General features: G+C 53.5%; 64 protein-coding genes and 1 pseudogene (1 of these 65 running past the window's edge). 18 read left to right on the top strand and 47 right to left on the bottom strand.

Features of this window, described 5'->3' with window-relative positions; translation table 11 throughout:
- The 34 genes and pseudogenes from pal to def all read right to left on the bottom strand — a co-directional run.
- Positions 1–208, bottom strand: partial view of a peptidoglycan-associated lipoprotein Pal gene (gene pal, locus OES20_05140; GenBank protein MDH3634072.1) — the beginning only. Its footprint begins 386 nt before the window's first position; only the first 208 of its 594 coding nucleotides appear in the window; it begins with the start codon at positions 206–208; its stop codon lies off the left edge, out of view.
- 29 nt (positions 209–237) lie between these two features.
- Positions 238–1,491, bottom strand: a complete 1,254-nt coding sequence (tolB, locus tag OES20_05145; GenBank protein ID MDH3634073.1) for a Tol-Pal system beta propeller repeat protein TolB — start codon at positions 1,489–1,491, stop codon at positions 238–240.
- A 58-nt stretch (positions 1,492–1,549) separates the two neighbouring features.
- A complete protein-coding gene (gene tolA / locus OES20_05150) occupies positions 1,550–2,524 on the bottom strand; it encodes a cell envelope integrity protein TolA (protein MDH3634074.1) in 975 nt (324 codons plus the stop codon).
- Entirely contained in the window at positions 2,524–2,940 is a 417-nt protein-coding gene (gene tolR, locus OES20_05155) for a protein TolR (protein ID MDH3634075.1), read from the bottom strand. The genes tolA and tolR overlap by 1 nt, the downstream gene beginning before the upstream one ends.
- A gap of 11 nt (positions 2,941–2,951) precedes the next feature.
- Complete coding sequence (gene tolQ / locus OES20_05160) at positions 2,952–3,623, bottom strand: protein TolQ (protein ID MDH3634076.1); 672 nt, start codon at positions 3,621–3,623, stop codon at positions 2,952–2,954.
- 44 nt (positions 3,624–3,667) lie between these two features.
- The gene (gene ruvB / locus OES20_05165; protein MDH3634077.1) at positions 3,668–4,687 is read right to left on the bottom strand and encodes a Holliday junction branch migration DNA helicase RuvB; all 1,020 of its coding nucleotides are present in this window, start codon (positions 4,685–4,687) and stop codon (positions 3,668–3,670) included.
- The gene (gene ruvA, locus OES20_05170; protein ID MDH3634078.1) at positions 4,684–5,286 is read right to left on the bottom strand and encodes a Holliday junction branch migration protein RuvA; all 603 of its coding nucleotides are present in this window, start codon (positions 5,284–5,286) and stop codon (positions 4,684–4,686) included. Before ruvA ends, ruvB begins: the two co-directional genes overlap by 4 nt.
- Positions 5,283–5,807, bottom strand: a complete 525-nt coding sequence (ruvC, locus tag OES20_05175; protein MDH3634079.1) for a crossover junction endodeoxyribonuclease RuvC — start codon at positions 5,805–5,807, stop codon at positions 5,283–5,285. Before ruvC ends, ruvA begins: the two co-directional genes overlap by 4 nt.
- A complete protein-coding gene (locus OES20_05180; GenBank protein MDH3634080.1) occupies positions 5,807–6,553 on the bottom strand; it encodes a YebC/PmpR family DNA-binding transcriptional regulator in 747 nt (248 codons plus the stop codon). The genes ruvC and OES20_05180 overlap by 1 nt, the downstream gene beginning before the upstream one ends.
- A gap of 52 nt (positions 6,554–6,605) precedes the next feature.
- On the bottom strand, positions 6,606–7,265 hold the full coding sequence (locus OES20_05185; protein ID MDH3634081.1) for a Crp/Fnr family transcriptional regulator: 660 nt from the start codon (positions 7,263–7,265) through the stop codon (positions 6,606–6,608).
- A 70-nt stretch (positions 7,266–7,335) separates the two neighbouring features.
- Positions 7,336–8,877, bottom strand: coding sequence for a 2,3-bisphosphoglycerate-independent phosphoglycerate mutase (gene gpmI / locus OES20_05190; protein MDH3634082.1), 1,542 nt, complete (start codon positions 8,875–8,877; stop codon positions 7,336–7,338).
- A gap of 98 nt (positions 8,878–8,975) precedes the next feature.
- The gene (locus OES20_05195) at positions 8,976–9,242 is read right to left on the bottom strand and encodes a hypothetical protein (GenBank protein MDH3634083.1); all 267 of its coding nucleotides are present in this window, start codon (positions 9,240–9,242) and stop codon (positions 8,976–8,978) included.
- 109 nt (positions 9,243–9,351) lie between these two features.
- A complete protein-coding gene (locus OES20_05200; GenBank protein MDH3634084.1) occupies positions 9,352–9,891 on the bottom strand; it encodes a hypothetical protein in 540 nt (179 codons plus the stop codon).
- Between the two features lie 122 nt (positions 9,892–10,013).
- Positions 10,014–10,898, bottom strand: coding sequence for a twin-arginine translocase subunit TatC (gene tatC / locus OES20_05205; protein ID MDH3634085.1), 885 nt, complete (start codon positions 10,896–10,898; stop codon positions 10,014–10,016).
- On the bottom strand, positions 10,895–11,314 hold the full coding sequence (gene tatB, locus OES20_05210; GenBank protein ID MDH3634086.1) for a Sec-independent protein translocase protein TatB: 420 nt from the start codon (positions 11,312–11,314) through the stop codon (positions 10,895–10,897). Before tatB ends, tatC begins: the two co-directional genes overlap by 4 nt.
- Before the next feature lie 52 nt (positions 11,315–11,366).
- Entirely contained in the window at positions 11,367–11,585 is a 219-nt protein-coding gene (gene tatA / locus OES20_05215; GenBank protein ID MDH3634087.1) for a twin-arginine translocase TatA/TatE family subunit, read from the bottom strand.
- Between the two features lie 8 nt (positions 11,586–11,593).
- Positions 11,594–11,920 (bottom strand): phosphoribosyl-ATP diphosphatase, encoded by a 327-nt coding sequence (locus tag OES20_05220; GenBank protein MDH3634088.1) that lies wholly within the window; start codon positions 11,918–11,920, stop codon positions 11,594–11,596.
- Positions 11,917–12,300 carry a phosphoribosyl-AMP cyclohydrolase gene (gene hisI / locus OES20_05225; protein ID MDH3634089.1) on the bottom strand — a complete coding sequence of 128 codons (384 nt, stop codon included), beginning with the start codon at positions 12,298–12,300 and terminating at the stop codon, positions 11,917–11,919. Before hisI ends, OES20_05220 begins: the two co-directional genes overlap by 4 nt.
- Positions 12,293–13,069, bottom strand: a complete 777-nt coding sequence (gene hisF / locus OES20_05230; GenBank protein MDH3634090.1) for an imidazole glycerol phosphate synthase subunit HisF — start codon at positions 13,067–13,069, stop codon at positions 12,293–12,295. The genes hisI and hisF overlap by 8 nt, the downstream gene beginning before the upstream one ends.
- A gap of 15 nt (positions 13,070–13,084) precedes the next feature.
- Positions 13,085–13,816: a 1-(5-phosphoribosyl)-5-[(5-phosphoribosylamino)methylideneamino]imidazole-4-carboxamide isomerase gene (gene hisA / locus OES20_05235; GenBank protein MDH3634091.1), complete on the bottom strand. Its 732-nt coding sequence runs from the start codon at positions 13,814–13,816 to the stop codon at positions 13,085–13,087.
- Positions 13,813–14,460 carry an imidazole glycerol phosphate synthase subunit HisH gene (gene hisH / locus OES20_05240; GenBank protein MDH3634092.1) on the bottom strand — a complete coding sequence of 216 codons (648 nt, stop codon included), beginning with the start codon at positions 14,458–14,460 and terminating at the stop codon, positions 13,813–13,815. The genes hisA and hisH overlap by 4 nt, the downstream gene beginning before the upstream one ends.
- 3 nt (positions 14,461–14,463) lie before the next feature.
- The gene (hisB, locus tag OES20_05245; GenBank protein ID MDH3634093.1) at positions 14,464–15,057 is read right to left on the bottom strand and encodes an imidazoleglycerol-phosphate dehydratase HisB; all 594 of its coding nucleotides are present in this window, start codon (positions 15,055–15,057) and stop codon (positions 14,464–14,466) included.
- 92 nt (positions 15,058–15,149) lie between these two features.
- A complete protein-coding gene (dtd, locus tag OES20_05250; protein ID MDH3634094.1) occupies positions 15,150–15,584 on the bottom strand; it encodes a D-aminoacyl-tRNA deacylase in 435 nt (144 codons plus the stop codon).
- On the bottom strand, positions 15,581–16,525 hold the full coding sequence (gene pip / locus OES20_05255; GenBank protein MDH3634095.1) for a prolyl aminopeptidase: 945 nt from the start codon (positions 16,523–16,525) through the stop codon (positions 15,581–15,583). The genes dtd and pip overlap by 4 nt, the downstream gene beginning before the upstream one ends.
- 329 nt (positions 16,526–16,854) lie before the next feature.
- Positions 16,855–17,676 carry a tRNA 2-thiocytidine(32) synthetase TtcA gene (gene ttcA, locus OES20_05260; GenBank protein MDH3634096.1) on the bottom strand — a complete coding sequence of 274 codons (822 nt, stop codon included), beginning with the start codon at positions 17,674–17,676 and terminating at the stop codon, positions 16,855–16,857.
- 3 nt (positions 17,677–17,679) lie between these two features.
- The gene (locus OES20_05265) at positions 17,680–19,131 is read right to left on the bottom strand and encodes a TrkH family potassium uptake protein (GenBank protein ID MDH3634097.1); all 1,452 of its coding nucleotides are present in this window, start codon (positions 19,129–19,131) and stop codon (positions 17,680–17,682) included.
- Between the two features lie 19 nt (positions 19,132–19,150).
- Positions 19,151–20,527, bottom strand: a complete 1,377-nt coding sequence (gene trkA, locus OES20_05270) for a Trk system potassium transporter TrkA (GenBank protein MDH3634098.1) — start codon at positions 20,525–20,527, stop codon at positions 19,151–19,153.
- A 6-nt stretch (positions 20,528–20,533) separates the two neighbouring features.
- On the bottom strand, positions 20,534–21,460 hold the full coding sequence (locus OES20_05275; protein ID MDH3634099.1) for a hypothetical protein: 927 nt from the start codon (positions 21,458–21,460) through the stop codon (positions 20,534–20,536).
- Positions 21,434–21,793 (bottom strand): annotated as a pseudogene (locus OES20_05280) (sigma-54-dependent Fis family transcriptional regulator). Before OES20_05280 ends, OES20_05275 begins: the two are co-directional and overlap by 27 nt.
- On the bottom strand, positions 21,790–23,994 hold the full coding sequence (locus tag OES20_05285) for an ATP-binding protein (GenBank protein ID MDH3634100.1): 2,205 nt from the start codon (positions 23,992–23,994) through the stop codon (positions 21,790–21,792). Before OES20_05285 ends, OES20_05280 begins: the two are co-directional and overlap by 4 nt.
- Positions 23,991–24,584 carry a DUF4390 domain-containing protein gene (locus tag OES20_05290; GenBank protein ID MDH3634101.1) on the bottom strand — a complete coding sequence of 198 codons (594 nt, stop codon included), beginning with the start codon at positions 24,582–24,584 and terminating at the stop codon, positions 23,991–23,993. Before OES20_05290 ends, OES20_05285 begins: the two co-directional genes overlap by 4 nt.
- A complete protein-coding gene (gene rsmB, locus OES20_05295; protein MDH3634102.1) occupies positions 24,581–25,882 on the bottom strand; it encodes a 16S rRNA (cytosine(967)-C(5))-methyltransferase RsmB in 1,302 nt (433 codons plus the stop codon). The genes OES20_05290 and rsmB overlap by 4 nt, the downstream gene beginning before the upstream one ends.
- A gap of 5 nt (positions 25,883–25,887) precedes the next feature.
- Positions 25,888–26,823: a methionyl-tRNA formyltransferase gene (fmt, locus tag OES20_05300; protein MDH3634103.1), complete on the bottom strand. Its 936-nt coding sequence runs from the start codon at positions 26,821–26,823 to the stop codon at positions 25,888–25,890.
- Between the two features lie 13 nt (positions 26,824–26,836).
- Positions 26,837–27,343 (bottom strand): peptide deformylase, encoded by a 507-nt coding sequence (def, locus tag OES20_05305; protein ID MDH3634104.1) that lies wholly within the window; start codon positions 27,341–27,343, stop codon positions 26,837–26,839.
- A 174-nt stretch (positions 27,344–27,517) separates the two neighbouring features.
- Here def and OES20_05310 point away from each other — a divergent pair, with 174 nt between their 5' ends.
- The 12 genes from OES20_05310 (at position 27,518) to OES20_05365 (ending at position 38,483) form a co-directional block, all read left to right on the top strand.
- Entirely contained in the window at positions 27,518–28,681 is a 1,164-nt protein-coding gene (locus OES20_05310) for a LysM peptidoglycan-binding domain-containing protein (protein MDH3634105.1), read from the top strand.
- Between the two features lie 70 nt (positions 28,682–28,751).
- Positions 28,752–29,870 (top strand): DNA-processing protein DprA, encoded by a 1,119-nt coding sequence (dprA, locus tag OES20_05315; protein MDH3634106.1) that lies wholly within the window; start codon positions 28,752–28,754, stop codon positions 29,868–29,870.
- A 12-nt stretch (positions 29,871–29,882) separates the two neighbouring features.
- The gene (locus OES20_05320; protein MDH3634107.1) at positions 29,883–30,365 is read left to right on the top strand and encodes a DUF494 domain-containing protein; all 483 of its coding nucleotides are present in this window, start codon (positions 29,883–29,885) and stop codon (positions 30,363–30,365) included.
- A 42-nt stretch (positions 30,366–30,407) separates the two neighbouring features.
- Positions 30,408–32,816 (top strand): DNA topoisomerase I, encoded by a 2,409-nt coding sequence (locus OES20_05325; GenBank protein MDH3634108.1) that lies wholly within the window; start codon positions 30,408–30,410, stop codon positions 32,814–32,816.
- Between the two features lie 12 nt (positions 32,817–32,828).
- Entirely contained in the window at positions 32,829–33,386 is a 558-nt protein-coding gene (locus tag OES20_05330; GenBank protein MDH3634109.1) for an L-threonylcarbamoyladenylate synthase, read from the top strand.
- Positions 33,386–34,300 carry an oxygen-dependent coproporphyrinogen oxidase gene (hemF, locus tag OES20_05335; protein MDH3634110.1) on the top strand — a complete coding sequence of 305 codons (915 nt, stop codon included), beginning with the start codon at positions 33,386–33,388 and terminating at the stop codon, positions 34,298–34,300. The genes OES20_05330 and hemF overlap by 1 nt, the downstream gene beginning before the upstream one ends.
- A 2-nt stretch (positions 34,301–34,302) precedes the next feature.
- The gene (locus OES20_05340; GenBank protein ID MDH3634111.1) at positions 34,303–34,725 is read left to right on the top strand and encodes a YkgJ family cysteine cluster protein; all 423 of its coding nucleotides are present in this window, start codon (positions 34,303–34,305) and stop codon (positions 34,723–34,725) included.
- Between the two features lie 55 nt (positions 34,726–34,780).
- Positions 34,781–35,503, top strand: coding sequence for a ceramidase (locus OES20_05345; GenBank protein ID MDH3634112.1), 723 nt, complete (start codon positions 34,781–34,783; stop codon positions 35,501–35,503).
- On the top strand, positions 35,500–35,991 hold the full coding sequence (locus tag OES20_05350) for a DUF523 domain-containing protein (protein MDH3634113.1): 492 nt from the start codon (positions 35,500–35,502) through the stop codon (positions 35,989–35,991). The genes OES20_05345 and OES20_05350 overlap by 4 nt, the downstream gene beginning before the upstream one ends.
- Before the next feature lie 98 nt (positions 35,992–36,089).
- Positions 36,090–36,659 carry an HD domain-containing protein gene (locus OES20_05355; protein MDH3634114.1) on the top strand — a complete coding sequence of 190 codons (570 nt, stop codon included), beginning with the start codon at positions 36,090–36,092 and terminating at the stop codon, positions 36,657–36,659.
- Position 36,660: 1 nt separating this feature from the next.
- Positions 36,661–37,788: a gamma-butyrobetaine dioxygenase gene (locus tag OES20_05360; GenBank protein ID MDH3634115.1), complete on the top strand. Its 1,128-nt coding sequence runs from the start codon at positions 36,661–36,663 to the stop codon at positions 37,786–37,788.
- Complete coding sequence (locus OES20_05365) at positions 37,785–38,483, top strand: HAD family hydrolase (protein ID MDH3634116.1); 699 nt, start codon at positions 37,785–37,787, stop codon at positions 38,481–38,483. The genes OES20_05360 and OES20_05365 overlap by 4 nt, the downstream gene beginning before the upstream one ends.
- On the opposite strand, the gene sseA is transcribed toward OES20_05365, so the two are convergent.
- Positions 38,480–39,334, bottom strand: a complete 855-nt coding sequence (gene sseA / locus OES20_05370) for a 3-mercaptopyruvate sulfurtransferase (protein ID MDH3634117.1) — start codon at positions 39,332–39,334, stop codon at positions 38,480–38,482. The two genes, OES20_05365 and sseA, sit on opposite strands and share 4 nt — an antisense overlap.
- Positions 39,335–39,426: 92 nt before the next feature.
- Here sseA and OES20_05375 point away from each other — a divergent pair, with 92 nt between their 5' ends.
- The 3 genes from OES20_05375 to OES20_05385 all read left to right on the top strand — a co-directional run bounded on the left by OES20_05375 (position 39,427) and on the right by OES20_05385 (position 41,950).
- Positions 39,427–40,299, top strand: coding sequence for a DMT family transporter (locus OES20_05375; GenBank protein ID MDH3634118.1), 873 nt, complete (start codon positions 39,427–39,429; stop codon positions 40,297–40,299).
- A 52-nt stretch (positions 40,300–40,351) separates the two neighbouring features.
- On the top strand, positions 40,352–41,326 hold the full coding sequence (locus OES20_05380; GenBank protein MDH3634119.1) for a quinone oxidoreductase: 975 nt from the start codon (positions 40,352–40,354) through the stop codon (positions 41,324–41,326).
- A 381-nt stretch (positions 41,327–41,707) separates the two neighbouring features.
- Positions 41,708–41,950, top strand: coding sequence for a DUF1127 domain-containing protein (locus tag OES20_05385; GenBank protein MDH3634120.1), 243 nt, complete (start codon positions 41,708–41,710; stop codon positions 41,948–41,950).
- 94 nt (positions 41,951–42,044) lie between these two features.
- Here the strand turns inward: OES20_05385 and OES20_05390 are convergent, their stop codons facing one another.
- Positions 42,045–42,806, bottom strand: a complete 762-nt coding sequence (locus OES20_05390) for an ABC transporter permease (protein ID MDH3634121.1) — start codon at positions 42,804–42,806, stop codon at positions 42,045–42,047.
- Positions 42,806–43,732, bottom strand: a complete 927-nt coding sequence (locus OES20_05395) for an ABC transporter ATP-binding protein (GenBank protein MDH3634122.1) — start codon at positions 43,730–43,732, stop codon at positions 42,806–42,808. The genes OES20_05390 and OES20_05395 overlap by 1 nt, the downstream gene beginning before the upstream one ends.
- Before the next feature lie 120 nt (positions 43,733–43,852).
- Here OES20_05395 and OES20_05400 point away from each other — a divergent pair, with 120 nt between their 5' ends.
- Positions 43,853–44,308, top strand: a complete 456-nt coding sequence (locus OES20_05400) for a thioesterase family protein (protein MDH3634123.1) — start codon at positions 43,853–43,855, stop codon at positions 44,306–44,308.
- Here the strand turns inward: OES20_05400 and OES20_05405 are convergent.
- From OES20_05405 to OES20_05415, 3 genes are all read right to left on the bottom strand, one after another.
- Complete coding sequence (locus OES20_05405) at positions 44,298–44,963, bottom strand: ureidoglycolate lyase (protein ID MDH3634124.1); 666 nt, start codon at positions 44,961–44,963, stop codon at positions 44,298–44,300. The two genes, OES20_05400 and OES20_05405, sit on opposite strands and share 11 nt — an antisense overlap.
- Before the next feature lie 40 nt (positions 44,964–45,003).
- Positions 45,004–45,708, bottom strand: coding sequence for an SDR family NAD(P)-dependent oxidoreductase (locus OES20_05410; GenBank protein ID MDH3634125.1), 705 nt, complete (start codon positions 45,706–45,708; stop codon positions 45,004–45,006).
- 99 nt (positions 45,709–45,807) lie between these two features.
- A complete protein-coding gene (locus OES20_05415) occupies positions 45,808–46,317 on the bottom strand; it encodes an NUDIX domain-containing protein (GenBank protein ID MDH3634126.1) in 510 nt (169 codons plus the stop codon).
- Positions 46,318–46,512: 195 nt separating this feature from the next.
- Between OES20_05415 and OES20_05420 the strand changes: the two genes are divergently transcribed.
- Positions 46,513–47,091, top strand: coding sequence for a LysE family translocator (locus OES20_05420; protein MDH3634127.1), 579 nt, complete (start codon positions 46,513–46,515; stop codon positions 47,089–47,091).
- A gap of 9 nt (positions 47,092–47,100) precedes the next feature.
- On the opposite strand, the gene OES20_05425 is transcribed toward OES20_05420, so the two are convergent.
- The 5 genes from OES20_05425 to OES20_05445 all read right to left on the bottom strand — a co-directional run bounded on the left by OES20_05425 (position 47,101) and on the right by OES20_05445 (position 51,245).
- Positions 47,101–47,601: a peroxiredoxin family protein gene (locus tag OES20_05425; GenBank protein MDH3634128.1), complete on the bottom strand. Its 501-nt coding sequence runs from the start codon at positions 47,599–47,601 to the stop codon at positions 47,101–47,103.
- Positions 47,602–47,721: 120 nt separating this feature from the next.
- Positions 47,722–48,207: a DsrE family protein gene (locus tag OES20_05430; protein ID MDH3634129.1), complete on the bottom strand. Its 486-nt coding sequence runs from the start codon at positions 48,205–48,207 to the stop codon at positions 47,722–47,724.
- Positions 48,208–48,295: 88 nt separating this feature from the next.
- Entirely contained in the window at positions 48,296–48,919 is a 624-nt protein-coding gene (locus OES20_05435) for a response regulator (GenBank protein ID MDH3634130.1), read from the bottom strand.
- Positions 48,916–50,784 (bottom strand): PhnD/SsuA/transferrin family substrate-binding protein, encoded by a 1,869-nt coding sequence (locus tag OES20_05440; GenBank protein MDH3634131.1) that lies wholly within the window; start codon positions 50,782–50,784, stop codon positions 48,916–48,918. The genes OES20_05435 and OES20_05440 overlap by 4 nt, the downstream gene beginning before the upstream one ends.
- Positions 50,785–51,041: 257 nt before the next feature.
- Positions 51,042–51,245, bottom strand: a complete 204-nt coding sequence (locus OES20_05445; protein MDH3634132.1) for a hypothetical protein — start codon at positions 51,243–51,245, stop codon at positions 51,042–51,044.
- A 188-nt stretch (positions 51,246–51,433) separates the two neighbouring features.
- Here OES20_05445 and OES20_05450 point away from each other — a divergent pair, with 188 nt between their 5' ends.
- Positions 51,434–54,631, top strand: coding sequence for a tetratricopeptide repeat protein (locus OES20_05450; GenBank protein ID MDH3634133.1), 3,198 nt, complete (start codon positions 51,434–51,436; stop codon positions 54,629–54,631).
- On the opposite strand, the gene OES20_05455 is transcribed toward OES20_05450, so the two are convergent.
- Positions 54,628–56,142 (bottom strand): M81 family metallopeptidase, encoded by a 1,515-nt coding sequence (locus tag OES20_05455; protein MDH3634134.1) that lies wholly within the window; start codon positions 56,140–56,142, stop codon positions 54,628–54,630. The two genes, OES20_05450 and OES20_05455, sit on opposite strands and share 4 nt — an antisense overlap.
- A 57-nt stretch (positions 56,143–56,199) precedes the next feature.
- Positions 56,200–56,943 (bottom strand): glutathione peroxidase, encoded by a 744-nt coding sequence (locus OES20_05460; GenBank protein ID MDH3634135.1) that lies wholly within the window; start codon positions 56,941–56,943, stop codon positions 56,200–56,202.
- Positions 56,944–56,986: the final 43 nt, after the last annotated feature.

The following is a 56,986-nucleotide window of genomic DNA, read 5'->3' on the forward strand; positions in this document are numbered from 1 at the left end:
CCGCGATCGAAGTTCCATCACCGGCCATATCGTCACTAATACCGGTTGCATCCGCACCACCGCTGATGCTGCCGTCATCGGCCATCCCGGTCTGATCGTCTATCGGTGCGCCATCAATCATCTCTTCCTGCGTGGTGGCACAGGCGCTGACAAAGATCGCTACCAGTCCGGCGATCATCCATGGTTTCATTCGGTTACGTAATTTCATTTCTTTCCTGCTCCATTCGTGTTCAGTGGTTACTTACTTTCAAAAGGCCCCCAAACCGGTTCGCGTATATCGCCGGCCTGGTCGGATAACCTGTGTTTTGCGCGCCCGTCAATCGAAACCGCGTACAGGTAGCCCCTGTTTCCGCGTGTCGATGCATAGAGCACCATTTTGCCATTCGGGGAAAATGAGGGTGATTCATCGAGCGTACTGTCGGTGAGTACCGTCAAATTACCGGTTCCGCGTTCATACTGCGCTATTTTATATTGCCCCTGCTCGCCATGCACCATCGCAATATACTTGCCGTCAGGCGATAAACTGGCGGCGGTATTGTAACGGCCTTCGAAAGTCACGCGCTTCGGCTTGCCGCCATCCACGTTAACACGGTATAGCTGCGGTGATCCTGCACGGTCCGAGGTAAAAATTATCGTCTTGCCATCACTTGCCCAGACTGGTTCGGTATCGATGGCACGATGGGTAGTCAGGCGCTTGAGGCGCTTGGTAGCCGTATTCAGGGTATAAATGTCCGGGCTGCCATCCTTGGACAGGACCAGCGCCAGGAACTTGCCATTCGGTGACCAGCTCGGTGCGCTATTCAAACCCTTGAAGCCTGCAACCTTGGAACGCCGCGCGGTGGCGAGGTGCTGGATGTATATCTCCGGGCGTTCATTTTCGAACGAAACGTAGGCCAGGGACTTACCATCAGGAGACCAGCTCGGGGACATGATCGGCTCATCTGATTCGAGCACATTCTGGGCATTGAACCCGTCGGTATCGGCAACCTGCAGCACGTACTTGCGCGCGGCATCCTTTTGCGCACGTACGAAAGCGATGCGGGTATTGAAGGCACCGCGAGTACCGGTGATTTGCTCGTAAATATAATCGCTGATCTGGTGTGCGCGTGAACGCAGGTTACGTTTCCTGGCAGGCATACTGCGACCCAGAAGTTGCTTTTGCTTAAGCACGTCGAGCAGCTGGAATTCTATGCTGTAAAGCCCCGGAGATTTTTCCAGCACGCGTCCAACCACGAGATAATCCTGTCCGACTTTACGCCAGCGGGCATACTGCACCTGGTTGCTATAATGCGGGTTAGCCGGCAGTTTGGAGCGGCTCATGGATTTCAATACGCCGCTGCGATTCAGATCACTGGCGACAATCTCGGCCAGGTCGACCGGCAGTTTACTGCTGAGGCGCGAAGTGTCAAACGGGACAACCGCGATCGGCAACGCACCTTCTACACCGCCGGTAATTTCGATGGTCAGAGCAGCTTTAACAGTCAATGGCATAAGCCAGAGGATTCCGGCCAACAGGTATGTTATTGGATGCTTCATTTATGTGTAATTTTTACTCGGGCCTAAAATTAAAGTTCAACTCTCGCTCGAACAAGGACGGGTCCCCTGGCTTCGGCAGGGGCTCTGCCTTGTACACTGCATTTTCGATCGAAGCGCGATATGTTGCGGTACTGCCTTTACAGGTACCGAAGGTGACATCGAGAATTATGCCGCCCGGCCCTTGCAATACCCTGACCCAACATTCGGGTATTTTCTCACTTCCGGCCGGTCTAATCCAATTCCGCTTAACCTTTTGAAAAATAGCCAGTTTATAAGCTTCCCGCAATGAATTGAGCCGGCGCTCGTTTTCCTCGGCCAGTAGCTTGGCCTTCAGTTCCGCCTCCTTGCGTTTTTGTTCCTCCTCGGCAAGACGACGTTCTTCGGCTTCCTTACGTTTGCGCTCTTCCTCGGCCTTGCGTTTCTCCTCGGCCTTGCGCTTTTCCTCGGCGATACGTGCTTCCTCGGCTTTACGCTTTTCCTCGGCGATACGTGCCTCCTCGGCTTTGCGCTTTTCCTCGGCTTTGCGCTTTTCCTCGGTTTTTTGTTTTTCTTCAGCCTTGCGCTTTTCCTCGGCAACACGTGCCTCCTCGACTTTGCGCTTTTCTTCCGCTTTCTTTTTCTCGGCGACCTTGCGCTCGGCTTCTTTCTTGCGTTTTTCTTCGGTTTCCTGTTTGCGCTTCAATTCTGCTTTTTTCTTCGCTTCCTGCTGACGTTTCTCTTCTGCCTCTATTTTCTTCTTCTCGGCGAGTTTTTTAGCCTCGAGCGCTTCCCGTTTACGCTTTTCTTCAAACTGCTTTTGCTCCGTTTTCGCATCAAGCTGCTGTTGATCAACTACCTCGGCCTTGACGGTCTTGGCAACGGGTCCCGCTTTCATGGTTTTCGGCTTGTCGACGAAGGTGAAATTGATGATCATTGCTCCGATAACCAGCGCGTGAAATACAAGTGAAACGACCAATGCCCGGGGATGTTTGCGTAACTCCGATAGCACTAGGGTTTTTCCTCCGGTTCGGTCACCAACCCGACTGACTCCACGTTTGCCTGCTGCAGCAGTACCAGCGTTGCCACGACATTCTGGTAGGGACCATTGGCGTCGCCGCGCACCATGACCGGTCGTTTCGGTTCCCTGGATAATGCTGCCTTGACTTGCTTGATCAACGCTTCCTCGCTGATCTCGTTGTCGGGTTTCAGCGCGATATTGAGGAACATCATTCCCCGTTTATCGACCGTAATGACGATAGGTTCCGGGCTTTCTGCGTCCAGTGGATTTGCCGGTGCGGTGGGCAGATCAACCTCGACGCCCTGTTTTAACAAGGGTGCCGTCACCATGAAGATGATTAACAGCACCAGCATGACGTCGATGTACGGTACTACATTGATCTCGGAAACTGAGCGGCGCTTCTTCACAACTGTAGTCCTTACTTTGTTGACTGGGCCTGACGCTGCAGGATACCTGTAAATTCCTCGAGAAAATTCTCGTAGCGCACGATCATCGCGTCGATTTCACTGGTGAACTTGTTGTAGGCAACCACTGCTGGAATTGCCGCCAGCAGTCCCATCGCCGTGGCAATCAGGGCTTCCGAAATACCGGGTGCAACCATCGCAAGCGTGGCCTGCTGCACACCGGCAAGGGCACGGAACGACTCCATGATGCCCCAAACGGTACCGAACAGCCCAACGTAGGGGCTGACCGAACCTACTGTTGCCAGGAACGGCAGATTATTCTCGAGCATTTCGATCTCGCGCGACATTGAAACCTTCATCGCACGATGCGCCGAACGCACGACTTCACTGTTGCCGAGGTCAGCCTTGCGGGCGCGGGCAAACTCCCGAAAACCGTTTTCAAAAATTGCCTCGAGACCGAAACGCCGGTCCTGGCGTACGCTCATTTGTGCAAACAAATCGCTCAGGTTTATTCCGGACCAGAAACGGCCTTCAAAGGTCTTGGCCTCGACCTGTGACTGGCGGATATAACCCCGCTTGACATACATTAATGCCCAGGAAAGTACCGAGGCCGCAAGCAGCAGTATCATCACCAGCTGCACCGGTATACTGGCGTTCATGATAAGCGTTAACAGTGAATCATTCATAGCGTTAGTTCATCTGGTTTTTAAGGATTAGTTGCAGGGCCCGGCTATAACTCTATTTCACCCTGTTTTGAATGTTTAAATCCGAAATGCGAGTACGCGCGCGATGTTACCACACGCCCTCGCTGGGTACGCATCATAAAACCCTGCTGTATCAGGTAGGGCTCGATCACATCCTCGATAGTACCGCGCTCTTCGCCGATCGCAGCCGCAAGACTCTCCACGCCGACCGGCCCACCATCAAACATCTCGATGAGGGCAAGAATCAGGCGACGATCCATGTGGTCGAGCCCGGTTTTGTCGACCTTGAGCATGTCCAGCGCAGCGCAGGCAATCTCGGCGGTGATCGTACCGTCAGCCCTGACCTCGGCATAGTCACGCGCGCGTCGCAGCAGTCGATTGGCAATACGCGGCGTGCCACGCGACCGACTGGCAATTTCACTTGCGCCTTCTGCTTCCAGCTCGATGCCGAGTAAGCCCGCGGAGCGCATAATGATTCGACCCAGTTCCTCGGCGCTGTAGAATTCAAGGCGATGCACAATCCCGAAACGATCACGCAGGGGCGATGTCAGCAGCCCCGCACGCGTGGTTGCTCCAACCAGCGTAAACGGGGGCAAATCCAGCTTGATCGAACGCGCTGCCGGTCCTTCGCCTATCATGATATCGAGCTGAAAGTCCTCCAGCGCCGGGTAGAGTATTTCCTCGACCACGGGACTGAGGCGATGAATCTCGTCGATAAACAGCACGTCATGCGGTTCGAGATTGGTTAGAATCGCGGCAAGATCACCAGCCTTCTCCAGCACCGGTCCTGACGTCTGGCGCAAATTCACCTGCATTTCGTTGGCGATAATATGCGAGAGGGTGGTTTTACCCAGGCCCGGTGGGCCGAATACCAGTACATGATCAAGCGCCTCGCTGCGTTTTATCGCGGCCTGAACAAAAATACTCATCTGTTCGCGAACTTCATCCTGGCCGACGTAATCACTGAGTAGCCTGGGTCGCAGCGCACGATCCAGCGATAACTCCTCTGCGATCGCTTCCGGGTCGATCAATCGATCTTCGTTCATGCCTTAACCGACGTTTGCAACGCCTTTTTGATCAATTCCGAGGCGCTCGCTTGCGTTCCGTCCTGCTGCTGTACCCGACCGATCATCTTTTCTGCATCGGCCGGCCTGTAACCCAGTGCCTGCAGGGCTTCGATGGCCTCGCCCATGATCGAATGCCCGCCAGATGAAACCTCGGAAGCAGGCGAATCGCCCGCCAGGACCTCGACCTTGTCCCGCATTTCAATGATCAGTCGCTCGGCCGTTTTTTTACCAACTCCCGGCAATCTTGTCAGCATCGCGACGTCGTTATTCAAAATGCAGAGCCCGAACTGCTGACCATCGATTCCGGACAGAATCGTCAGTGCCATTTTCGGGCCAACGCCATTAATCCGTATCAGCTGTCGGAACAGTTTGCGTTCCTGCTCGTCTTTGAACCCAACCAGACTGTGGGAATCGTCCTTAACCAGCAAATGCGTCCAGATTGATATCCGATCGCCGACTTCGGGTAGCCGGTAAAATGTCGTCATCGACACATCGGCTTCGTAACCCACTCCGTTGCAGTCGATCAATATTTGCGGAGCACGCTTGGCGGCCAGTATACCCGTCAATCGACTGATCATCTTCGGCGACTTCTCCTGCGCTTAAGTAAACTGGCGTCGATACCCGTTTTCTGACGCGTAGCATAAAATTGTGCATGACAGATAGCAATTGCCAGGCCGTCGGCCTCGTCAGCCTTCAACTGCAGACGAATGCCGAGCAAACGTTTCACCATGTGCTGCACCTGCTCCTTGTTGGCAGCACCCGAGCCGACAATAGCCTGCTTGATTTCTCGCGGGGCATATTCGGCAATTTCAAGGCCGGCCCGGTAAGCGGCACAGATAGCGGCACCACGCGCCTGGCCAAGCTTCAATGCGGAATCCGGGTTACGCGCCATGAAAACGTTTTCGATGCTCATCTGTTCTGGCCGGTGTATTTGAATCACATTTTCGATTTCATTAAAAATACAACCCAGGCGTTGTGGCAGGCTATCGCCGCTGACCCGGATATTGCCACTGTCGATATACCTCAAGCGATTAGCCTGATTCTCGACGAGACCAAAACCGGTAGTACGTGATCCAGGGTCAATGCCCAGGATAATCATTAAGCCTGGGCCTCGTACGCTTCCTCTGGAATTTCAGCGTTGTAATAAACATCCTGCACGTCATCCGAGCTTTCCAGCAGGTCGACCAGGCGCAGCACCTTCTGGGCGTCCTCTAGATTCAGCTCGGCATTGGTGAACGCGCGCATCGTCAGGTCCGAATCGCCCGGTTCAAGCCCAGCATCCGTCATTGACTGCTTCACGGTCACGTAATCTTCAGCCGCGGTGAGCACTTCGATACTACCATCATCGGCAACTATGACATCGTCTGCGCCCGCTTCCAGCGCGGCCTCCATGACACTGTCTTCGTCATGCTCGGGTGAATAGAGCAGCACGCCCACATTATCGAACAGGTAAGCCACCGAACCGCTCTGCCCGAGATTTCCACCCGCCTTGGTAAAGGCATGACGGACCTCGGCAACCGTACGATTTCGATTATCGGACAGGCAATCGACGATCACCGCCACACCTGCTGGGCCGTATCCCTCGTAACGAATTTCCTCGTAATCGGAACCATCGAGTTCGCCGGCACCACGCTTTACCGCGCGTTCGATGGCATCCTTGGGAACCGATTGGGACTTGGCCTTGTCGACCGCGGTGCGTAACGACGCATTGGCATCGAGATCTGATCCACCTGCCTTGGCGGCAACGACAATTTCCTTGATCAAACGGGTAAACAGCTTGCCGCGCTTGGCATCCTGCGCTTTCTTACGGTGCTGAATGTTTGCCCATTTGCTGTGACCCGCCACTGTTTCAACCTCGGTGAAAATGGCGCTATGTTATCACTATTTTGGCGAAGCTTTACCAGCCAGGGGGGAGTTTCTTCTCGATTGTGATATGTTTACCTTCTATCGAGATGTAACCACCGGTTTTCAGTTCTTTGAGGATGCGATGCACCATTTCGCGGGTGGCACCAACCCGGCTGGCGATGTCTTGCTGGGTCAGTTTTTCGGTGACCAGCTTTTCACCCACTTCGTCGGCGTGCTTGTAAAGCACCCGGACCACGCGGTTGTAAACGTCCTCGAGCGCAAGGCTACTGACTTCTTCGGTCAGATCCTGGATCCGATGGATCAGTAAATCAATAATCTGCATGCTCACGGTGGGCTTTTTCAGCAGTGTATCCATGAAAATCTGGCGCGAGATAATGCCGAAGGTAGAGTCCTCGGTGGTGATGATACTGGCCTGTCGCGGGATTCCTCCCAGGGGTGCCAGTTCCCCGAAAGCCTCGCGTTCGCCCAGTGTATTGATGATGATTTCCTTACCCTTGTCATTGTGCAGGAACACGTCAACCTTGCCCTGCAGGATGACATAAAACGAATCGGTTTCGTCACCCTGGCTGACAATCACGGTATTCTTCGGAAACTGGCGAATAACGGTTTGCGAAGCGACACTTTCAATGTCTTCCTCGCTCATACCTCGAAACAGCGTAATTTCTTCGAGTGTTTCGTTTAGGGTTGCCATAATTATTATTTAATCGCGCACTGGTTGGGCGACAATCATTACTAAATTTTCGTTGCTAATCAAGGTTATTCTACAGGTTGTCGCTGATGACGGACCGACCAGTCATCGCCGGGGGCTGTGGAATACCCATTAACTGCAGTACGGTCGGGGCGATTGCCGAAAGATCGCCGCCCGGGAGCAGCGCCTGCACATCGTGGTCAATGACCAGGCAAGGCACCGGATGATTGGAGTGCTGGGTATGTGGTTTGCCTGAATCCGGGTCCACCATTTCATCACAGTTGCCATGATCAGCAGTCAGTACGACAGCGTAATTACTCGCAATCGCGGCCTCGAGCACACGGCCCACTTCACGATCCAGGGCCTCAACGGCCTTGATGATGGCCTCGCGGACCGCCGTATGTCCTACCATGTCACCGTTGGCAAAGTTGACCACGATAAAGTCGTAACCCTCGGTCTGCATCGCCTCGATTACGCTATCGGCCACTTCAGCCGCACTCATTTCGGGTTGCAGATCATAGGTGGCAACCCTCGGTGACGGGATTAAACTGCGCTCCTCGCCGGGATAGGGCGCTTCGCGACCGCCGTTAAAGAAAAACGTGACATGCGCGTATTTTTCGGTTTCAGCACAATGCAGTTGCGTTAAACCCGCATCACTGATGACACTACCCAGCGTGGTCTCGGGCCACATCGGTGTAAACGCGATCGGCGACTCTAGCCGTGAGTCGTAGTGCGTCATACAGGTAACCGTGATCGGGTGGTAGTTCTCGCCACGCTCAAACGCATCAAACTGCTCGAACGCGAAGGCTGCGCAGATCTGGCGTACGCGATCGTTGCGAAAATTAAAGAAAATCATTTCGTCATCGGCCTGCAGGGTTTGCATTCCAGGCAAATGCGCCGGTCGGATAAACTCGTCATTGTCACCCATATCATAGCTTTGCTGGATCGCGGCATGTGCCGACTCCGCGGCAATGCCATTGCCGTGCACGATGTTATTCCAGGCAAGTTCGACTCGATCCCAGCGTTGGTCGCGATCCATCGCGTAGTAACGCCCTGACACGGTACCGATGTGGCCTCCGCAAGCCTGAAGTAATTCCTCGAGTTGGGGTAGGTAAGACAATGCTGCCTGGGGCGCGGTGTCGCGCCCGTCGGTAATCATGTGTACTTGCGGCACAACCTCGTGCTGGTGACATAAACGAATCAGCGCAGAAAGATGGTCGATATGGCTATGTACACCGCCATCCGAAACCAGGCCGACGAGATGCAGCGGTCTGTCGGCAGACTTTGAGGATCGCACCGCGCCCAGCAAGGCTGCATTTTCGTAAAAACTGCCGTCCTCGATCGCGTCATCAATGCGCACCAGGTCCTGCTTGACGATAGTGCCACTGCCAATGGTCATGTGGCCAACTTCCGAATTGCCCATCTGACCCTCGGGTAAGCCCACACCGCGTCCCGAAGCTTCCAGTTCAGTCATCGGATAGCTGGCAAAGTAATGATCGAAATTTGGCGTCATGGCCTGAATAATCGCATTATGAGCAGGATCCGGATTAATTCCGAAACCATCGAGGATGCACAACAGAGTTGGACGGCGCAGCGTCCCGGGCCTGGATGTCATTGAGATAATCGAAACTACGGTCTGGGTAGCAGTGAATCATACCGTAAAACCCTATCCGGGTTAACAATCCTGCCATCAGATTTTTAAACCTTTATACCTTATACCTTGATATCGATGATTGTTCCAAGCGCCTGGCTGGAAGCCTCGAGCGACCTGGCATTGGCGCGCACGGCACGCACGATTTCGCCCTGCTCGACCAGCGCACGATCACGTGAACCGGGGGCAAAAGCATCGCTGCTCTGTTGCTGGGCAACCTGTGCAACATTTTGATCCAGCCGCTCAAGCTGCTCGCGAATACCCTCGACCGCGCTGCGGTTGGCATCGGGGATAGTAGTTTGAGGTCTGGCTGATTCCGTTATATTCATAATCGCGCTATCCGCTGATAAACAGGATAAGTCTAGCTAAATTGCCTGTTTTCGCCCGGATAACGCCGGGACCAGGGACTAACGGAGTAAATACCGCGATAAACGGTAGCTAGTAAATCGAAAATGATTCAGCTTCCGCCGTTAACTGTCTTTTGTAGTTGGCCCTTTCAGCAAGCAAGGCCGACATGCTAACGGGATTGATGTAGCTGAGCCGGGTCTTGTTGTGTTGCCAGTCACTGCTGAGTTCGATTTCGATTCCATCGCGTTGCCAGCGATACTTGCGGTCCGAAATAAATCTTCCGGCTTGCGTTTTGGCGGCACCATATTTGGCAGTTAATTTGGATAGTATCGGTGCTGGATTCAGACTTTCGAACTCGTATTCGGCAAAGGCGAAACGTTGATCCTGCTTGACAAAACCCAGATAAAGCCGGGTTGATCCCGCTAACGCGCTCGAACTGTCATAAACGTCAAACCAGTTGTCCTTGCCGCCTTCCCGTATCAATCGCGCGCCGGCAGTTTTTACCGCGATGCGCAATTCGGTGCTGTTGGTGGATTTAAGATTAACACCGAACAGCTCCAGCGCGACCACGGGCCGAATCGAGCCGCCGATCAGGCCAATCAGGAACACTATCTTGAAAACAGCTTGCATACCCGATGTTATCGGGCAGATTCAGAATTTATTAAATGGGGAATGACGTAACCGTGGCCCGAGACGTCAACCGCTGAGAGACCTGTGTTATCGAGGTCAATCTCCGGTTTGGCTGACCCGCATCAGGTTTTGTCAATCCGGGCCTCGTCGGCTTCGGCCTGTTCGAGTTCCGCTTCCATCTCTTCATCGGTCAAAGGCTGGTGGTCCGGAACGACGCCGTTTTCGCTCTCCGAACCCTCGTCGTCGTCTTCATATTCCTCGTCGAACAAGCGATCCTTGAAAATTATCTTCGATGCAATCAATCCCCCTTCGAACAATAACCAGACAGGCAGCGCCAACAGCACTTGTGAAATCACGTCTGGCGGGGTTAACAGCATGCCGAGAATAAATGCGCCGACGATTATAAACGGACGCTTTTCAGCCAGCTTCTTGGGAGTCGTAAAACCGATAGCGACAAGGATTATGGTTGCAATCGGCACCTCGAAGGCAAGCCCGAAGCCAAAGAACAGCGCTAACACGAAATCCAGGTAGCGCCCTATATCGGTCGATATATTGACCATCTCGGGACCAACGCTGGTAAAAAACGCGAATACCAGTGGAAAAACGACGAAATAGGCAAACGACACGCCGGCGTAAAACAGCAGAATGCTCGACACCAGCAGCGGCATGGCAATGCGTTTTTCATTGGCGTAGAGCCCGGGCGCCACAAATGCCCAGCACTGGTAGAGAATAACCGGCATCGCCAGGAATACCGACAGCATTAATACCAGCTTGAACGGTGTCAGGAAAGGCGAGGCAACATCAATCGCGATCATGTTGGCACCTTCCGGCAAATGACGCGTCAAGGGCTCCGCCAGGTAAACATAGATGTCATTAGCCCAGTAGAAAAGACCCAGGAAGATCACGAGTATTGCGACCACCATGCGTACCACGCGATCACGCAACTCGACCAGATGCGACATCAGGCTGCCGCTTGCGCTGGGTTCCGGGTTATCTTCTTCGGTCACGATTTAGCTTTACCGCCCCGATCAGTCGAAACTGGCTCCGCTACGGCACTTGGATCAGGTTTATCAATTTCGGGAGCACTGCCTTGCTCGTCGCTGGCACCGATTTCATCAAGATCTTGCACCAGTGATTCACCGGCATCGCTGACCGCGTTGACTTCCTTTTCGAAGGCCTTACCGGCGACATTCATGGAATCCTTTATGGTATCCAGTTCGCGCTGCTGGTCGGCGAGAATCTGGCGTAGTTCATCGGCGCGCAATTCCTGTTCGACATCTGCCTTGACACTGGTCATGAATCGCTTCAAGCGGCCGAAATATTTTCCCGCGGTACGCGCCACTCCCGGTAAACGTTCGGGACCAATGACGATAAGCGCGACGATACCGATCAGCATCATCTCGGTGAAGCCCATGTCAAACATATTATTTTTTATCCGAAACTCGGCCAGGAAGAAATCCGTTCAACCGTCTGGTTTAAACCTTGTCTTCTTCTTTCACCTTACCTTCGATAATCTGGCTCTCGGATTCCGCCTCGTCCTTACCGGCTTCCTCTTCTTTAACCGATTTCTTGAAACTCCTGATTGCGCCACCCAGATCTCCGCCAACGTTGCGCAGTTTCTTGGTGCCAAACAACAGGATCACAATCGCCAGGATTAATAACAGCGACCAGATACTAATTCCACCAAATCCCATCTTTCACCTCATTTACTTTGTTCGCGTGCGGCTTTTTCATCGATTCCCGAGACACCAAAGCGACGCTCCAGTTCTTCGAGTACCAGTCTTGCATCCAGATTCTGTTGTGCCAGCATCACCATGCAGTGGAACCAAAGGTCCGCGGTTTCATGAACAATTTGCTGTTCATTGCCTGATTTCGCGGCAATGATTGTTTCAGCCGACTCTTCACCAATTTTTTTCAGTATGGAATCGAGACCTTGATGATACAAACCCGCCACGTAGGACGATTTAGGATCAGCGTCTTTTCTCGATGCCAGTACTGCCATCAGGCGCAGGAGTATATCATCACTCATCGATAAATCTCGTCGGGATTTTTGATAATTTCTTCATCGATTTCCCATTCTCCATCCTTTAAAACACGAAAGAAACAGCGCCTCCGGCCCGTATGACAGGCGATTCCGCCGATCTGTTCGACCTGCAGTAACACCACATCGGCGTCGCAGTCGACACGAATTTCCCGCAACTGCTGGACGTGACCCGACGATTCACCCTTAAACCAGAGCTTTTGGCGAGACCTGGACCAGTATACTGCACGACCCTGTTCGCTGCTCAGTTGCAGGGCTTCGCGATTCATCCAGGCCATCATTAATACTTCACCCGACTGGTAATCCTGTGCAATCGCCGGTACCAGGCCATCACTATTCCACTTAAGCTGTTCAAGCCAGTCAGTCATCACGCACCTCGATTCCCCGGTCACGCATAAACGCCTTGGCTTCGCTGATACGGTACTCGCCAAAATGGAAAATACTCGCCGCGAGCACCGCATCGGCTTTACCCACGAGAATACCGTCCGCCAGGTGCTGTAAATTGCCGACGCCGCCCGATGCAATTACCGGAACCCGCACCGCTTCCGAGACTTGCCGATTAAGCTCGTTATCAAAACCGGCCCTGGTACCGTCACGATCCATGCTGGTCAAAAGAATTTCACCGGCACCGTACGCATCCATTTTTTGCACCCATTCGAGTACATCGATACCCGTCGGCTTGCGGCCACCGTGTGTGAATATTTCCCAGCGATCAGCCTCGTCGTCCGCGTTTACCCGCTTTGCATCAACCGCAACCACGATACACTGGGAACCGAACTTGTCCGCCGCATTGGCAACAAATTCGGGATTGAATACTGCCGCGGTATTAATACTGACCTTATCGGCTCCGACATTAAGCATGCGCCTGATATCGGCTAACTCACGAATCCCGCCGCCCACCGTTAACGGAATGAACACCTCGCGCGCCACGTCCTCGACCACGTGCACCATGGTCTCACGATCGTCAGAACTTGCGGTAATATCGAGAAAAGTCAGCTCGTCAGCACCCTCGAGGTTATAGCGTCGAGCGTTTTCAACCGGATCTCCGGCATCGCGTATTTCGACGAATCTGATTCCCTTGACGACACGGCCATTGTCGACGTCAAGACAGGGGATGATACGTTTTGCTAGCGACATTGAAACGGGATCAGGCTAGTTCTGATCGATATAAGCCTGAGCTTCGGGAAGGATGATAGTACGCTCGTACAGGGCGCGACCGATAATAACTCCCTCGATGCCCGAATCCTTGACCGCATTGAGCTGGATTATGCACTCCATGTCGGTAACACCGCCCGAGGCGATGACCGGAACGCTGATCGATTCAGCGAGTTGCCTCGTGGCTTCAACATTAACGCCCTGCATCATGCCATCACGGCTTATGTCGGTATAAACAATTGCTGCTACGCCCTGGTCCTCGAAGCGGAGCGCCATTTCCTGCGCGCTGTGATCCGATCCCTCGGCCCAGCCGTGTACGGCCACCATTCCATCCCTGGCATCGAGACCAATGATGACATTGCCCGGAAATTCGGCACATAACTGGGTGATGAACTCGGGTCGTTTTACCGCCATGGTACCGATAATCACATAACTGACCCCGGCTTCGAGATACGATTCGACAGTTTCTATGCTGCGGATGCCGCCACCAATCTGGATCGGCATGTCCGGAAACGAAGAACAGATTTCCTGGATAACGTCGGCGTTGGCAGGTGCGCCCTCGAATGCGCCATCAAGGTCAACCAGGTGCAGCCTGTTGCAGCCCTGTTCCACCCACTTGCCGGCCATCGACACGGGATCGTCAGAAAACACGGTGCTTTCATCCATGTTGCCCTGGCGCAGTCGAACGCAGTGACCTTCTTTTAAATCGATTGCCGGAATCAAAATCATGGCTGACCGTTCCAATTTACAAAGTTTCGCAATAACTGCAGGCCCGAATCCGAACTTTTTTCGGGATGGCATTGCATGGCAAATAAATTATCTCGTGCAATGGCGCTGGTAAAGCTGAAGCCGTATTCGGTAACACCTGCCGCCAGGTCCGGCACCTCGGCATCGAGATAATAACTATGCACGAAATAAAACCTGCTGCCATCAGCTATCGAATGCCAAAGGGGATGCGATTGGATTTGCGTCACGCGATTCCAGCCCATGTGTGGAATCTTTAGTTTAACGCCGCTTTGGTCCTTATGGCCATCACCAAAATACTTTACCTGCCCCTCGAAAAACCCGAGACATGCCGTGCCCTGGTTTTCTTCGCTGCGATCGACGAGCACCTGCATACCCATGCAGATACCGAGAAAAGGTTGTTCCGCTGCGGCGATCAGGATCGCTTCACGCAAGCCGTAATCGTCGATTGCCCGCATGCAGTCACCCGCCGCGCCCTGGCCCGGAAACACGACGCGATCGGCATCGAGTACCTGCTGCGCCGTGGATGTCAGTATCACCTGGTCCTTCCCGTCCGTAACGACTTCCAGCGCGTTAACGACCGACCGGAGATTTCCCATGCCGTAATCGACCACGGCAATCGTTTGCATGAGCTAAAGCGATCCCTTGGTCGAAGGAATCGCACCCTGCATGCGTTCATCAGCGGAAACGGCAAAGCGCAGTGCGCGACCGAATGCCTTGAAGATCGTCTCCGCAATGTGGTGCGCGTTTTGACCAAAAAGATTATCGATGTGCAGGGTTGCAGGAGCGTGATTGACGAAACCCTGAAAGAATTCGTGAATCAGGTCAACATCGAACCCGCCGATGCGGGGGCGGGAGAAATCAACCCGATACTCGATACCCGGACGGCCCGAAAAATCGATAACAACCCGCGACAGGGCTTCGTCCAGCGGCACGTAGGCATGACCGTAACGCATGATCCCCTGCTTTTCCCCCAGCGCCTCTTTGAACGCCTGACCCAGCGTAATACCAATATCTTCAACCGTATGATGATCGTCGATATGGAGATCTCCCTTGGCGGTGATCGCCAGGTCGAACGAGCCGTGCCGGGCTACCTGCTCCAGCATGTGCTCGAGAAACGGAATCCCGGTATCGAAACTCGATTTTCCACTACCATCGAGGTTAAGCACAACATTGATCTCGGTTTCCAGTGTGTTGCGGCTGACTTTTGCACTACGATCTGACATCTATAACCCAATCAGGCAGGTTTCGAGAGGCGCTGATAATAATCGACATCGTGGTTAAATTCGACCCTTAATCGGTGGTTGCAGCCATTGAATCACTCCAGGATGAAAGTTACCGGGCCATCGTTAACCAGGTGGACCTGCATATCGGCACCAAATCGGCCGCAGGCAACCCGGTCATAGGCGGCACGCGCATAGTCGACCATGAAATCGAATATCCGGTTGCCATGCTGCGGGCTCGCGGCAGAGGTGAAACTTGGTCGTCGCCCCTTGCGGGTGTTTGCTGCCAACGTGAACTGTGGCACCAGCAACAGCCCACCTTCGATATCGATCAGCGATCGGTTCATTTTACCCTCGGCATCGGCGAAGATCCGGTAATTGAGCAGGCGATCAATGAAGCTTTGGGCAGTAGGCTCATCATCCTCGGCTTGCACCCCGACAAATATCAATATTCCCCGTTCGATTTGCGCAATCGTCTCCCCGCCAACACCAACCCGCGCCTCGCTAACGCGCTGCAATAGTGTAATCAACCCAGAATTTCCAGCATCGCATTGCAGCTATCGACCAGGGCATTCGATATACCATGCTCGGTTACCGCATGACCGGCATCATTGATGATCTTGAGCCGGGCTTCCTCCCAGTTTTGCTTCAACAGCAGGGCCTGATCAATGGGACACACCATGTCGTATCTTCCATGCACGATATAACCGGGAATATGGCTAATCCTGTCCATGTCTTCGATCAACTGGCCAGGTCGCAGGAAACAATTGTTACAAAAGTAATGGCATTCGATGCGAGCGATGCTGAGCGCGATATGCGGATCGCTGAAATGGTCGATGACATTTTTGTCGGGCAGCAAGGTTACCGATGAACCCTCCCAGATCGACCAGGCCTTGGCGGCACCCATGCGGACAATTTCATTATTGCTGGTTAGCCGCTGGTAGTAGGCAGTGATGATATCGTCTCGCTCCTGCGGCGGTATCGGTTCAATAAAGTGTTCCCAGGCCTCCGGAAAAATACGCGCCGCCCGACCGTTAAAGAACCAGTCAATATCCTCGTCGCGACCCAGGAATATTCCGCGTAATATCAATCCCAACACCGGTTCCGGATGGGTCTGGGCATAGGCCAAAGCAAGCGTGGATCCCCACGACCCGCCGAACACAACCCAGCGATCAATTTCCAGGAATTTGCGAATTTTCTCGAGATCGGCGACGAGGTCCCAGGTGGTATTATCCTCGAGACTTGCATGGGGCCTCGATTTTCCGCTACCGCGCTGGTCAAAAAGTATGATGCGATAGGCCTCGGGATTGAAGAAACGCCGATGCCCGGGCTCGCAGGAGCCGCCTGGGCCGCCGTGCAAAAAAATGACCGGCACACCGTTGGGATTACCACTTTCTTCGATATATAAGGTATGCAGGTCGGTTACCGGGAAACGCCAGGTCTTGGTTGGTTGTATGGCGGGAAATAACATGCGCGTGGCAAATCTCCGGTCGGTTTTTGTAGGATTAAACCTACATGAATGAGAGGTCGAAGCTGACAACTGCACAGCATGGCTGCGATATCTGCCCCACGCCTGTCGTGACAATATACTATCACGACACAGGACCTGGTCGACAGGCACGGAAGACAGCCACGGCAGGCAGATGCAACAACACGAACACCGCTAAAATTAAACTGGATTCTCTCTCCTCGAGATAACCTGGGCCTGGTCAAAACGTGGCCGGGTCTTTTTTTTGACTTCTCGCGGGATCGCTATTGAGAGCGCGATTATCCGATGCCCACGCGAGCGCGGGGACGTCTTCAATCAGTACCAGGTGCCAGCTGATGGAAGTCAAACAGTTCGCGATCGAGCAGATGCGATGCAGTTACCTTGCCGAGCGAGTTGACGATATTGTCGACGCGACCGGGGTAAACCTCATCCCATTGCTGCAGCATTCGTTTGACCGCCTGGCGCTGCGACCCGGGTTGAGAGCCACACAGGTTACACGGAATAATCGGAAAATCCCGCAGCGCAGCGTACTGTTTTATCAGCGCCTCGCGCACGTAAGCCAGTGGCCGTATTACGATGTGACGCTGGTCATCACTCCTGAGCTTGGCCGGCATCGCTTTTAGCCTGCTGTTAAAGAACATGTTCAGAAACAGCGTTTCGACAATGTCGTCCGCATGATGACCCAATGCTATCTTCGTGGCTCCAAACTCGGCCGCCGCGTTATAAAGAACACCCCGGCGCAATCTTGAACACAGCGAACAAGTCGTTTTGCCCACAGGTACCAGGCGCTTCACGAGGCTGTAGGTATCCTCCTCGACTATCCTGAATTCGACCCCCAGCGAAGCCAGGTAATCCGGTAAAACCTGTTCGGGAAAACCGGGTTGCTTTTGATCCAGGTTGACCGCTACCAGTTCAAAATCGATCGGCGCCGCCTTTTGCAGCGCAAGTAACATATCGAGCAAGCTGTAGCTGTCAGCACCGCCCGACAGGCAAACCATTATTCGGTCGCCTGCTTCAATCATATTAAAATCACAAATGGCACGTCCGACCTTGCTGCGAATTTTTCGCTCAAGCTTACCCAGGCCAGGATGCTCCAGTGCGCTGGTGTCTACTTCTCTGCTAGTCTGGCTCATCACTTACTTGCGCCAGAATGAAGGTGTAAACAAAACCAGCAAGGTGAAAATTTCCAGCCGACCCAGCAGCATCGCCATGCACAGTATCCACTTAGCGGGATCATTAATAGAAGCGAAATTCCTGCCTACATCGCCAAGCCCCGGGCCGAGATTATTTAGGCAGGCTGCTACCGCTGAAAACGCCGTTTCCTGGTCCAGGCCGGTCGCCATCAGCAGCAGGATCATCAGTGCCGAGATCGCGAAATAGGCTGCGAAAAAACCCCACACAGCTTCGATGACGTTTTCCGGCATCGACTTTTTCCCAATCTTGACCGCTATTTGCGCATTTGGATGTACCAGTCGCCGCAACTCGCGAACTCCCTGCTTGACCAGCAGCAGGATACGAATCACCTTGATGCCACCCCCGGTAGATCCCGAACATCCCCCGATGAAACTCACGTAGAGCAGTAGAACCGGCAGGAATCCCGGCCAGCTGTAGTACTCGGCGGTGGTAAAACCGGTCGTGGTGCCGATTGATACAACCTGGAATAATCCCTCGATGATCGATTCGGTAGTCGAATCGAAAGTGTGCTTCAGTTGCAGGTAGCCAATTGTAATCACGCTGACAATAAACAGCACCAGGATGTAGGTGCGAAACTCTGCATCGCGTTGGTACGGCTTCAGCGAACGATGTCGGAAGGCAGTAAAGTGGATCGCAAAATTAATTCCCGAAAGCAGCATGAAAACGATCGCGATGAACTGGATCGCGGTGCTGTCGAAGTATCCGATACTGGCATCATGGGTGGAGAATCCACCGATCGCCACGGTCGAAAAGGAATGTGACATTGCATCAAAAAATGACATCCCTGCCATCCAGTAAGCCAGGCAACAGGCCACGGTCAGTCCCAGATAGATATACCACAAGGCTTTCGCGGTCTCGGTGATGCGCGGTGTCAGCTTGGTATCTTTCACCGGGCCCGGGGTTTCAGCACGAAACAGCTGCATGCCCCCGACGCCAAGCATCGGTAACACCGCCACCGCGAGTACGATAATCCCCATACCGCCAAGCCATTGCAGTTCCTGTCGATAAAGCAATAGCGAGTGAGGCAAATCATCGATGCCGACAATGACTGTGGCTCCAGTCGTGGTAATCCCGGAAATCGATTCGAACACCGCGTCGGTAATTGAAATATCGTAGATCCCGGACAGGTAGATTGGCAGTCCACCGGCGACACCCAACACCGTCCAGAACAGCACCACCACCAGAAATCCATCGCGCAAACGCAGCTCTCTCCGATGCTGACTCACCGGCAGGTAAAACAGGAACCCGGTAACCAGGGTCAGGGCGAATGCTTCTACGAAGGGCAACACCGCACCATCCTTGTAAATCAGGCCGGTAACGATTGGCGGTAGCAGCGTACTGCTGAATACCATCATCAGCAGGCCAAGAATGCGTTGTATTACGAGGAGCTGCATTTAAATAATGGTTCAGTTCCTAGAAATAGGTGATTCCGACCTGGAACAGTTTTTCGACCGCGGCGATCTTCTTTTTGTCGGTCAGAAACAGTATTACGTGGTCTTCGGATTCGATCACGGTATCGTGATGGGCAATAATGACATCATCACCACGCACGATTGCGCTGATACGTGTGCCCTTGGGTAGCTTGATATCTTCGATCGCGCGACCGACCACCCGCGATGATGACTTGTCACCATGCGCAATCGCCTCGATCGCCTCGGCCGAGCCACGCCGCAGGGCATGTACCGCGACCACGTCACCCCGCCTGATATGGGCAAGCAGTGCGCCGATGGTCACCTGGTGCGGCGAAATCGCAATATCGATCAGGCCGCTTTCGACCAGGTCGACATAGGCGGGTCGGTTAATCAGCGACATGACTCTTTTTGCGCCCATGCGCTTGGCCAGCATCGACGACAAAATATTGGCTTCGTCGTCATTGGTGAGGGCGCAGAAAACATCCATGGACTCGATATTTTCTTCGCGTAACAAATCCGGATTGGCGGCATCACCCAGGAGCACGATGGATGAATCCAGGACTGCCGCTAACTCACGCGCGCGCGCCGGGAACATCTCGATTACCTTGACCTGGTAATCCTTTTCCATCATCGCTGCAAGTTGCCCACCGATATTGCCCCCGCCGGCCAGCATGATGCGCTTGTTGGGTTTTTCCAGCCGGCGTATTTCCGATATAACGGTCGGGATGTGTTCACGCGCGGCGAGCAGAAACACCTCGTCTCCAACCTCGATCACGCATTCGGCAGATGGCTGGATCGACTCGCCTCCACGAAATATGGCCGCTACCCGCATATCGATTCCGGGCACGACTTCATTCATGGTCTTAAGCTCACGCCCGACCATCAGACCGTCATGATAAGCCTTAACTGCCACCAGCTGTGCTCTACCCTCCGCGAAATCAAGCACCTGCAGCGCACTGGGGTGCTGGATCAAGTGGTAAATATAATCGGTGACCAGCGACTCCGGGCTGATCATGAAATCGACCGGGATCGAGTCTTCGGCAAATAAACCGGGTCGGCGCAGGTATTCGGGTGAGCGAATGCGCGCAATCTTGGTTGGCGTATGGAAAATGGAGGACGCCACCTGGCAGGCGATCATGTTGATTTCATCACTGTTTGTCAGGGCGATCAACATATCGGCATCGTCGGCACCGGCGTCCTCGAGCAAACCGGGGTATGACCCGTTGCCACAAATGGTGCGAATATCAAGCCGGTCCTGCAGGTCAGAGAGAATTTGCTGGTTCGTATCGACGACGGTAATTTCATTGCTTTCTTCCTTGGCCAGCTCAGTTGCTACCGTCGAGCCTACCTGCCCGGCGCCTAAGATGATTATATTCATAGTTTGTTATTGTTTTTTTGTTTGCAGGCCTAAAGATTTCAACTTGCGATAAAGGTGGGTTCTTTCCTGTCCAACCCGACGCGCCAACTCTGACACATTGTTGTCACTGAGCGCCAGGTGCCTTGACAGGTATTCGCGCTCGAACGCTTCACGCGCTTCCCTGAGATCAAGATTCAGATCAATTGTAATTTGCATTTTATCATTCATATCGGTGTCGGCATTTGTCGCGATCGAGCGCAGCATTGCCTCGATTTCCGACAGTTCGATATTCTCGGAGTCACTATTTTTCAAAACCGCCTTCACAAACTGCTTGAGCTGGTTGATTTCACCGGCCCAGTGATGATTGCGCAACAGGTTTTGCGCAGCAACGTCAAAATGGCGATAAGGCAATTGCTCATGATCGCTAAACCAATTGACATAATATTCCAGCAATTGAGGAATATCCTCGACATGATTATCCAGCGGGGAAATAATAATCGCGGCGCGCCACATTTCCGCCAGGCGTGGGTCGACCTGGGTATTTTTTTTCAGTTCATCGTAATCAAATCGACTCGAAACAATGAAACGAAATTTCGAATCCTGATTGGTTAGCTGAATAGCGGCCAGCAGTTCGGCCTGCTGTCCAAGACTGAGATCAGTAATTTCCTCGACGTAGAGGTTGGCTTTGAGGGGCAGTAATTCCCGAATATCCTGGCTGGTATCAAAAATATCCATGCCACCCACCGATTCGCTGAGGTAATCGGCCCAGATACCTCGACCACTGCCAGCGGGGCCCGATAAGAAAACCACCTGATTGGTGCCACGCAAATCCTGCATACGCTGCTTCAGATTCTGCACAAAAAGACTGTTGCCGACCGGCTCCTCCCGCCGGCGTTTACTTTCCTGTCGCAGGTTAATCGCACTGCCTGCAAGGGCTGTCTTTACGGTACTTATCAGCTTGGCCATTGACAGCGGCTTTTCGACAAAATCAATCGCGCCGTAACGGGTCGCTTCAACCGCGGTTTCGACCGTACCGTGTCCTGACATCATGACAACCGGGCAATGGTCGCGACCTGATGACTTCCACTGTTTCAATAGCGTTACGCCATCAACATCTGGCATCCAGATATCAAGCAGCACGAGATCGGGGTCGGTGGTACGCCTGATTTCATTAGCTTCCTTTGCATGCTCCGCCACATCCACAAGGTAACCTTCATCCTCCAGGATATCTTTCAGCAGAAAACGAATATCGGGTTCATCATCAACCACCAGAATTCGGGCGCTCATGGCATTACCCTGGTTTTTAACGGCTCGACGGAAGCCCCCGCGGTAGCCTCATTCGCGGCAACCGACGCGGGTAGAGACACGGTGAATTTTGCGCCGCCCCGTCGAGACTCCTCGACGCGCACGGAACCACCGTGCTCATCAACGATTTTTTGCACAATCGCAAGGCCAAGACCGCTACCAGAAGTCTTGGTAGTCACATAGGGATCAAACAAGTTTTCCGCAACCTCGGCCGCAATACCCTTGCCACTATCTTCGACCGCAATTTCTGCCCAGCTGCGATCGGGATGCTCTATATATTCTGTTTTCAATGCTATCCAGCCTTCGCCTTCAATCGTCTCCAGGCTGTTTTTGATCAGATTGTGTATCAGCTGGCGCAAACGGACGTCATCAGCCTCAATCACCGGTAGCGACTTGTCCAGTTCCAGTTCGATTTCGACTGACGTATTGTTACCATGGTAAAGCACTGCAAATTCTTCCAGCATCGCATTGACGTTAACCCACTGCGGTTTCTGGGTCGGGGATCGGGCATATTCGGTAAAGGCATTAACCATGGACTTCATCGCCTCGACCTGCTGTACGATCGTGTGCGTGTAGCGGTCCAGCATTGACTGTTTCTCGGCACTGACTTGGCCGCTTAACTTGCGATGTAGTCGTTCAGCAGATAGCTGAATCGGCGTTAACGGGTTCTTGATTTCGTGCGCCAGCCGGCGCGCCATTTCACTCCATGCCGATTCTTTCTGTGCCTGGATCAGTTCAGTCAGGTCATCCACCACGATGACCTGTTCATTCCGATCATAGCTTTGAGACAGCAATGTCGTGCCGCGAACGCGGAGGATTTTCTTGCCACCCTGGATGTATATGACAATTTCCTCCTGCCATTCCTGGTCGTTATTCAAGTGCGACTCCACGGCATCGAAAAACGGCGCCATCATCGGGTACTTCTGCACGACATATGCCATAGATAATTCGGAAAAATAATAATTATCAATATCAAAAATCAGGCAGGCGGCGGGGTTACCGCTTTTGATAAGCCCGGTTTCGTCAATTGTCAGTACACCCGAGGTAATGTGTTCCATTACCGATTCCAGGTAATTTCTTTGTAAAGCCTCCATGCGCTGACTTTGTTCTGCGATCGCGCGGCTGCGCGAGATCTTGCGCGTCATGGTGTTGAAGGAGCGCAACAGGAATCCGAGCTCGTCACTGCCTGACAGGTTCAACTGCTTTTCGTAATCTCCAGCCGCAACCGCCTTGGTGCCCTCGACCAGGTCATTAATGGGCGCAACCAGTTTACGCGCGGCGACAAACGCGAGCCATATCGCTGACAGGACACTTAGCAACCAGATAATCGATAGTGCCATAGTAAAACTGGTTTTTAGCGGATCGCGTAATACCGCAAGTTCCTTGTAATGATCATGGGCCTTCTGTACCCCCACGGTCAGTTCGTTAAGCCGATCGGTAAACGGGTATTGTGCCTGCAGCGTTTTTGATGGCACAGTGGCGTCCAGGCTTTGCACCAGTATGACAATCTGTATCGCAAGACCATAGACCGGATCATCAACCAGTTTCAGGTAAGGTTTATCTATATCGAGATCGCCAATATCCGTTAACGGCAGCGCCTCGGGCAATTCGGTGGAGTCAATGCTGCTGGAGGCGACGATAGAATTCGTGTGGTCATACAGGGTTACTTCGTTGGCACCGTATTTCTCACGAATTTCATCGAGGTAGACGATCAGCACTTCGTTGTCTACTTCCACTATTTCGTTCGCGGCTGCGCGCGTCTTGTTAAGCGCATCTCGCTTGCGCAGATCAATGGCGCTGCGACCAAGCTGGAGGGAATCCTCGAGGGCTATCTCGATGCCAACGTCAAACCAGCTGTCGATGCCCCGATGCAGGAAGCTCAGCGAGAAGTAATAGACCACGCTCACCGGGATAATCGTCAACAGCACGAACACGCCAATCATACGTGCGGTCAAGTGCGAGCCGATCGCTTTCAGACGGTACTGGACGATCAGCTTGTAAACGTTATAAACGATCAGGCCAAGCAGGGCGACAAGGCCGATCGCATTAAAAAATATGAGCCAGTTGTAATACTTGCCAAAGGTGGCTGCCTGCGAAGTCGCATCGCTGATTGCATAAAGTGATGCCATCAGTAAAACGACCAGAGCCAGGATAGAGGCAGTATTGCGGAACGTGCTATTCATGACGCGGGATGCTTAACCTCCCATTCATACCACTCGCTTTTCAAGTCCCAGTCATTATCCCACAACGAGCTGGATTTGAGGGGCAATGGTAATTCATCCGTATCAATGCCAAATCGTGCGCGCGCATAATATTTCCTGTCAGCAGTCAGATTGTTGATATCAAGCATGGGGTAATTGTAAACCACTTCGATGAATTGCACCGCAGCTTTGCGATCCTGGAAATAGTGTCGCTCGGAGCTGTTTATGTCGCGTACCACGTACGCATCGAGCATCGGTAACCGATGCAACAGATATTGCTGCTTCAGTGAAACAATCCTGTCATCGAACCAGTAACGTTTTTCTGAACGAATCTCGATCTCGAACATCATCGGAACTGCAAAACCCTGATCAAGCGCGATCGAAATATAATCCGGAATTTCGCTCGCTACCTCCATATCGAGAAGCAGCCAATCTTGATCCAGCGTAAATCCCGCTTTTTCAATTACAAACGAATCCCTGTCCTGAGCCTGTGCCGGGAACGACAGTGAACCTGCCACTACCAGGCATGCCAGGTATAGCGCAGGGTAGCTGATTCGCGCGATGGTTTTCATTTGCCGCCAGACTTGGTCAGCAAACCGTAGAAAAAGCCGTCCATGTTATCGCTACCGGTGAGTATCTGGCGTCCATGAGGTCGCAGTTCACCCCAGTCGACATCGTTCAACTCGATCTCGACACAGTCCGCGTGACGTTCCAGGAATTTCGAAATCTGGTTTTCATTCTCATCCTTGAAAATCGAGCAGGTGCAATACAGCATTCTCCCTCCGGGGTTCAACAGACGCCACAGCACATCCAGGATTTTCCGTTGATGCGCAAGCAACGGCATTATATCGCTTTCGCGGCGTAATAGTTTGATATCCGGATGCCTGCGCATGACGCCGCTGGCGCTACAGGGTACATCAACCAGAATGCAGTCATAGTTGTTGCCGTCAAACCAGGTTTCGGGGCTCGCAGCATCGCCGATCAAAACTCGTGCAGCCTTATCAATTCGCCGTAAATTCTGATGTAATCTGTGCATACGGGACTCACTGCTATCGAGAGCGTCGAGTTTAATATTCTCGTAGTGTTGAAGCAGATGAGCCGTCTTGCCGCCCGGCGCCGCGCAGGCATCGAGCACACGCGCGTGCGATCCGCAGCCCAGTAGCGGCGCGGCGATCTGCGCTGCAGCATCCTGGACGCTCATCACGCCCTGCGCAAATCCGGGTATTTGCGTGACGTCGCACGGGGATGACAGCTCGAGTGCGCTCTCTATCCTGACATGCCTGCTGGCGTCGATACCGGCAGCAGATAACTCGTTAATCACAGCGCCGATTTCGGCGTGTCGGGTATCAACCCGCAGCGTCATCGGGGGCCGGGCATTACCCTGGATTAAAACCTGCTCGGCCTGTTCCCCCCAGTCGCGGCGAATTCGCGCCAGCACCCAGTCCGGGTAGGCATTCAAGGACATGTTACTATCCAGTTCAATCTTGTCTCTAACAACACCACGCAGCAACGCGTTAACCAGACCTTTTGCCCAGGCCTTTTTTTGTGCCAGCGCGAGCTTGACCGTTTCATTCACCGCTGCATGAGGCTCGGTGCTCATGACCAGAAGTTGATAAAGGCCCAGTATGAGAATAACTTCGATATCGCGATCCCGCGCGCGCAGCGGTTTTTGCAGTCGACCTGAAAGCAGGGCTGACAGGGCAAAATACCAACGACAAAAACCGAAAACAAGCTCGCGGCTTAGCGCCAGGTCCCGCTTGTCAAGCACCAGTGACCGGTACCAGTCACTGTTGAAGATTTCGTCCAGGGAGCGTCCGACATCAACCACCTGCAGGATAACCTGCAGCGCGATCCAGCGGGGATTGGTCATATTTGTCACCACTTGCCCAGGCGGTACCCGCTCAGGTTTCTGGCATTCAATGCCTCTGCAGCGGTACATTTATTGCGCCCCGCAAACTGCAGCTCGGTCACCTGCAATACACCTTCGCCACAACTCACGTAGACTCCCTCGGCATCGTGCGCAACCACGTCTCCCGGTAACCCGGGATCGACATGCGCATTTATCCGGGCCGACCAGAGCCGCAGATTGTCATCTTCGATAAAAGTATAGCTGACCGGCCAGGGATTGAAGGCACGAACCTCCCTCAGTAAAACCTCCGCGGGCTTGTTCCAGTCAACTTCGGCCTGACGTTTTGTCAGGCGCGGCGCGTAGGTGGCCTGTGCTTCGTCCTGAACCCGTGCCTGCTGTATAGCCTGTTCGATGTTATCCAGTGATTCCATCAACAGCCCGGCCCCCACGGGGGCCAGTGCATCATGCAGGTTGGCTGCATTCCAGCATGGATCTACTTCGACCGCACGACTCGAAATCATCGCCCCGGTATCGAGCCCCTCATCCATTTTCATCAATGTTACCCCGCTGCGCTGATCGCCGGCTAAAATTGCCTGCTGTATGGGTGATGCTCCGCGCCACCGGGGTAACAGCGAAGCATGTATATTGATACAACCCAGACGCGGCGTTTCAAGCACCGCCGTTGGCAGCAACAGCCCGTAGGCAGCAACAACCATCAAGTCCGCGTCGCATGCGCGTAAATCGTCCAATGCCCTGGTGTCGCTGAAAGTCGTGGGCTGAAACAGGAGCAGGTCATGCTCGAGTGCAATTTTCTTGACCGGACTTTGCTGTAACTTGCGACCGCGGCCCGCCGGGCGATCCGGCTGGGTATACACTGCTACCAGGCTGTGCTCACTGCGCAGCAATGACTCCAGCGCCGGAACCGCAAATTCCGGTGTACCCGCGTAGACTATTTTGAGCATTGCCGGAGGGAAACTAGCTGGCCTGTTGCTTCAGGGATTTGACCAGCTTACTGCGAATGCGGTCGCGTTTCAGTTTCGACAGGTAGTCGACAAACAGCTTGCCTTCGAGGTGATCCATTTCGTGCTGGATGCAGACAGCCTCGAGCCCTTCAGCCTCAAATTCGTTGAGCGCTCCGTTTTCGTCGTGTGCCCGCACTCGAATGTGCTCAGCGCGCCGAACCTTTTCATAGTATCCAGGAACCGACAGGCAGCCTTCGTCCATTTCTTCTTCTCCGTTCGCATCGAGTATCTCCGGATTGATCAGGCACCTCGGCTGGTTGCGGGCTTCTGAAACATCCATCACCAGCAGGCGAATATGCCGATCAACCTGGGTCGCGGCGAGCCCGATACCCGGCGCCTCATACATGGTTTCGAACAAATCGCTGACGAATTGCCTGAGTTCCTCGTCAAACTCGGTGACCGCTTTGGCGACCGTTCTAAGTCGTGGATCGGGAAAATGTAAGATATTTAGTAAGGCCATGGGCAAGTACTTCAAGAAGAGTTATAGCTAGTTGTTCCAAGTTAATGATTATATTAGAGTCTTCCCGGTTAAATACCTTGTAGTCGGTTTTTTTTAGTCTACAATCCATCAATCAACACCGCATTTTCAGGGGTTTTTATGCCTATTACCAACAATAGACAGTTAATAAAAGGAATGATTCTGCTCTCAGGTATGTTGCTGATAACCGCCTGCGCCGAACCACCATCACCCTACGCGGTTGTTTATGAGCCTGAAGAGGCACCCGAAGTCGTCACTGTCGCGGCCAAGACCCCGGAACCCGTGGCCGAGCCACAACCGGAACCAGTCGGACCTGTCGTCTATGAACAGGAATATCCGGAAACCTACATTGTACAGGAAGGCGATACTCTGTGGGATATCTCAACCGTTTTTCTGCGTGATCCCTGGTACTGGCCTGAAATCTGGTTCAAGAATCCGCAGGTCGAAAATCCGCACCTGATTTACCCGGGTGACACCCTGGCAATTATCTATGTCGGCGGCGAACGCAAGGTCCAGATCCTGTCCCGGGGTCCTGAGGGCTCGGTCCTGTCGCAGACCTCAGGCGGGCTCAATATTGTTAAAGTCAATCCCCGGATCCGTTCAAAACCGATCGATGCCACGATTCCATCGATACCGATTGATTCAATCCGCCACCTGATCGAGCGCCCGCTGATAATCGACGAGGACACGCTGAACAACTCCGCCTATGTCCTGACCAGTTTTGACAACCACTTGATCAACAGCATCAACGACAAGCTTTACGTTCGTAATCTTGATACGACAGACGGTAGCGGCCGTTACCAGATTTACCGCCCCAGCCGCCCGCTTTACGACCCGATTACCGACGAGCTACTGGGTTACGAGGCGCTTTATGTCGGTGAATCCAAATTATTGCTGCGCGGCGATCCGGCTTCCATACGGGTGACGAATTCCGATCGGGAAATCCTGCGGGACGATCGCGTCATGCCGATGAACAACACCAGTTTCGAGCGTGATTTCATCCCCAGGCCACCGAAAAACGAAGTTAATGGCGAGATCGTCGCGCTACTGGACGCGATATCTCGAACCGGTGTCTATCAGACTATTGCCATCAACCTGGGGCAACGAGACGGTCTGGAAAGCGGCAATATTCTGCGCATACGTCGTGTCGGTGGGATCGTCGGTGACAGGAGAGAGGAAGATCCGAGATTCCGCGTCAAGCTTCCCGACGAATCGGTCGGTATGGCAATGATTATCCGCTCGTTCGAGAAAATGAGCTATGCGCTCATCATGGAAGCTGATATACCCATCAAAATTCGGGACCAGGTCGAGTCTCCGTAACTGTCAAAGTTTCAAGTATCAGTCACTAACACCAGGCACCCGCCTGGTGTTATAGTGTTGGGGTCTGCAAATGGAACATGGAGACCACATGCAAAAGGATTTGCTACCTGATTTTCTGCATCTTTACCACAGTCTTGGGCCGGGCCGTAAAGGCCTGTTGGATTTGCTCGGGCAATTTGGGGGGAACCCCGTACGAATTCGCAGCTGCTCTACGCCTGCGCTCAAAGCCAGTGGATTGGGGCACGACGCTATCGTGAGACTCAGATCCCGGCAACATCCGCGGGTTGCAGCAGACCTGGCCTGGGCCGAATCAAGCTATAACCATCTGGTTTGTTACGACGACAGTGCCTATCCCGAATTACTGCGCCAAATCGCTGATGCCCCGGTGTTGCTTTATGCCAGCGGTGATTTATCACTGTTGAACGAACCTCAAATCGCAATTGTCGGCAGTCGTCGCTGCACCCCGGGAGGCGCGCAAAACGCGTTTGATTTCTCGTTACAGCTGGCCGCTGCCGGCTTTACGATCACCAGTGGCATGGCACTCGGAATCGATTCAGCTGCCCACCGGGGAGCCCTGGAAAGTGGCGGTAAAACCATCGCGGTTACCGGCACCGGGCTCGATCTGGTTTATCCCAGGCACAATCAAAAGCTCGCCGGGGAAATTCTGGAACACGGAATAATGGTGTCCGAATTTCCGCTCGGGACCCCTGCCCGGTCTGCAAATTTTCCGCAACGTAATCGCGTAATCAGCGGACTCGCGCTGGCGACACTGGTGGTCGAGGCAGCTCGGCGCAGTGGCTCCCTGATTACCGCACGACTCGCGGCTGAACAGGGACGCGAAGTACTTGCTATTCCCGGCTCGATCCATAATCCACAAAGCCGCGGCTGCCACCAGTTGATTCGCGATGGTGCGGCGATCGTCGAGTCGCCGGCAGATATTGCAACTGAGCTTGCCGGACCTGCAAGTCTCCTGCTTGATCAAAATACTTCTCAAACGGTCGAGCACAACCCTGAGATTGATGCCGCCTCCAGGCGCCTGCTCGATGTGATCGGATACGATCCTGTGACCTGTGACATACTTGTGCAACGCAGCGGCTTGACCATCGACAAGCTTTCATCCATGCTACTGGTACTCGAAATGAATGACTTAATTCAATCAGCACCTGGCGGCTGCTTCGTCAGGATCTAAACCGGGGTACTCATGAAAGAAGGCGTTATAGACGTGCTGATGTACATATTTTCAAGCTACGCAGACCAGGACGACAATCTGCCCGAGGACCGTGATGGCATTGACGCCGATTTACGCGCTGCTGGCTTCGAACCGCTGGAAATAGATAAGGCCTTCGCATGGCTGGATGGATTGGCACAGGTCGAAGACGACACCGCCATGGATCAGTCCGATATCGCGACGCGAGTGCTGGCACCGGAAGAGTGCGCCCGCCTCGCCTATAACGCCCAGGGTTTTTTGCTGTTCCTGGAGCAGTCCGGCGTGCTGACCCCGCGTCTGCGTGAAATGGTAATCAATCGCGTCATGGCGCTTGAATCGGACTCGGAAGTCGATATCGAGGAATTAAAGTGGATCGTAATGATGGTGTTGTTCAACAGTTCGGAAGAGCAGGATGAAAATGCCTTGATGCATTACGAAGATATCGTGTTTGCGGATCAACCCGCTGTATTTCACTGAGCAGGAATTGTGTCAATTTTAGTTGCGGACCAGTAATATCGAATGGCCAGCCACCTAGTTATCGTAGAATCTCCAGCTAAAGCAAGAACCATTGAAAAATACCTCGGTAAGGACTTCAAGGTTCTGGCCTCGTATGGCCATGTCCGCGATTTGATTCCAAAGGAAGGCGCGGTCGAAACCGATAATAATTTTAAAATGAATTACACGCCTGTCGAGCGCAACCAGAAGCACCTCTCGACGATAAAAAAGGAACTTAAAAAAGCCGATTCACTTTACCTGGCAACTGACCCGGATCGCGAAGGCGAGGCAATCTCCTGGCATTTATACGAATTGCTCAAGGAAAAGAACCTGATGAAAAACAAGCGCGCCTACCGGGTCGCGTTCTACGAGATTACCAAACAGGCGGTTTCTGAAGCCATTGCCCATCCACGTGAAATTACCATGGACCTGGTTAACGCCCAGCAGGCACGCCGGGCCCTCGACTACCTGGTGGGATTCAACCTGTCGCCGCTGCTATGGCGCAAGATAAGACGGGGACTGTCGGCCGGTCGGGTGCAAAGCCCTGCCCTGCGCATGATCGTCGAGCGCGAGCTTGAGATTGAGGCGTTTAATCCGCAGGAATACTGGAGTATCGAGTCAGACAACAATTTTAACGACGAGGCTTTCAGCGCCAGGCTTAACCAGCTGGGCGGCGAAAAAGTTAAACAGTTCACGATTACCAACGCCGACCAGGCTAATGACGCCTATCGCATACTGAACGAGGCAGCGCAGGGTAAATTACGTGTTGCCAGAGTTGAAAAGAAACAGCGCAAGCGCAATCCCGCGGCACCGTTTACAACCTCGACCCTGCAGCAGGAGGCAGCGCGTAAGCTCGGATTCGGCGCACAGCGCACCATGCGCACCGCACAGAAACTTTACGAAGGCATCGATATCGGCGCCGGACAGGTTGGACTTATTACCTACATGCGTACCGATTCAGTCGCCTTATCCAATGACGCACTGGATGAAATACGTGAATTTATCGCCGAAAAATTTGGCGAAAATAACCTGCCGGAACAGCCGCGCGAATATAAAACCAAATCCAAGAACGCCCAGGAGGCGCACGAAGCAATTCGCCCGACAAGTGCACGCAATGAACCTTTCAAGATCAAGGAGCACCTCGGCGACGACGAATTTCGACTTTACAGCCTGATCTGGAAACGCACCATGGCTTGCCAGATGATTCATGCGACGCTGGACACGGTCTCGGTCGATCTTGCCTGTGGCAGCGATAATACCTTCCGGGCAAATGGCTCGACGATTCGCGACCCGGGCTTTATGCGGGTATACATCGAGGACAAGGATGAGCCCAAGAAAGATGACAACAAGGAGAACCTGCTGCCGCCGCTCGCGGAGGGCGACATCGTGGATCTGCATAAAATCAGGCTGGAACAGCATTTCACCGAACCGCCGCCGCGTTACAGCGAGGCATCGCTGGTCAAGACGCTCGAAGAATACGGCATCGGCCGACCTTCAACCTATGCATCGATTATTACCACCCTGCTCGATCGCGAGTATGTCGAACTCGAAAGCAAGCGTTTTCATCCGACCGATGTAGGCCGGGTGGTTGCAAGATTCCTGACCCAGCATTTCCCGCAATATGTCGATTACGATTTCACCGCGCAACTCGAGGATACCCTCGATGAAATCTCGCGTGGTGAAGCCGAATGGTTGCCATTGATGGAAGAGTTCTGGACGTCATTTAAGCAGCGAGTCGATGACAAGATGGAAAATGTCACCCGTGACGAAGCGATCCAGGCACGTCAACTCGGTGTCGATGAAAAATCAGGCAAGCCGATTTCAGTACGCATGGGACGTTACGGGCCATTTGTCCAGATCGGCACCCGCGAGGACGAGGAAAAACCTCGCTTTGCAGGATTGAGACCAGGCCAGAAAATGGATTCGATTACGCTCGAGGAGGCACTCGAGTTATTCAAACTGCCTCGTGAACTCGGGGTATCACCCGAAGGCGAACAAATCTCTGCCAATATCGGTCGCTTTGGCCCCTATATAAAATACGACAGCAAGTTTGTATCACTCAAGACTGCCGAGGGCGACGATCCTTACACCGTCACGCTGGAGCGGGCACTTGAACTGGTAGCGGAAAAGAAGGAGTTTGATGCTAACCGTGAAATCAAGGTGTTCGAAGGTACCGATATTAAAATCCTGCGCGGTCGTTACGGGCCATATATTACCGACGGCAACAAGAATGCCCGTATCCCCAAGGACGTAGAAGATCCGTCTAGCCTTGACCTGGCAACCTGCCAGGAGTTGATCGAAAAAGCGCCGTTACCCAAATCAAGACGCAAGAAAGCAGCGGCCAAGAAGAAAGCTGCGCCCAAGAAGGCCGCCAAGAAAAAAACCGCAAAAAAGAAAGCTGCCAAGAAAAAGGCAACCGCCGACGCCGACTGAATTCAGCCTGATATGAGTCCCTGGGCACTGAATCGCTTCGTCCACGAAGTATCTCGTGGTGCCGTATTCGGATATCCAACGGACACCGTGTGGGGGTTTGGCTGTCACCCGTTAATCGCCACCAGCGTGTCTCGCATTTTGCAGATAAAAAATCGCAACCCGGACAAGGGCCTGATTCTACTGTCATCCCGAATCGAATACTGTGCGGCATACCTGGACATCGAAACCGATCAACTGGACCTGCTTCGATCACCGGGTGAACGACCAGTCACCTGGCTGGTAACGGCAAGCGAGTTTTGTCCAGTCTGGATTCGCGGTATCTATCCGACCGTCGCAATCCGAGTTACCAGTCATCCTTTAATTCAATCCATCTGTGATGGCCTGCAGGCGCCACTAGTTTCAACCAGCGCTAACCGCAGCGGCAAGGCAACAGTGCGAAACTCGATCCAGATGCGCAAACAATTCGGCGCCGAGCTAGACTATATCGTAACTGGATTTCCCACAGGCAGCCTGCAGCCAAGTGAGATAAAATCATTGGACAACGGAACAATTCTCAGGGCCCGTAATTGATGGATACCGATATCGAGCGCGTTAACCGCTACCTGCAACGCCTGCAAAACAGTATTACCAGCGAGTTACAGCGTATTGACGGCAAAGCCGAGTTTGAAACCGACATCTGGCAGCGGGATGCGGGCGGTGGTGGGCGCAGTATGGTGTTGCGTGAAGGCGCCGTGTTCGAGCAAGCGGGCGTCAACTATTCAGAAGTCTTCGGTGAAAACCTGCCAGCGTCCGCAACTGCCCACCGTCCCGAACTTGCGGGAAGAAAATTTCGTGCCATGGGCGTATCCCTGGTGATTCATCCAGACAATCCATACATCCCGACCTCGCATGCGAACCTGCGCTTTTTTGTCGCCGAGAAAGCTGGCGAAGCACCCATCTGGTGGTTCGGCGGAGGTTTCGATCTGACCCCCTATTATGGTTTCGAGGAAGATTGCAAACACTGGCATCAGATTGCCAAACAAGCCTGTGATCCTTACGGCGCTGGAACTTACGCCGAGTACAAAAAATGGTGCGATGAATATTTCTACCTGAAACATCGCAGCGAGCCACGCGGCATCGGTGGGTTATTTTTCGACGATTTGAATGAGCCCGATTTCGAGCAGGCTTTTGCCTTCATGCGCAGCGTCGGCGACCACTATTTGCCGGCCTACACGCCCATCGTCGAGCGTCATAGGAACGACGCATTTGGCGAACGTGAAAAAAATTTTCAACTGTACCGCCGCGGCCGCTACGTGGAATTCAATCTGGTTTATGATCGTGGTACCCTGTTCGGTCTGCAGTCCGGCGGACGCACCGAATCGATCCTGATGTCCTTGCCCCCGGTCGTGCACTGGCGTTATAACTATCAACCTGAAGCGGGTAGCCCCGAAGCAAGGCTAACCGATTTTTTTCTTGAAGCGCGCGACTGGTTGGCACAAAATTAGTCATGGATAACGAATTTCCCGAAATCGAGATTGCTGGCAGCAACTCCGAAGTCAATAAATGTGATCTCTGTACCAATTCAAAATGCTGCACTTACATAACCCAGCAAATTGACAAGCCACGTTCCAAGTACGATTTTGAAATTTTATTATGGCAGGTATCGCACGATGGTGTCGGGGCCTACAAGGACGAGGACGGCTGGTTCGTGATGTTCGAGGGGCGCTGCCAGCATTTACTCCGCGATGGACGTTGCAATATATATGAAATCCGTCCAACTATTTGCCGGTCGCACAGCAACGATTACTGCGAGTACGATGCGCCCGCCGAAGAGGGTTTTGATCTCTACTTCCCGGATTACAAATCGCTTTTAAAATACTGCAAGAAAAAATTCAAACGCTGGTCCACTGGTAATCCCCCGCCGTCCTGATCGTAATTTCGCGATGGAGCTTACTAGCAAATATCGCATCCTAGCCGGGATCAGTATGGTTGCGGTTATCGCGGCGATACTTGCACCGCGTATCGCACAGGACCCTCTGTATCACCAGTTTGCCGATCAGAATGCCTACCTGTCGATTCCAAACACGTTAAACGTATTGACCAACCTTTTTTTCGCCTGGATTGGCATCGAAGGCCTCTACCGTCTATTGCGACAAAAATCACTAAGCCTTATCCATACGCTGTATCCAGCCTACCTGGGTTTTTTCAGTGCGCTTGTTCTGGTAGCCCTTGGTTCCGGCTACTATCACTGGTTACCCGACAACCAGACGTTGGTCTGGGATCGCCTGCCAATGACAATTGCTTTCACATCATTTTTTACGATCCTGCTGGCGGAACGAATTTCGATTCCGCTGGCACGAACCCTGTTCCCTTTGCTCATCGTCGCCGGCATCAGCAGTATTATTTACTGGTATCTGAGCGAACAGCAGGGCCGGGGGGACCTGCGTCCCTATGCACTGGTCCAGTTCCTGCCAATGCTTTTATGCCCGCTGATCCTGTTGCTGTTCAGCTCACGCTATACGCGCAGCAACGATATCTGGTGGTTTCTTGCCTGGTACCTGGTAGCCAAGATTTGCGAAGCCTTCGATGCCGAATTACTGAACAGCTTGGGGGTAGTTAGTGGTCACAGTCTAAAGCACATAGCAGCGAGTATCGGCTGCCTGGTCTTTTTGCGGCACCTTCGATTTAGAACGGAGGCAGGTCTGTGAAGAAAATCCTGGTCAGTGCCTGTTTGCTCGGCAGTCCTGTGCGCTACGACGGCAGGTCGAAATTGCTGGAAAATCCTGCGCTCGAAGCACTCATGACACAACAGCGGGTTATCAGCTTTTGTCCCGAGGTGGCCGGCGGCTTACCAGTGCCCCGCTCCGCAGCTGAAATCCAGAGCGGTGATGGTCATGCAGTGATCACCGAACGGGCACGAGTTTGTACCCGGGAAGGAGAGGATGTCACCGCCTATTTTATTGCCGGTGCGCACCAGGCCCTGGCACTGTGCCGCGAGCATGATATCGATGTTGCGATACTAACCGAGTCAAGTCCGTCCTGCGGCAGCAGCCAGGTTTACGACGGTAACTTCAGCCGCAGCGCGATCGCGGGGAGTGGTGTCACCACGGCACTTCTCCGGCGACATGGTATCCGGGTATTCAACCAGTTTCAGCTCGAGACGGCCTGCAGCTGCCTGGAAAGCAGTGCAGACTGACCTAACTCATGGCGCCAGAATTCACACGATATTGATTTACTCCGATAAGTTCTTGATACAGAATTAGCCATTAACGATCTCGCCCATGGAGCAAGTCATTGGCTACCCCGGATCAAAAATATGTCCCGATCATCGACTTCATTCTGAATCTGTTTGCCCAGCGTGGCGCACAGGAGTACATGGGTGAGGCCGTCACGATGTCACAACACATGGAACAAAGCGCGGCCTGTGCAGTCGCCGATGATGCCCCGGACAGTCTCGTCGTCGCCGCACTGCTGCACGACATCGGACACTTTATCGGCGAACATCCGATAGAGGCCCTGGAAAACGGCATCGACAACAATCACGAGGAAGCCGGGGCAGACTATCTCAAGCCCTACTTCCCCCCGTCGGTGACAGAGCCCATACGTTTGCACGTGCCCGCCAAGCGCTATCTATGTGCAACCGATGCCGGGTACCTCGGTCAGCTTTCGGACGCCTCTGTCAATTCGCTCAAGGTCCAGGGTGGCCCGATGAGTCCTGCAGAGATTGAAACCTTTGAAGCCAATCCCTTCCACAAGGACGCGGTTCAGCTTCGACTGTACGATGACGATGGCAAGGTTGCCGGCCTGGAGATCAAGCCGGTGACCGAGTATCGCACGAGGCTCGAGTCGCTGTTATCAGGTTGAAATGAACCAGATCGAGTTATTTTCCTACAATGCCGACGAACTGACGATCGTCTGGGAGGATACCAGCGAGAGCCAGTTGCAGGCAATCTGGCTACGCGACCACTGTCAGATGCCAGATAGCCTCAATCCGGACAATGGCCAGCGCCTGCTGAATATAACCGATATACCGTGGGACCTTAAGATAGAGACGGTGACGCTGGAGGACAGGCATTTAATCGTGCATTTCGCGCCCGACGGTCACTGCTCGGAGTTCGACCTCGACTGGCTGTACGACAATTGTTACTGCCTGAATCGACAGAGTGATGATCGCAGCGAAGTGGGCAAAATTCTCTGGTCGGGTACATCATTCGAGCAGGGTTTACCGCGCTACTCCTTCGCCAACTTTTGCGAACAGCCCAAAAGCAGGCTCGCGGCACTGCAGATCGTCCGGGACTACGGGTTCGTGCTGCTTGACGGGGTGCCCTGCGAACCGGGCCAGCTGCTCAAGGTCATCGAACAGTTCGGCTACGTACGCGAGACCAATTACGGCCCTTATTTCGAGGTACGCACCAGGGTTGATCCTAGCAACCTTGCCTATACCAACCTGGGGCTCGGCTGCCATCTCGACAATCCCTACCGCGACCCGGTACCGGGCTTACAGTTACTGCACTGCCTCGAGTCTTCAACCGAGGGTGGCGAATCAATCCTCCAGGATGGTTTCATGGCGGCGAAAATTCTGCGTGAAGAGGACTCGGCTCATTTTGGCTTACTGAGTCAACACTGGGTCAGCTTTCGTTTTCGCGACAGTACTGCAGATCTGCAGGCCAGGGGACCGCTGATCGAGGTTAACGACCTCGACGAGGTCATCAAAGTGCGTTTTAACAACCGTTCGATCGATACCCTTCGGCTACCGCCTGCGGTCATGCGGCCGTTCTACCCGGCCTACCGTCACTTCGCCGAAATTCTCGAACGCGGGGAGCAACAAATTGTGTTCAAGCTTCAACCCGGTGAACTGATCCTGTTCGACAACACGCGTATCCTGCACGCACGCACAGCCTATTCAGCCGGTGGAACCCGGCATTTGCAGGGTGCCTACAGCGACCTCGATGGTCTCTATAGCAGCTTGCGCAAGCTCAAAGCAATTGCATGAAATACCGTGGGATTGTCTTCGACAAGGACGGTACGCTGCTCGATTTCAACCGGACCTGGCTCCCGGTTTATCGTTTCGCCGCCCGGGAATTCGCCGCAGGTGACGCTGTCCTCGAAGACCTGTTACTCACGCAACATGGCTTTCAACCTGAGCGCAATGGTTTCGTCGGCGGCAGCCTGCTGGCGGCGGGTAATAATCGACAGATTGCTGGCGCCTGGGCCGATCAGATCAATAAACCCGACCAGGTGGAACATATCAGCTCCCGGCTGCACGAAATCTTTCATCACCAGGGAGCACTGCATGCGACCCCCGTTAAACATCTTGCCAACACGCTGCGGGAATTAAAGCAATCCGGCAAAAAACTCGGCGTGGCCACTGCCGATAGCCACCAGGGCATTATCAATACGCTGAAATCCTTCGACGTACTGCACGAATTCGACTTTCTCGCCGGCTACGACAGCGGTCACGGCGTCAAGCCCGAGGCGGGCATGGTGGTTAGTTTTTGCGAGCAACTTGCGCTTGATGTCGAAACCGTCGTGGTTGTCGGCGACAATCTCCACGATATCGAGATGGGCAGAAACGCGAACGTCGGTCTTTGCATCGGCGTACTCACGGGCACCAGTACGCGTGACGAGCTTGAGTCCATCGCCGATATCGTTCTCGACGACATCAGCGCGCTACCGGACGCGATCTAGTCAGTAACCACCGGCAATTCGCCGGGTAATCCCCATTCACACCACGAACCATCGTATATGGCGAGGTTCTGAAGACCTATATAGTGGGCGGCAAACGCGATTACGCAGGCAGTAACGCCAGACCCACAGGTATAAATGGTCCGGCGACTGCCTGCTATCAGCGGGGATATTATTTCTTCAAGCTCCGGTTTCGACTTTAACAGTCCGTGTTTAAACACATCCGCAAACGGAAGATTTACCGCTCCCGGCATGTGCCCGCGACGTAAACCCGGGCGCGGTTCTTCGGCGGCTCCACTAAAACGAGGTTCGGGACGCGCATCCAGCACGCACATCGAAGCATCATCGAGCGCGTTCAAGACCTCTGCCGTGTCAGCAATAAATTCGGGGTTCATGTGGGCAACAAAATTACCAGCCTCGTATTCCGGAACAACGGTCGTACTCTCGATCGGATACTCGGCCTGGTCCCAGGCAACCAGTCCACCATCCAGCAAGGCCACGTTTTCGCAACCCATCGCGCGCAGCATCCACCATCCGCGCGGACTTGAAAACATGCCCATCGTGTCGTAAACAACAACCACGCTGTCCTGGTTTAGCCCCAGTGCCTGCAGCTCGCGGGTAAAAATCGCTTCATTCGGCATCATGTGAGGCAGATCGGAATCGGGCGCGCAGATTTTTTGATCGAAATCGAAAAATCTTGCCCCGCGAATATGTTTCTGTTGCCACTCCTTGAAACCATCGCGTCTGGTCGCCGGCATGTGCCAGCTGGCGTCAAAAACAATTAATTCTGCCGCGTCGAGATGCTGTCTCAACCAGTCAACGCTAACCAAGGAATCGGGTAGTTTCAATGCCATAATCAAGTTATCTATTAACCCTAATCGCACGCAACATATCCAATTGCTCGGCAACTGGCAAGCCACAAACTCTGCCGCTATAGTGAGGCGCTATGTTCGATCTCTCCAAGCGCAACAGCGGCGTACTTTTCGCGCTGCTCACCGCCTGCGGTCTGGGCGCAATCACCACGCTCGCCAAAATCTTTTATGCCGATGGCGGCAATGCATTGACGTTGATGTTGATGCGAGCCCTGGCATCGACCCTGGTTTTCGGCCTGCTTATCCTGATCAGGCAAGACAGGTTCAGGGTAGATCCTGGGCTACGCAAATCTTTGATCGCGCTCGGAATTTTCTGGTCCGGCGGGATGATTTGCTACCTGGTCGCGGTTGAGACCATCTCGGTCAGCATCGCAGTACTCATTTTTTACTTCTACCCCTTATTGGTGTTGGCCTACTCGATTGCCAGTCGCCAACTCGTGGCATCGGTGCCGCTGATCACCCTGTTTTTGGGCGCATTCCTGGGTCTATACCTGGCTTTATCCGGTGGCGAAATCAGTGTTGACGTGAATGGCATTCTGTTTGCCATCTTGGCCAGCTGCGGTGCGGCCTTCACTTTTATCTGTGGTGCGCGGGTCGCGCCCGCCACGTCCCCCCTGCTGATGACCTTCTGGATTAACACGATCGGTCTGATCCTGATCATACCACTGGTGGCGGGTAGGCTCGTTCTGCCCGATTCACGGCAGGCATTGATCGCGCTTGCCACGGCTACCCTGTTGTACCTGATTGCGATCCTTAGCCAGTTCCAGGCACTGGCACGTTTACCGGCTGCGCGTGCCGCATTCCTGCTTAACCTCGAGCCAGTGGTATCAATAGTGCTGGCTTACCTCGTGCTGAGCGAAACCCTCAGCATTCTGCAAGCCTGCGGCGCGGTCCTGGTGCTTTCGACAATTATCCTTTCGCTGCGATATAAACCTGCCCCGACTTGAACCGCCGGCTAGATTCAGGCAATGTCACATTAATTTCAGCGGAGATTCCGATATGAGCAAAGCAATTACAATTCACCAGACCGGCGGCCCGGAAGTGCTAACCTGGGAAGACGTCGAAGTCGGCGCTCCCGGCCAGGGCCAGGTGCGCCTACGGCAATCGGCTTGTGGCTTGAATTATATCGATGTTTATGGCCGCAGTGGCATGTACCCGGTTGGCGATCTGCCCGCCGTAATCGGTATGGAGGCCTCGGGTGTCGTTGAATCGGTGGGAGAAGGCGTCGATGGCTTCGCCATCGGGGACCGGGTCGCTTATCCAATGACCCTCGGGGCCTATGCCGAGGCTCGCCTGATCGATACCGACAAGCTGGTCAGAATTCCGGATTCGATCAGCGACGAAACCGCTGCCGCGATGATGCTCAAAGGATTGACCGCGCATTACCTGCTGTTCAGAACCTACCCGGTACAGGCCGGGGACAGCATACTCGTATACGCGGCCGCCGGCGGCGTCGGCCAGATACTGTGTCAATGGGCGAATCGACTGGGCGCCAACGTCATCGGTTGCGTTGGATCGGAAGAAAAGGCTCAACTCGCACGCGATCATGGTTGTCACCATACCATTCTTTATCGCGAGGAAGACATTCCGTCACGGGTTCGGGAAATCACGGCAGGTGTGGGGGTTGCAGCAGCATATGACTCAATCGGTAAAGCCACCTTCGACGCATCGTTGGATTCGTTGCGCCCCTTCGGCGTGCTCGCGACTTATGGCAACGCGAGCGGCCCAGTCGATCCTTTCAGCCCACAGATTCTTGCCAGCAAGGGCTCGCTCTACGTAACCCGACCCACGCTGGCAACGCATATCTCGAACCGCGCCCTGCTCGAAGAAGGCGCCCAGCGCCTGTTTGACGCGGTCGAGAGCGGTCAGGTCAAGATCAGCATCAATCAAACCCTGGCCCTGGCCGACTGTGCCGAAGCACATCGTCAGCTCGAAGCTCGTGAAACCACCGGTTCTACCATACTAAAAATATAGACAAAAACTGTTCGACCAGTACAGTTTATAGAATAACTGACAGTCTCGCCCAAACGGCCACAAAGGCTGCCTGAATCGAGCTTTATCAGATCCCGATGAATGCACATTTTTTGATGCTTATTTATTTATAAATCAGTTGCTTATAAGCATATTTTAAGAAATCTTCAAAACCGTCAATATAGCGTCGTGATAGACCCCACAGTTTGCCTGTGAACTAGTTCATAGGTCGTCAATTGGGCAATTATTGTTATGGTAAACTGTTATGTACACTTTTCAATTAAACTGAATCTGTTACTACTTGCGCTGCTATCTATAATACCCCTCATTGATTAACAGCACTGCGGGGCATGTGCCCCTCAGTCTTATTAAAGGAGCAACACCATGAACACAAAAGCAAAGCAATTCCACCTGATCGACGATATGGACATCTCCGCATTGACTTTCGCCGCCATTGAGCGTGTCGAAGCATTCGGAGTCACAGTAGGCAAACTGGTTCAGACCTGGATACGTCGTTCCCAGGAACGTCGCATGCTGTTGCAGATGGGTCCGCACATGCTGGACGATATCGGCCTGACTCCTGGTGACGTTGCTAACGAAGCTGCTAAATTCTTCTGGCAGAAATAGAAAGTTATCCCGGTGTGGGTCACAAGACCCACACCGGTTGTTTTATACGGGCTCACTGTATATTGAATCCAAACCCTCCCGTCTAAAGCGGAACTCACTGTTTCAGCCGATACCCGGTTTTAAACATCCACCATACTAAAATCAGGCAAGCCACCAGGAACAGGCTGATCATGGCCAGGCTTACCGCTACACTGACGTCTGCGACTTCAAAGAAACTCCAGCGAAACCCGCTGATCAGGTACAGCACCGGGTTGAAAAGCGTAACCGTTTGCCATACCGGTGGCAGCATACTGACCGAGTAAAAACTCCCCCCGAGAAACACCAGTGGCGTGATGACCAGCATCGGGATCAGCTGCAACTTTTCAAAATTAGTAGCCCACAGCCCGATAATGAAGCCAAACAACGCGAAAGAAATGCAGGTCAGCACCAGGAACAGCACCATCACGAACGGATGGGCAATGTTCAGGTCCACAAACAGATTCGCGGTAATCAAAATAATCGTTCCGAGTATCAACGATTTACTCGCCGCTGCCCCGACATAACCCACTACAATTTCAACAAAGGATATGGGGGCGGACATGACCTCGTAGATCGTACCGTTAAATTTCGGGAAAAAGATGCCAAACGATGCGTTAGAAATACTTTGCGTCAGCAGCGACAGCATTACCAGTCCCGGGACAATAAAGACACCATAAGATACGCCGTCTATTTCTTCGATTCGCGAGCCGATCGCAGCGCCGAATACCACGAAGTAAAGCGAGGTAGATATCACCGGTGAAGCAATGGTTTGCAACAACGTGTGCCAGGCTCGCAACATTTCGTACTTGTAAATTACCTTGATCGCCTGGAGATTGATCATCGCGAATTCACCAATCTGACAAATATTTCCTCCAGTGAGCTCTCGCTTGTTTGCAAATCCTTTAACGATATTCCGACCTCGTTCAGGCTCTGCAACAAGGCAGTTATTCCGGTTCTTTCCACGTCGGGATCGTAGGTATAGGTCAATTGACTCCCATCTTCCGAAGGCTCCAGGTTATAGGCCCCGAGCGCATCGGGAACCCGATCGATCGACTGCTTGAGTTCGATCAGCAGAGTTTTCTTACCCAGTTTTTGCATCAGGCATTGCTTGTCGTCAACCAGAAGCAGTTTTCCATCATTGATGATGCCAACTCGGTCGGCAATCTCCTCTGCCTCTTCGATATAGTGCGTGGTTAATATGATCGTAACGCCGGAATCGTTCAAGCTTCGTACCATTTTCCACATATCCTTGCGCAACTCGACATCGACACCGGCGGTGGGTTCGTCAAGAAACAGGATACGCGGTTCATGTGACAAAGCCTTGGCAATCAAAACGCGACGCTTCATACCACCCGAAAGTTCTCGCAGCTCGCTGTTCTTTTTGTCCCACAGTGACAGGTCCTTGAGCAATTGCTCGAGGTAGGCAGGATCAGGTTTTTTGCCAAACAGGCCCCGGCTAAAATTGACCGTATTCCAGACCGTATCAAAGGCGCCCAGGGTCAGTTCCTGTGGAACCAGGCCGATCAGGTCGCGAGTAACCCGATAATCGGTGACTATATCGTGGCCCGCTACAGTTACCGAACCTGTACTCGGCGAGACAATGCCACAGATGATCGAAATCAGCGTGGTCTTGCCGGCTCCGTTAGGGCCCAGCAAAGCCAGAATTTCACCTTCATTGATTTCGAGATCAACCGCACTCAGCGCCTGGTGCCCACTTTGATATACCTTGGACAGGGCTTTAATATTGACTATGGAATTTTGCATCGCGCGATTCTACTATCAGATCCCGATCATGAATATCAGAATATACAGGCACCGGTAGACCTGCTTTCAACACGGCTTTGAAAAATCTATACTGCGGTGCAAGACGACCAGGGAACGCTAATGAAGACATTCAGGTTTCACTCAGAGCCGGTGCAGGACAGCTGGCTCGACCACTACGGGCACCTCAACGAAGCCTATTACCTGGTTCCGTTCAGCAATACAACCTGGATTATGCAGGATCATTTCGGCATCGGCACAGACTATTTCGACACGACCGGCTGCGCGATATATACCGTCGAAACTCATTTGCGTTATTTGAGCGACGTTCGCGCTGGCTCGACGCTGGATATTGAAACCCTGATGCTTGGCAGCGATGCCAAGAAAATCTGGTTTGCCCATCAAATGCTGGTCAATGACGAACTCTGTGCCACCGCGGAATTCATGACCCTGCATTTCAACACGCGTGAAGACCGCACTATGGAGATGCCCGAAGCGATCCAGGCAGAGTTGAAGGCGGCCGAAGTTGGGACGCTACCCGACTGGGTTGGTCGCCAGATAAGCCTGGTCAAGAAATAGCAGGCTGCAGCGGCACGTTTAGAAAAACCCCGAATTCCTGGGCGATGTTACAGCTCACGCGCGCATGCACCCTGCCCTGGCGATCGCGAAACGACTGTCCGCGTGTCGACGCAAATACGCCGTCGTGCCAGATACCCGGGTGTATGTACAAACCCCGGCTGCCGTCGCACCACAGGGCGACAATATCCTCGAGCGCAAGATCGTCTCCCGGCATTGCCAACGGCACGACAAAGGGTTGGTTGTCCAGGGGGTAGAACAACTGTCCCCCGTCGGGATGGTAATTCATGTGCCACAGTATTACCCGCTTCGGGTCCTGCTCGGTATCTTCGCTGGCAGTTTCCGGGTTGGTCGACCAACCGAGAATGTAGTCGCCGTTAACCGCGTCGTTTTTCGCGCGTAATACTTGCCCATGCCATTCGCTATGGAAGATGCCTTCAACGGTACCGGCCTCGTCGCCGGTACCGGCATCCACCGGTCGCCAGCCCTGGGCCGGCCATTGCACGATTTCGATATCGAAGTTATCCGGATCGTCAACCAGGCAACCAAATCCCTTGACCGATTCATCGTCAGCCACGACAAGTGGCACATCGTACCAGGGTAATTGTCCCGGGACATCGGGAGACAGGTAATCGATCGGTTCAGCTACTTGATTCATGGCTAAGATTTCCTTCAAATCCGCAAGCGAAAACGTACTTTTAAAAATTCTCGACCCAGGGACGCAGATCGAGTTCATGCGTCCACGCACTTCGGTGCTGGTTCAATACCGCTATGTAGGTTTGCGCGATCGCATCGGGTTCGAGCTCGGCATCGTTCTCATTACTGCCAGCATCGGCGTCCGTCAAATCCCGTCCCGGGGCCGCGATGCCGCCATCGATAATGAAATGGGCTACGTGAATATTCTCCGGACCCAGTTCGCGCGCCAGGCTTTGCGCCAGGCCGCGCAGCGCAAACTTGCCCATCGCAAAGGGCGCAAAATTAGGAAAACCCTTGATGCTCGCGGTCGCACCGGTAAAGAACAGCGCGCCACCACCAAGTTGCTTCATGCCGATAGCTGCCTGTTGCGCAACCAGGAAAGCGCCATAGGCGGTCTGCATTAGCGAATCCAGTACCAGTTCTGGATCGAGGTTTGTAATGGGCCCCGCGGTATAGGCGCTCGCGTTGTAGAGCACAACATCGGGCGTGCCCACCGCCTGCTGCATCGAATCAAATAACTCCCGCACCGAGTCGACCGATGTCGCGTCACAGGTGATGGCATGCGCACCGATCTTTGCACACAGTGCATCGAGCTTGGCGATATTTCGCGCTGCCAGCCCGACCTTGTAATCCTCAGCTGCCAGCGCGCGCGCGAACGCCGCACTGTTGCCACTGCCAGCACCAACGATTAAAGCAATTTTTGACATTTCACCACCCCTTGATCCATAGTTGCCGAGGCCTCATTAAAACGCCCGCACACCGATTTGTATAGCCTAATTTGCATGCGACCCGTTCACGGCGATCCTTTAACGCAATGCTCGATATTCCGTCCATATCAGGCAGACTGATGCGGTAAGGTCCGGATCTTCGCTTGCAACCCGCTGATCCATTGCAGACTCGCTGATCCAGTTGCCATCGTCAATCTCTTCCGGGTGCAGCACCATCGGTCCATCGTGTTGGTAACGATAGACCATGCAGTGCTCGTAGCCGGTGAGTTCCGAAGCCTGCAATTTGAACAATGATTCAAGCGGCCGCCCGACCTTTATTCCCAACTCCTCTTCGATCTCTCGTCGCGCGCAGTCGTCGTAACTCTCACCACTGTCGACATGCCCCGCGGCCGAAGAATCCCACTTGCCCGGTTGCTCGTCCTTGCTCAGCGAACGTTTCTGCAGAAACAGTTCCCCGGCACTGTTAAAAACCAGGATGTGCACCGCGCGGTGCATCAGGCACTCGGCGTGAATTTCGCCGCGGGTCTTGACGGCGATGATATTGTCGTTTTCATCGACGACATCGAGCAGTTCATGGCTGACGGACACGATTTTTCTCCAGGGGCTCCAGGTATCGCGAAGTCTATCCCGAATGATCGGAAAATCGAATTGCCTTTACCCGGGCAATGGTGAATCATTCAGCATGATCGCGCACATTCATGTCGCGGAATAACACCAGGCAAAGTCTGATTTCAGGAGAAACGCATCGAGCCGGAACTATTTGTTTCGTTTGTGATATTCGGGGTGATTGCGGCCGTCACGCCCGGGCCCAACAACGTGATGCTAACCACGACGGGGCTTAATTTCGGCGTGCGTCGCGGTGTGCCGCATTTACTCGGCATCTGCATCGGTTTTCCGGTCATGCTGGCGCTGATCGGACTGGGCTTCGGAACCCTGTTCCAGCTTTACCCGATTCTGCATGAACTGATTAGGATGGTGGGTATCGTTTACCTGCTTTACCTGGCCTGGAAAATTGCAACCACCCGCACGGCTGGCGGTGAAATCAGCCAGTCAAAGCCGATTAACTTCTGGCAGGCAGCCGCGTTCCAATGGGTCAATCCGAAGGCCTGGATCATGGGTAGCAGTGCGCTTGCCGCCTATACCACGCTGGATGACAACTATTTCATCCAGGTACTGATAATCTGCCTGACTTTCCTGTTGATCACGATACCCTGTGCGGGCGTCTGGCTGGTGTTCGGTGCCGGGTTGCAACGCTTTCTGAAAGATCCCGGTCACCTGCGGATTTTTAATATCATCATGGCGCTGTTGCTGATCGCTTCGATCCTGCCAGTGGTCTGGGAGATGGCAGCCGGAAATCCGTAAGACTCAATTCTAGTTGCTTGTGCTCGCGGCTATGAATGCCTCGACGACGCCCGTCTCTACCGCACCGGCCTGCTTGGCCTTCAATTCTCCATCAGGTCCGAAAATCAGGAAACTGGGTGTGCCGATCCATTGGCTGCCGGTAGTAATCTGATAATAGGCCGTTACTACCTCAGGCTCCGCAATCAGGTTTACGAAATTCAGCTGGTGACGGGTCACAAAATCAACCGCGGCTTGCTGCCGCTCGGCTCCATCGAGGGTAACACCGAGCACCGTGGCATTTTTGTCTGCATGTTTTTGGTGGAACCGCTGATAATCATCCACTTCACGCTCGCAGATCTCGCAATCATGCGCCCATATCATGACGATCAGCCACTTGCCTTGCTGGCTATGGTTCTCGATGGTTTCAAAAGCACCGGATTTCAGGTTCTGAAACAGCGGTGAACTGGATAAGGCAGGCGTAGCAAACACCAGCAACAGGAGAATTGATAAAATCGAGCTTGATTTGGTCATCTTCAAGGTCAGACAAGCGAATTTTAAGCTAATCGCTTAAATGTCTATGAGATAACTGCCGGTGCGCAGATTTCACTGTTCACCGGCAGATAGATTACATTGCTCCTACAGGGTAGATCGCTAGGGTTTGATATATGAGTATCCCATCGCCTGCAGCTTGGCCACTTCGGCAACGCCACTGGGAACGATATCTTCACTCGAAACGTCGTAGAGGTCGGTTTCATAGTCGACCTTGCGACCGCGTACCGTGTTGGCACAGACGTGAAAGTCGACGCCCTGTCCTTTCAAATCAGTTACCTTTGCGGTCATTTTTTCGTCGGCATTGGCGTTCTTGAATTTTTTCAGCTTGTCCAGTGCTTCAGGCTCGAGCAGCAATGCCAACCCATTGCCATGCAGTACAACCTTGAGATCGAGATTTTCGGCGCCGACCGCGTTGATATGGTTTTGAATGTTGCGCAATGCGCCTGCTTGCTGCTTCGGATTATCGTAGTTGATGTGATAAACAACTTTTTGCTTGCCATAGCCTTCTGCGGCTATCGCCTGCCCTGCTACCCAGTAGCTTGAAACCAGCAGCGTCGCTATCACCAGTTTTGTAATCGCTTTCATACTTTTCCTCCTCGCACGTTAGAATGCTTCTAAGCTTATGCCAACCACCTAATAATTATAATCAGGGAATTCCCCTATGCCACTAAGTTCAAAGTTTATCCTTTAATATCAGGCAGATACGGACCAGTTCGGAAAGCGACCTGGCCGCGGTCTTTTCCATAACCCGGGCGCGGTGAATTTCCACGGTCTTTTCGGAGATTCCTAGCTGAGCCGCCACGGCCTTGTTAGTATTGCCTTCGACCACCAGGCACATGACTTCACGCTCACGCTCGGTGAGATTTTCCAGCGCGTTAGCCGCCCTGGTTTTTTCAATCTCTGCATCACTGATTTCGCGACCCAGCTCGAGCGCGGTTTTGACGCAGGCCAGCAATTCCTCGTCGGCATAAGGTTTTTCCAGGAAATCATAAGCCCCCTGTTTCATGGCCCTGATAGCGACCGGGACATCGGCATGGCCGGTCAACACGATAACGGGCATCAGGTTATGCCTGGCATTGAGTTCTTCCTGGAGCTGCAGTCCGCTTTTTCCGGGCATGCGAATATCGACCATAATGCAGCCGTTGCAGTCGCTGCTCCAGAATTCGAGAAACGCCTGGGCCGATGCGAAAGCCTGTGACGCGATACCCTCGGTGCCGAGCAACCAACACAGGGATTCGCGTGCGGATGGGTCGTCATCGACCACATAGACCACCTCGTTTTGATCTTCCGCTGTCATGTTATCGGCAGTGTGAAGCGGAAGGTCGGACGTTGCGCCTCGTCGACCAGGTATTCGATCGTACCGCCATGCGCTTCGACGATCGAGCGACTGATCGAAAGCCCCATACCCATGCCTTCGGACTTGGTTGTAAAAAACGGATCAAACAGATGTTCTATCACGTCTGCGGGCAATCCCTCGCCGTTATCGCTTACCGCCACGGCCACGGCCCCCGAACCGGTGCTGACGACGTCTATCCCGATTTCCCTTGCCGGCTGATCGACAGCGCCAACGGCGTCGACAGCGTTAACCAGCAAGTTAACGACGACCTGCTCGATCTGCACCCGGTCAGCGACAATATCGATAACATCATCGGCGCAGTTAAACCTGACCTCGATGCCGTACTGATCCAGGCGGGGGTGCAGCAGCTCAACCGCGGAATCGATGCAGTTGCGCAGATTAAAGTGCTCGTGCTTGTGCTCGCCGCGTTTAATGAACTCGCGCAGGCCTTTAATAATGTCGGCGGCCCGGCGTGCATCGTTACCGATGTTGACGATGGCCTCGTGCAACTCGGTATCGCCATTACCCCGCTTTTGCAGCAAGCGCAGGCTGCCGTTGCTGTAGTTCAGAATTGCTGTCAGCGGCTGGTTGAGTTCATGCGCAATTCCGGTAGCCATCTCGCCCATGGTGTTGAATCGGGAGATATGCGCCAGCTGGGCCTGGTTTTCCTGGGCCAGCCGATTGATTTCGGCCAGCTCCGCCGTACGTTCAGCGACCCTAGCTTCGAGTTCGTCCTTATGTTTTGCCAGCAGTTCCTGGGCCTGCCTGCGCTGATTGGCTTCCGCGCGGAACTTCAGTTCGGACTGGGAGATGCGCCGATTGGCGCGGCCGATCAGAGCCAGCATCACCATTAACAGCAACATCATTGCCAGGCTGAATATGATCCAGCCCTTGTACTCCCGCCAGACCAGGGTGAGACTCGGTTTACCCAGGTAGGCATAGGGGGCGATTTCGAGCTGACGAAACAGTTCGTGCACCGGGCCGTAATCGAGCGGAATGGTCCAGCCCGCGGCGAAGGCACTGGCGGCGGCAGCGTTATCCGGTTGCAGCTGCAGCAGCGCGATCGCGACGCGTTGCGCGAGCTTTTCGGGCGTTTTGCGTGCCTTGGCGAATGGCCACTCGGGATAAAGCCGGGTACTGTGCAGAAACGGGAAAGTGTCGCTATCCCTTGCACCGAGCACCTTGATACTGTCGATATCGATCAGCCCTTCGACAGCCATACGCTCTAGCGTACCGCTACGCACGGTGCCGGCGTCGACCCTGCTTGCGATCACCGAGTAAACGATTTCGTCCTGTGGAAACCCGATAAACCTGAGACGCTCGAGATCCGCAAACGGATCGACCCCGACCTCGATCATTTCGCGCCAGGCCATCTGGAATCCGCCAAATGCGTTCCGGCTAACTGCCATCATGGTATGGTCCGCCAAATCCTCGATTCGGTTCAGTTCCGGGTGATCGCGACGAGTGAAGATTACCGCACCGAACTGGGTGAAATCCTGGCCCAGGTGACGCACTTTCAGGGTAGCCAGACGAGATATGCCGAACGCATTCTCGAGTACCACGTAATTGCCGGTGTTGGTCAGCACAAAATCAAGCTTGTCCTGTTCGACATGAGAGCGCATGCCTTCGAGGCTCAATGGGACTATCTTGAACTGATATTCGGCCATGCTCGAACTCAGATATTCGGCAGTCGGAAACCAGCGCTCGAGTGCATCCTGCTCGCCGCGAAACGCAAGCACGCCAATTGTCAGTTCCGCCTGTGCGAACGTGGCAATCGGCCAGGCGCTCCCGGCAAACAGACATACCAGACCGAGACAAGCTGCCAATCGACGAGTCCTGAAGGCAGCGATTATTCGTCTTGAGAATTGGATCCAGCCACCCCCTTTGCCTTAGTGGGTTTTTACTCAAACTGACCAAACAATGGACAGGCCTCAACATCTTCGTATCGAAAACAACAACTTCAAACAGTCAGAAACATACGATACATGCTTAGCTTTAAAATTGGCAAACCTATCCAGCAAAAAAAAAGAGGCGTCAGGAAACTTTTCGGAAAGTTTCCTGCCGCCTCTTTTTTATCTGTTATTCAGAGTTTCGCGAACTGGCGCAACAAGATGTTAAACAGGTTACCCCGGGAATCCGGCTTCGTGGCAGCACGTCGCGTTGCCTGCAATTCATCAGTGTCATGTCGTGAAGGGCTGAACATTGGATCACTGATCAGGCTTTCCAGACCCTCGGCAAACATAACGGCGGGATTGTTGGTATGGATGTTGTTTTTTACTTTTCTCATTTCGGGTGCCTCGTTGCGTGTTTGTGGTTTCGACAGTTGCCATTCTCGTCAGGCATCGTTAAATCCCTTGCCGAATCGCGTTAAATAACCCAAAATAATCATTAAATAATCATTAAATTTTATAACTAACTGATTTTAAACGTATTTTAATCAATTAATATTCTGAAATTCGCTTCCGGGGAAGCCTGATGTCGAAGTTGGAACTCATATTGCTGGGCCAATTCGAATGTTTGCTGCCATCAGGCACGCGAATTTCGTTGTCGATGCGCAAGGCCGAAGTCCTGTTGGCCTATCTCGCCCTGACCCCCGGATTACGTCACCCGCGCGAACGCCTGATCAACCTGCTGTGGAGCGATCGCAGCGAAGAACAGGCGCGCAACTCGCTGCGCCAATGCCTGAGTACGATCAGAAAATCGCTTGGCGACGTGGCCGACATGGTGCTGCAGGTCGATCGCACCACGGTCAGCCTGATACCCGAATTGATCGATATCGACGTGCACGAGTTCGAACGTCTCGCCGGTGAGGGTGACTACGAATCCCTGATCACCGCGGCCGGTCTCTACCAGGGGGAGTTTCTCGAGGGCATATCAATCCGCGATGCGTCATGCCAGGAATGGCTCGCCAGCGAACGTGGCCGCTTCAAGCGCCAGTTTATCGAGATCCTGTCGGAGCTGGCCCAAACCCAACTGCTCAGCCACGATTTCGGTAACGCAATCAAATCCACCGAGCGCCTGGTCAAGCAGGACCCGCTCGGCGAATTAGGCTGGCGTTTACTGATGCGCAGTTACTACGAACATGGCGATCGCAATCACGCACTGATGGCGTTCCGTCGCTGCAGCGACACCTTGCGCAAGGAACTGAATGTTGAACCCGAGATTGCGACGGTTGAATTGCGCGATCAGATCGCCGGCGGAGAGGCCAGTGCAGCACCCGTGCCAGTCCCGAAACCACCGGTTGATTCAACCGCGTCAACCGAACACAGTATCGCGGTGCTGCCATTCGACAACCTGTCGGGAGACCCGGAACAGGAATACTTCAGCGACGGCATTACCGATAGCATCATCCTGAACCTGTCGCTTTTCCCTGGGCTCAATGTCAAATCACGAAATTCGAGCTTCGCCTTCAAACAACAAATCAAGAGCCTCGGCGAAATATCGCAAGAGCTCGGGGTCGATTACATCGTCGAGGGAAACATTCGCAAGTCATTAGAACGGATTCGCATCACAGTGCAGTTAATCGAAGCCGCTTCCGGCAACCAGGTCTGGGGTAAGCGTTACGATGCCGAAATCGATAACCTGTTCGATCTCGAAGAAGAGTTGAGCCGCAGCATCGCCGCCACGGTCACCGGCCAGATCGAGTCTGACCTACAACGAATCGCCATCGGCAAAAGCGCGGCGGGACAACAGGCCTACGACCTGTTGCTAAGCGGCATCTTTCACTGCAACAAATTTAACCGGCAGGACATGGCCATCGCGATCGATAAGCTGAACCAGTGCCTGGCAATTGATCCGGATAACATTCGCGCACACGCAACCCTGTGTTTCTGCTACGCAATGACCTGGATGGAACGCTGGGTCGAGGATTACGAACCCTGCTTCGATCTGGCTGGTGTACATGCTCGCAAGGCTCACACGATGGCTCCGGAGCTGGGATACGTACAGCTGGCTTACGCCGAATATCTGACGGTTTCACGGGAATACGATGAAGCTGAGCACCAAATCGAAAAGACCCTGAAAAATAATCCCAACGACGCCAATGCCCTGGCGCAAAAATCATTTAATCAGATAATGCAGGGCGACTTCGAAAATGCATTGAAAACCGCCGAACTAGGATATGAACTCGATCCTTATCAGCCCTGGATCAAGTGGAATATTGCTGAGTCATTATATCACTGTGGGCACTACAGCGATGCACTCGACATAATTACAAAACTTGGTAATGCGCCCGGTTTCATCACAATTTATACAGTAACGGCTAATGTAAAACTGGGTCGAATGGAGCAGGCTCGCAAGGCACTACGGCTATTTCTGCGAAACTGCCGCGAGTCGATGTTGACGTTACCACAAGATAGCGATGACTGGATGCGCTACACCATGAATAACGCCCCATTTAGGGATTCCGAAATCAACCAGGGCATCATTGATTGCCTGCTTGCGGCTGGGCTCGAGGAGGAATTATCGACGCTGGCCGCACCAGGTGTCGGCAATGATTTACCCTCGATCGCGGTACTGCCGTTCGAAAATATGAGTGGCGATCCGGAACAAGAACATTTCGCCGACGGTATCACCGCCGACATTATCTCGACACTGTCGAAGTTTCCACACCTGCGCACCATCTCGCGATATTCAACGCTGCAATACAGAACTGACAAGCCTTCGATTGCCAGGATCTCGAAAGAACAAAATGCGCGCTACTTGCTCGAAGGCAGCGTGCGCAAAAACGGTAATCGCATTCGTGTCAGCGCCGAACTCATTGATGCCACCGATGAGAAAATCTGCTGGAGCGAACGTTACGATCGCGATCTAGATGATCTTTTCGCGGTACAGGATGAATTAACCAGGCAAATCGCACTTGCTATGAAAGTGCATCTCGACGATGGCGAAAAGGCGGTACACCGCTCCAAAGGTGCTACCAGTATCAAGGCATGGGAATTGGTTATGACGGCGGCCGATATGCAGGATACGCATATCCGCCAACATATCCTCGATGGACGCGCGATGGCCGAGCAGGCTATCGCGCTGGATCCGAACTATGCCTATGCCTGGGTGACTTTGGGCTGGTCATACTGGCAGGAAGCTTACAATGGCTGGAGTGATCAAATCGACCAACCGATCGAACAGGCGGATAAGGCTAACCGGCAGGCAATGAGTCTGGATCCGAACTACGGCGAAACCTGGAGTCTGTCCGGCATGATCCATCAAATGAAACATGAGGCGGCCGAATCGATCGAGGCCTGTCGCAAGGCCGTCGAACTCGAGCCCGGCAGTGCCGAGGTACACGCGCTGACAGCGTGGGCTTACATCGTCAACGGGGAATATGAGCAGGCACGCCAGTACGATCACAACATGCGCATGTTGTGTCCGATCAGGCCCGCATGGTACTACCTGGTCAGTGGTGGAATCGAGCAGCGTAGCGGTAATCTCGAAAAAGCCATCGAGATTTATCAGCAGTCCATCGAAGTCGAACCTGACTCCCCACTAAGCCGCTTCTATCTAATCGATGCCGTGATGGAAATCGGCGACGAGGCAGGCGCTCGAAAACTCGCCGATGAAATTCGGGCACTCGACAATTCGGTGAACGGCAGAGGTTTGGTGCACACGTTCTCGTACGATGAGAGTCAGCGCCAGCGTTTTCACGACAACCTCGCAAAATTCGACCTGGTTTAACCACCGTGCACGGGCACCAGTGGTTCGAGTCGAACGCCCCCACGCAGGTTTTGATATTTCATGTCAGTGAGCTTGCAATAATTCGCGCCGGGTGACAGCACCACCAGGGTTTCGGCGGCAATTGGATCAAAGTCGGCACGAAAATGTACCGTGCTCTTGACCGCGACGATTTTCTGTTCGGTCGGTTCGATACCCAGATGACGAATCATCGCCAAGTCGAGGCACTGCGCACGCGCACTGCCGACGACAACGCGTACCTCGGAGTTATCATCAATAATCCGCAACAACGCCATGTTGCCCAGTTCAGCCATTGAATTGAGGTTCATTACGCCAGTGAAATCAAATCGCCCATCGCCGAGTGCTTCGACAGCGAATTGCCCGCGATAAGGTTCCACACCTGCGAAACCACTCTTGGCCCCAAGCTCAACCTCGAGTACCGCGCCGACACCCGCCGCATGGGCCATATTCGAGACTTCGGGATCATATAGCATCGCCAGCACCGCCTGTTGCGCACCATGGCGCACCAACGCCGCAAGCAGTCCCGTCGTGTCCGAAGTGCCACCGGCACCCGGATTGTCCTGTGCGTCAGCGAGCACCACCGGCTTGTCCGAATCATTGTCCATAGCGCGCAGCACCGCATCATCCGCTGAAAACGTTTCAAAGGTAAAATCCGCCTCTGCATCGAGCACCTGCTGATATAACTGGTCTGCGGTTGCTTCGACCGTATCTTCATCGACACCATAGGCGACCACCGCGGCACCACATTCGGCAATATCCGCCGGTGGAAACCCGGTCGCAAAATCAACGTCACTCATCCCCGTCCTCAGACTCATCGCATCGAGCGCACCGTAGAGCGAACGGCAGGGCTCGAAGTCCGTGCATTGCGAGGTGAGCGGGAACAGGAAGGGAATTTTGCGCATGGCCTTGTGCAGTCTATGCCCGGCAAGTAAAAACTCGAGCAATTCGAAAGCGCGAGCACCGGTGGCGGCCATATCGAGATGCGGGTAGGTTCGATAAATGGTCATCGCATCACTGTGTTCCACCATGCCTTCGGTGACATTCGCATGCAGGTCGAGACTGATCACGACTGGAATTGCAGGGCCGACGATTTCACGCACGCGGCGCAGCAATTCGCCCTCCCCGTCCTGGTAATGCTGCGTGACCATCGCCCCATGTAAATCTAGGTAAACCGCTTCCAATGACCTGCCCGTGCGCAACCCCGAGCAGATTATATCCGCGACCCGTTCAAACGCGTCGCGCGTGACGTAACTGCTGGGTTCGGCCGCACACCAGCACAGAGGTAGCAGTCGATGCCCCGCCTGCTGTGCTGTTTCGATAAAACCGGAAAGCGGGATGTTGAGCCCTGCCATGGCTTCGATCAACGGCTCGCCGACGGCCAGACCTGGCCAGCTGTCGGCGCGCTCAAAATTCTCGAAAGGCGCCAGGTGCGGGGCGAAGGTGTTGGTTTCGTGTTGAAAGCCACCAACAGCAATGAGCTTGTGATCAGACATGGGAACCCTGTAACCGAAATCGGTAACAGGGTAATGTTTTCAGCGTAAATATAAAGTCTAAGCTGCTTTGGCGTTAGCAAGATAGGTTTCCAACGCTTCTGAACCACCTATCCGCTCTCCATTGATAAACACTTGCGGTACCATCGAACGTCCAGACACCGCACGAATCGTAGATTCGGTAAAATCCCGGTTGAGCACCAGTTCGTCGAACTCGATCCCGCTGTCACGCAACAATTCCTTGGCCTTGGCGCAGAAAGGACAGCCCTCGCGACTGAAAACGGTCACGTCGAGCGGCAGCTCTGCTTGCGGGGCAATGTAGTGCAGCATGGTTTCGGCATCGGAAACCTCGAACGGATCACCCGGCAGGTCCGGCTCGATGAACATCTTTTCGATGATACCGTTCCTGACCAGCATCGAGTAACGCCAGGAGCGCTCACCGAATCCAAGATCATCCTTAGCGACCAACATACCCATACCGCGAGTGAAATCGCCGTTACCATCCGGGATAAAGGTGATTCGGTCGGCATGTTGTTCCTGCTGCCACCGGTTCATGACAAAAGCGTCATTGACCGAAATACAGACGACGTCATCGACACCCTGCTGCTTCAGCGCCGGCGTTAACTGGTTGTAACGCGGCACGTGCGACGAGGAACAGGTCGGGGTAAACGCGCCCGGCAATGCGAACACGACCACGGTCCTGTTGTTGAACAATTCATCGCTACTGATATCGACCCATTCATGTCCCTGGCGGGTCTTGAAGATCACCTGCGGGACTTTTTGACCTTCGAAATTCTGTAACATAACTTTAGCTCCTGTGTGACTGTTGAATCAGAACAGGTACGAG

It is taken from the genome of Gammaproteobacteria bacterium (assembly GCA_029862005.1).
Classification (GTDB): Bacteria; Pseudomonadota; Gammaproteobacteria.

Bases quoted from the DNA above. Each gene is read 5' to 3' on its own strand.
- tolB (MDH3634073.1), bottom strand. From the start codon at position 1,491: ATGCCATTGACTGTTAAAGCTGCTCTGACCATCGAAATTACCGGCGGT.
- tolQ (MDH3634076.1), bottom strand. From the start codon at position 3,623: ATGAATGATTCACTGTTAACGCTTATCATGAACGCCAGTATACCGGTG.
- ruvB (MDH3634077.1), bottom strand. From the start codon at position 4,687: ATGAACGAAGATCGATTGATCGACCCGGAAGCGATCGCAGAGGAGTTA.
- ruvA (MDH3634078.1), bottom strand. From the start codon at position 5,286: ATGATCAGTCGATTGACGGGTATACTGGCCGCCAAGCGTGCTCCGCAA.
- ruvC (MDH3634079.1), bottom strand. From the start codon at position 5,807: ATGATTATCCTGGGCATTGACCCTGGATCACGTACTACCGGTTTTGGT.
- OES20_05185 (MDH3634081.1), bottom strand. From the start codon at position 7,265: ATGGCAACCCTAAACGAAACACTCGAAGAAATTACGCTGTTTCGAGGT.
- gpmI (MDH3634082.1), bottom strand. From the start codon at position 8,877: ATGACATCCAGGCCCGGGACGCTGCGCCGTCCAACTCTGTTGTGCATC.
- OES20_05195 (MDH3634083.1), bottom strand. From the start codon at position 9,242: ATGAATATAACGGAATCAGCCAGACCTCAAACTACTATCCCCGATGCC.
- OES20_05200 (MDH3634084.1), bottom strand. From the start codon at position 9,891: ATGCAAGCTGTTTTCAAGATAGTGTTCCTGATTGGCCTGATCGGCGGC.
- tatB (MDH3634086.1), bottom strand. From the start codon at position 11,314: ATGTTTGACATGGGCTTCACCGAGATGATGCTGATCGGTATCGTCGCG.
- tatA (MDH3634087.1), bottom strand. From the start codon at position 11,585: ATGGGATTTGGTGGAATTAGTATCTGGTCGCTGTTATTAATCCTGGCG.
- OES20_05220 (MDH3634088.1), bottom strand. From the start codon at position 11,920: ATGAGTGATGATATACTCCTGCGCCTGATGGCAGTACTGGCATCGAGA.
- hisI (MDH3634089.1), bottom strand. From the start codon at position 12,300: ATGACTGACTGGCTTGAACAGCTTAAGTGGAATAGTGATGGCCTGGTA.
- hisF (MDH3634090.1), bottom strand. From the start codon at position 13,069: ATGTCGCTAGCAAAACGTATCATCCCCTGTCTTGACGTCGACAATGGC.
- hisA (MDH3634091.1), bottom strand. From the start codon at position 13,816: ATGATTTTGATTCCGGCAATCGATTTAAAAGAAGGTCACTGCGTTCGA.
- hisH (MDH3634092.1), bottom strand. From the start codon at position 14,460: ATGCAAACGATTGCCGTGGTCGATTACGGCATGGGAAATCTCCGGTCG.
- hisB (MDH3634093.1), bottom strand. From the start codon at position 15,057: ATGTCAGATCGTAGTGCAAAAGTCAGCCGCAACACACTGGAAACCGAG.
- pip (MDH3634095.1), bottom strand. From the start codon at position 16,525: ATGTTATTTCCCGCCATACAACCAACCAAGACCTGGCGTTTCCCGGTA.
- ttcA (MDH3634096.1), bottom strand. From the start codon at position 17,676: ATGAGCCAGACTAGCAGAGAAGTAGACACCAGCGCACTGGAGCATCCT.
- OES20_05265 (MDH3634097.1), bottom strand. From the start codon at position 19,131: ATGCAGCTCCTCGTAATACAACGCATTCTTGGCCTGCTGATGATGGTA.
- trkA (MDH3634098.1), bottom strand. From the start codon at position 20,527: ATGAATATAATCATCTTAGGCGCCGGGCAGGTAGGCTCGACGGTAGCA.
- OES20_05285 (MDH3634100.1), bottom strand. From the start codon at position 23,994: ATGAATAGCACGTTCCGCAATACTGCCTCTATCCTGGCTCTGGTCGTT.
- OES20_05290 (MDH3634101.1), bottom strand. From the start codon at position 24,584: ATGAAAACCATCGCGCGAATCAGCTACCCTGCGCTATACCTGGCATGC.
- rsmB (MDH3634102.1), bottom strand. From the start codon at position 25,882: ATGACCAATCCCCGCTGGATCGCGCTGCAGGTTATCCTGCAGGTGGTT.
- fmt (MDH3634103.1), bottom strand. From the start codon at position 26,823: ATGCTCAAAATAGTCTACGCGGGTACACCGGAATTTGCGGTTCCGGCG.
- def (MDH3634104.1), bottom strand. From the start codon at position 27,343: ATGGCCTTACTAAATATCTTACATTTTCCCGATCCACGACTTAGAACG.
- OES20_05310 (MDH3634105.1), top strand. From the start codon at position 27,518: ATGATTCTGCTCTCAGGTATGTTGCTGATAACCGCCTGCGCCGAACCA.
- dprA (MDH3634106.1), top strand. From the start codon at position 28,752: ATGGAACATGGAGACCACATGCAAAAGGATTTGCTACCTGATTTTCTG.
- OES20_05320 (MDH3634107.1), top strand. From the start codon at position 29,883: ATGAAAGAAGGCGTTATAGACGTGCTGATGTACATATTTTCAAGCTAC.
- OES20_05325 (MDH3634108.1), top strand. From the start codon at position 30,408: ATGGCCAGCCACCTAGTTATCGTAGAATCTCCAGCTAAAGCAAGAACC.
- OES20_05330 (MDH3634109.1), top strand. From the start codon at position 32,829: ATGAGTCCCTGGGCACTGAATCGCTTCGTCCACGAAGTATCTCGTGGT.
- hemF (MDH3634110.1), top strand. From the start codon at position 33,386: ATGGATACCGATATCGAGCGCGTTAACCGCTACCTGCAACGCCTGCAA.
- OES20_05340 (MDH3634111.1), top strand. From the start codon at position 34,303: ATGGATAACGAATTTCCCGAAATCGAGATTGCTGGCAGCAACTCCGAA.
- OES20_05345 (MDH3634112.1), top strand. From the start codon at position 34,781: ATGGTTGCGGTTATCGCGGCGATACTTGCACCGCGTATCGCACAGGAC.
- OES20_05360 (MDH3634115.1), top strand. From the start codon at position 36,661: ATGAACCAGATCGAGTTATTTTCCTACAATGCCGACGAACTGACGATC.
- OES20_05365 (MDH3634116.1), top strand. From the start codon at position 37,785: ATGAAATACCGTGGGATTGTCTTCGACAAGGACGGTACGCTGCTCGAT.
- sseA (MDH3634117.1), bottom strand. From the start codon at position 39,334: ATGGCATTGAAACTACCCGATTCCTTGGTTAGCGTTGACTGGTTGAGA.
- OES20_05375 (MDH3634118.1), top strand. From the start codon at position 39,427: ATGTTCGATCTCTCCAAGCGCAACAGCGGCGTACTTTTCGCGCTGCTC.
- OES20_05380 (MDH3634119.1), top strand. From the start codon at position 40,352: ATGAGCAAAGCAATTACAATTCACCAGACCGGCGGCCCGGAAGTGCTA.
- OES20_05385 (MDH3634120.1), top strand. From the start codon at position 41,708: ATGAACACAAAAGCAAAGCAATTCCACCTGATCGACGATATGGACATC.
- OES20_05395 (MDH3634122.1), bottom strand. From the start codon at position 43,732: ATGCAAAATTCCATAGTCAATATTAAAGCCCTGTCCAAGGTATATCAA.
- OES20_05400 (MDH3634123.1), top strand. From the start codon at position 43,853: ATGAAGACATTCAGGTTTCACTCAGAGCCGGTGCAGGACAGCTGGCTC.
- OES20_05405 (MDH3634124.1), bottom strand. From the start codon at position 44,963: ATGAATCAAGTAGCTGAACCGATCGATTACCTGTCTCCCGATGTCCCG.
- OES20_05410 (MDH3634125.1), bottom strand. From the start codon at position 45,708: ATGTCAAAAATTGCTTTAATCGTTGGTGCTGGCAGTGGCAACAGTGCG.
- OES20_05425 (MDH3634128.1), bottom strand. From the start codon at position 47,601: ATGACCAAATCAAGCTCGATTTTATCAATTCTCCTGTTGCTGGTGTTT.
- OES20_05430 (MDH3634129.1), bottom strand. From the start codon at position 48,207: ATGAAAGCGATTACAAAACTGGTGATAGCGACGCTGCTGGTTTCAAGC.
- OES20_05435 (MDH3634130.1), bottom strand. From the start codon at position 48,919: ATGACAGCGGAAGATCAAAACGAGGTGGTCTATGTGGTCGATGACGAC.
- OES20_05445 (MDH3634132.1), bottom strand. From the start codon at position 51,245: ATGAGAAAAGTAAAAAACAACATCCATACCAACAATCCCGCCGTTATG.
- OES20_05450 (MDH3634133.1), top strand. From the start codon at position 51,434: ATGTCGAAGTTGGAACTCATATTGCTGGGCCAATTCGAATGTTTGCTG.
- OES20_05455 (MDH3634134.1), bottom strand. From the start codon at position 56,142: ATGTCTGATCACAAGCTCATTGCTGTTGGTGGCTTTCAACACGAAACC.
- OES20_05460 (MDH3634135.1), bottom strand. From the start codon at position 56,943: ATGTTACAGAATTTCGAAGGTCAAAAAGTCCCGCAGGTGATCTTCAAG.